The organism is Kitasatospora sp. NPDC018619 (assembly GCF_044391605.1).
Taxonomy (GTDB): Bacteria; Actinomycetota; Actinomycetes; order Streptomycetales; family Streptomycetaceae; genus Kitasatospora.
In genome coordinates this window covers 182,513-237,033 of the sequence record NZ_JBISAI010000009.1, presented here as the reverse complement: position 1 = coordinate 237,033, position 54,521 = coordinate 182,513, and the positions used below count along the sequence as shown (strand labels likewise).

At 75.9% G+C, this 54,521-nt stretch carries 49 protein-coding genes and 1 pseudogene (1 of these 50 cut by a window edge); 21 read left to right on the top strand and 29 right to left on the bottom strand.

Annotated elements, in window-relative coordinates; genetic code table 11:
• A protein-coding gene (locus tag ACH5AR_RS16940) for a hypothetical protein (RefSeq protein WP_396302185.1) crosses the window boundary here: on the top strand, nucleotides 1–939 show its 3' portion. 15 nt of this gene lie to the left of the window's left edge; only the last 939 of its 954 coding nucleotides appear in the window; its start codon lies beyond the left edge, outside the window; the stop codon is at nucleotides 937–939.
• A gap of 49 nt (nucleotides 940–988) precedes the next feature.
• Here the strand turns inward: ACH5AR_RS16940 and ACH5AR_RS16935 are convergent, their stop codons facing one another.
• The 4 genes from ACH5AR_RS16935 to ACH5AR_RS16920 form a co-directional block, all read right to left on the bottom strand.
• Nucleotides 989–1,327 carry a hypothetical protein gene (locus ACH5AR_RS16935; protein WP_396302184.1) on the bottom strand — a complete coding sequence of 113 codons (339 nt, stop codon included), beginning with the start codon at nucleotides 1,325–1,327 and terminating at the stop codon, nucleotides 989–991.
• Between the two features lie 105 nt (nucleotides 1,328–1,432).
• Nucleotides 1,433–1,597 carry a hypothetical protein gene (locus ACH5AR_RS16930; RefSeq protein ID WP_396302183.1) on the bottom strand — a complete coding sequence of 55 codons (165 nt, stop codon included), beginning with the start codon at nucleotides 1,595–1,597 and terminating at the stop codon, nucleotides 1,433–1,435.
• Nucleotides 1,598–1,747: 150 nt separating this feature from the next.
• Complete coding sequence (locus ACH5AR_RS16925) at nucleotides 1,748–2,962, bottom strand: cytochrome P450 (protein WP_396302182.1); 1,215 nt, start codon at nucleotides 2,960–2,962, stop codon at nucleotides 1,748–1,750.
• A gap of 108 nt (nucleotides 2,963–3,070) precedes the next feature.
• Nucleotides 3,071–3,304, bottom strand: a complete 234-nt coding sequence (locus tag ACH5AR_RS16920; RefSeq protein WP_396302181.1) for a ferredoxin — start codon at nucleotides 3,302–3,304, stop codon at nucleotides 3,071–3,073.
• A gap of 345 nt (nucleotides 3,305–3,649) precedes the next feature.
• Here ACH5AR_RS16920 and ACH5AR_RS16915 point away from each other — a divergent pair, with 345 nt between their 5' ends.
• The 3 genes from ACH5AR_RS16915 (at nucleotide 3,650) to ACH5AR_RS16905 (ending at nucleotide 7,024) form a co-directional block, all read left to right on the top strand.
• Nucleotides 3,650–4,129, top strand: coding sequence for a GNAT family N-acetyltransferase (locus tag ACH5AR_RS16915; protein WP_396302180.1), 480 nt, complete (start codon nucleotides 3,650–3,652; stop codon nucleotides 4,127–4,129).
• 115 nt (nucleotides 4,130–4,244) lie between these two features.
• Nucleotides 4,245–5,228, top strand: coding sequence for a CAP domain-containing protein (locus ACH5AR_RS16910; RefSeq protein ID WP_396302179.1), 984 nt, complete (start codon nucleotides 4,245–4,247; stop codon nucleotides 5,226–5,228).
• A 215-nt stretch (nucleotides 5,229–5,443) separates the two neighbouring features.
• Nucleotides 5,444–7,024 carry a sigma-70 family RNA polymerase sigma factor gene (locus ACH5AR_RS16905; protein WP_396302178.1) on the top strand — a complete coding sequence of 527 codons (1,581 nt, stop codon included), beginning with the start codon at nucleotides 5,444–5,446 and terminating at the stop codon, nucleotides 7,022–7,024.
• Nucleotides 7,025–7,047: 23 nt separating this feature from the next.
• On the opposite strand, the gene ACH5AR_RS16900 is transcribed toward ACH5AR_RS16905, so the two are convergent.
• Together ACH5AR_RS16900 and ACH5AR_RS16895 are read right to left on the bottom strand one after the other, a co-directional pair.
• Complete coding sequence (locus ACH5AR_RS16900) at nucleotides 7,048–7,284, bottom strand: hypothetical protein (RefSeq protein ID WP_396302177.1); 237 nt, start codon at nucleotides 7,282–7,284, stop codon at nucleotides 7,048–7,050.
• 262 nt (nucleotides 7,285–7,546) lie between these two features.
• The gene (locus ACH5AR_RS16895; RefSeq protein WP_396302176.1) at nucleotides 7,547–9,067 is read right to left on the bottom strand and encodes a M1 family metallopeptidase; all 1,521 of its coding nucleotides are present in this window, start codon (nucleotides 9,065–9,067) and stop codon (nucleotides 7,547–7,549) included.
• 304 nt (nucleotides 9,068–9,371) lie between these two features.
• Here ACH5AR_RS16895 and ACH5AR_RS16890 point away from each other — a divergent pair, with 304 nt between their 5' ends.
• Nucleotides 9,372–10,283, top strand: coding sequence for a carbohydrate kinase (locus ACH5AR_RS16890; RefSeq protein WP_396302175.1), 912 nt, complete (start codon nucleotides 9,372–9,374; stop codon nucleotides 10,281–10,283).
• Here ACH5AR_RS16890 and ACH5AR_RS16885 read toward each other — a convergent pair.
• Entirely contained in the window at nucleotides 10,280–10,846 is a 567-nt protein-coding gene (locus ACH5AR_RS16885) for a GNAT family N-acetyltransferase (protein ID WP_396302174.1), read from the bottom strand. The two genes, ACH5AR_RS16890 and ACH5AR_RS16885, sit on opposite strands and share 4 nt — an antisense overlap.
• Nucleotides 10,847–11,063: 217 nt before the next feature.
• Between ACH5AR_RS16885 and ACH5AR_RS16880 the strand changes: the two genes are divergently transcribed.
• A complete protein-coding gene (locus ACH5AR_RS16880; RefSeq protein WP_396302173.1) occupies nucleotides 11,064–12,026 on the top strand; it encodes a polysaccharide deacetylase family protein in 963 nt (320 codons plus the stop codon).
• Nucleotides 12,027–12,048: 22 nt separating this feature from the next.
• Here ACH5AR_RS16880 and ACH5AR_RS16875 read toward each other — a convergent pair whose 3' ends face one another.
• On the bottom strand, nucleotides 12,049–12,480 hold the full coding sequence (locus ACH5AR_RS16875) for a YchJ family protein (protein ID WP_396302172.1): 432 nt from the start codon (nucleotides 12,478–12,480) through the stop codon (nucleotides 12,049–12,051).
• A 59-nt stretch (nucleotides 12,481–12,539) separates the two neighbouring features.
• Entirely contained in the window at nucleotides 12,540–13,154 is a 615-nt protein-coding gene (locus tag ACH5AR_RS16870; protein ID WP_396302171.1) for a TetR family transcriptional regulator, read from the bottom strand.
• A 204-nt stretch (nucleotides 13,155–13,358) separates the two neighbouring features.
• On the opposite strand from ACH5AR_RS16870, the gene ACH5AR_RS16865 reads away from it, so the two are divergent.
• Nucleotides 13,359–13,754: a hypothetical protein gene (locus ACH5AR_RS16865; RefSeq protein WP_396302170.1), complete on the top strand. Its 396-nt coding sequence runs from the start codon at nucleotides 13,359–13,361 to the stop codon at nucleotides 13,752–13,754.
• A gap of 111 nt (nucleotides 13,755–13,865) precedes the next feature.
• Here the strand turns inward: ACH5AR_RS16865 and ACH5AR_RS16860 are convergent, their stop codons facing one another.
• Nucleotides 13,866–15,488 (bottom strand): cytochrome bc complex cytochrome b subunit, encoded by a 1,623-nt coding sequence (locus ACH5AR_RS16860; protein ID WP_396302270.1) that lies wholly within the window; start codon nucleotides 15,486–15,488, stop codon nucleotides 13,866–13,868.
• A 408-nt stretch (nucleotides 15,489–15,896) separates the two neighbouring features.
• Here ACH5AR_RS16860 and ACH5AR_RS16855 point away from each other — a divergent pair, with 408 nt between their 5' ends.
• From ACH5AR_RS16855 to efeB, 3 genes are all read left to right on the top strand, one after another.
• Nucleotides 15,897–16,223, top strand: a complete 327-nt coding sequence (locus ACH5AR_RS16855) for a hypothetical protein (protein ID WP_396302169.1) — start codon at nucleotides 15,897–15,899, stop codon at nucleotides 16,221–16,223.
• A gap of 240 nt (nucleotides 16,224–16,463) precedes the next feature.
• On the top strand, nucleotides 16,464–18,557 hold the full coding sequence (gene efeU / locus ACH5AR_RS16850) for an iron uptake transporter permease EfeU (protein WP_396302168.1): 2,094 nt from the start codon (nucleotides 16,464–16,466) through the stop codon (nucleotides 18,555–18,557).
• Nucleotides 18,557–19,879, top strand: a complete 1,323-nt coding sequence (gene efeB / locus ACH5AR_RS16845) for an iron uptake transporter deferrochelatase/peroxidase subunit (protein WP_396302167.1) — start codon at nucleotides 18,557–18,559, stop codon at nucleotides 19,877–19,879. The genes efeU and efeB overlap by 1 nt, the downstream gene beginning before the upstream one ends.
• A gap of 132 nt (nucleotides 19,880–20,011) precedes the next feature.
• Here the strand turns inward: efeB and ACH5AR_RS16840 are convergent, their stop codons facing one another.
• Both ACH5AR_RS16840 and ACH5AR_RS16835 read right to left on the bottom strand, forming a co-directional pair.
• Nucleotides 20,012–21,424, bottom strand: coding sequence for an ATP-binding protein (locus tag ACH5AR_RS16840; protein ID WP_396302166.1), 1,413 nt, complete (start codon nucleotides 21,422–21,424; stop codon nucleotides 20,012–20,014).
• Complete coding sequence (locus ACH5AR_RS16835) at nucleotides 21,421–22,101, bottom strand: response regulator transcription factor (RefSeq protein WP_396302165.1); 681 nt, start codon at nucleotides 22,099–22,101, stop codon at nucleotides 21,421–21,423. The genes ACH5AR_RS16840 and ACH5AR_RS16835 overlap by 4 nt, the downstream gene beginning before the upstream one ends.
• Before the next feature lie 166 nt (nucleotides 22,102–22,267).
• On the opposite strand from ACH5AR_RS16835, the gene ACH5AR_RS16830 reads away from it, so the two are divergent.
• Complete coding sequence (locus ACH5AR_RS16830; RefSeq protein ID WP_396302164.1) at nucleotides 22,268–23,764, top strand: glutamate synthase subunit beta; 1,497 nt, start codon at nucleotides 22,268–22,270, stop codon at nucleotides 23,762–23,764.
• A gap of 463 nt (nucleotides 23,765–24,227) precedes the next feature.
• A complete protein-coding gene (locus ACH5AR_RS16825; protein ID WP_396302163.1) occupies nucleotides 24,228–24,752 on the top strand; it encodes a hypothetical protein in 525 nt (174 codons plus the stop codon).
• Nucleotides 24,753–24,760: 8 nt separating this feature from the next.
• On the opposite strand, the gene ACH5AR_RS16820 is transcribed toward ACH5AR_RS16825, so the two are convergent.
• Complete coding sequence (locus tag ACH5AR_RS16820) at nucleotides 24,761–26,068, bottom strand: MFS transporter (RefSeq protein WP_396302162.1); 1,308 nt, start codon at nucleotides 26,066–26,068, stop codon at nucleotides 24,761–24,763.
• A gap of 123 nt (nucleotides 26,069–26,191) precedes the next feature.
• Here ACH5AR_RS16820 and ACH5AR_RS16815 point away from each other — a divergent pair, with 123 nt between their 5' ends.
• A complete protein-coding gene (locus tag ACH5AR_RS16815) occupies nucleotides 26,192–26,842 on the top strand; it encodes a TetR/AcrR family transcriptional regulator C-terminal domain-containing protein (RefSeq protein ID WP_396302161.1) in 651 nt (216 codons plus the stop codon).
• A gap of 102 nt (nucleotides 26,843–26,944) precedes the next feature.
• On the opposite strand, the gene murQ is transcribed toward ACH5AR_RS16815, so the two are convergent.
• The gene (gene murQ, locus ACH5AR_RS16810) at nucleotides 26,945–27,874 is read right to left on the bottom strand and encodes an N-acetylmuramic acid 6-phosphate etherase (protein WP_396302160.1); all 930 of its coding nucleotides are present in this window, start codon (nucleotides 27,872–27,874) and stop codon (nucleotides 26,945–26,947) included.
• A gap of 61 nt (nucleotides 27,875–27,935) precedes the next feature.
• On the opposite strand from murQ, the gene ACH5AR_RS16805 reads away from it, so the two are divergent.
• Nucleotides 27,936–28,559 carry an endonuclease gene (locus tag ACH5AR_RS16805; protein WP_396302159.1) on the top strand — a complete coding sequence of 208 codons (624 nt, stop codon included), beginning with the start codon at nucleotides 27,936–27,938 and terminating at the stop codon, nucleotides 28,557–28,559.
• Nucleotides 28,560–28,672: 113 nt separating this feature from the next.
• On the opposite strand, the gene ACH5AR_RS16800 is transcribed toward ACH5AR_RS16805, so the two are convergent.
• Both ACH5AR_RS16800 and ACH5AR_RS16795 read right to left on the bottom strand, forming a co-directional pair.
• On the bottom strand, nucleotides 28,673–29,353 hold the full coding sequence (locus ACH5AR_RS16800) for a DUF6445 family protein (RefSeq protein ID WP_396302158.1): 681 nt from the start codon (nucleotides 29,351–29,353) through the stop codon (nucleotides 28,673–28,675).
• 124 nt (nucleotides 29,354–29,477) lie between these two features.
• On the bottom strand, nucleotides 29,478–30,128 hold the full coding sequence (locus ACH5AR_RS16795; protein WP_396302157.1) for a TetR/AcrR family transcriptional regulator: 651 nt from the start codon (nucleotides 30,126–30,128) through the stop codon (nucleotides 29,478–29,480).
• Nucleotides 30,129–30,254: 126 nt separating this feature from the next.
• Here ACH5AR_RS16795 and ACH5AR_RS16790 point away from each other — a divergent pair, with 126 nt between their 5' ends.
• Together ACH5AR_RS16790 and mca are read left to right on the top strand one after the other, a co-directional pair.
• A complete protein-coding gene (locus ACH5AR_RS16790; RefSeq protein WP_396302156.1) occupies nucleotides 30,255–31,700 on the top strand; it encodes an MDR family MFS transporter in 1,446 nt (481 codons plus the stop codon).
• Nucleotides 31,701–31,749: 49 nt separating this feature from the next.
• Nucleotides 31,750–32,667, top strand: a complete 918-nt coding sequence (mca, locus tag ACH5AR_RS16785) for a mycothiol conjugate amidase Mca (RefSeq protein WP_396302155.1) — start codon at nucleotides 31,750–31,752, stop codon at nucleotides 32,665–32,667.
• A 125-nt stretch (nucleotides 32,668–32,792) separates the two neighbouring features.
• Here the strand turns inward: mca and ACH5AR_RS16780 are convergent, their stop codons facing one another.
• Nucleotides 32,793–34,286, bottom strand: coding sequence for a PHB depolymerase family esterase (locus tag ACH5AR_RS16780; RefSeq protein ID WP_396302154.1), 1,494 nt, complete (start codon nucleotides 34,284–34,286; stop codon nucleotides 32,793–32,795).
• 216 nt (nucleotides 34,287–34,502) lie between these two features.
• Here ACH5AR_RS16780 and ACH5AR_RS16775 point away from each other — a divergent pair, with 216 nt between their 5' ends.
• Nucleotides 34,503–35,051, top strand: a complete 549-nt coding sequence (locus ACH5AR_RS16775) for a PaaI family thioesterase (RefSeq protein WP_396302153.1) — start codon at nucleotides 34,503–34,505, stop codon at nucleotides 35,049–35,051.
• Nucleotides 35,052–35,136: 85 nt separating this feature from the next.
• Here ACH5AR_RS16775 and ACH5AR_RS16770 read toward each other — a convergent pair whose 3' ends face one another.
• The 3 genes and pseudogenes from ACH5AR_RS16770 to ACH5AR_RS16760 form a co-directional block, all read right to left on the bottom strand.
• Nucleotides 35,137–36,135 (bottom strand): YdcF family protein, encoded by a 999-nt coding sequence (locus ACH5AR_RS16770; protein WP_396302152.1) that lies wholly within the window; start codon nucleotides 36,133–36,135, stop codon nucleotides 35,137–35,139.
• A gap of 73 nt (nucleotides 36,136–36,208) precedes the next feature.
• Entirely contained in the window at nucleotides 36,209–37,171 is a 963-nt protein-coding gene (pip, locus tag ACH5AR_RS16765; protein WP_396302151.1) for a prolyl aminopeptidase, read from the bottom strand.
• A gap of 105 nt (nucleotides 37,172–37,276) precedes the next feature.
• Nucleotides 37,277–37,707 (bottom strand): annotated as a pseudogene (locus ACH5AR_RS16760) (TetR/AcrR family transcriptional regulator C-terminal domain-containing protein).
• A 103-nt stretch (nucleotides 37,708–37,810) separates the two neighbouring features.
• Here ACH5AR_RS16760 and ACH5AR_RS16755 point away from each other — a divergent pair.
• Nucleotides 37,811–38,662 carry an MFS transporter gene (locus tag ACH5AR_RS16755; RefSeq protein ID WP_396302150.1) on the top strand — a complete coding sequence of 284 codons (852 nt, stop codon included), beginning with the start codon at nucleotides 37,811–37,813 and terminating at the stop codon, nucleotides 38,660–38,662.
• A gap of 121 nt (nucleotides 38,663–38,783) precedes the next feature.
• A complete protein-coding gene (locus ACH5AR_RS16750) occupies nucleotides 38,784–39,176 on the top strand; it encodes a hypothetical protein (RefSeq protein ID WP_396302149.1) in 393 nt (130 codons plus the stop codon).
• Between the two features lie 106 nt (nucleotides 39,177–39,282).
• On the opposite strand, the gene ACH5AR_RS16745 is transcribed toward ACH5AR_RS16750, so the two are convergent.
• The 9 genes from ACH5AR_RS16745 to ACH5AR_RS16705 form a co-directional block, all read right to left on the bottom strand.
• Complete coding sequence (locus ACH5AR_RS16745) at nucleotides 39,283–40,116, bottom strand: lysophospholipid acyltransferase family protein (protein ID WP_396302148.1); 834 nt, start codon at nucleotides 40,114–40,116, stop codon at nucleotides 39,283–39,285.
• On the bottom strand, nucleotides 40,113–40,964 hold the full coding sequence (locus ACH5AR_RS16740; protein ID WP_396302147.1) for a GNAT family N-acetyltransferase: 852 nt from the start codon (nucleotides 40,962–40,964) through the stop codon (nucleotides 40,113–40,115). Before ACH5AR_RS16740 ends, ACH5AR_RS16745 begins: the two co-directional genes overlap by 4 nt.
• 335 nt (nucleotides 40,965–41,299) lie before the next feature.
• Nucleotides 41,300–42,679 carry a serine hydrolase domain-containing protein gene (locus ACH5AR_RS16735; protein WP_396302269.1) on the bottom strand — a complete coding sequence of 460 codons (1,380 nt, stop codon included), beginning with the start codon at nucleotides 42,677–42,679 and terminating at the stop codon, nucleotides 41,300–41,302.
• Between the two features lie 111 nt (nucleotides 42,680–42,790).
• Nucleotides 42,791–44,116, bottom strand: coding sequence for a M1 family metallopeptidase (locus ACH5AR_RS16730; RefSeq protein ID WP_396302146.1), 1,326 nt, complete (start codon nucleotides 44,114–44,116; stop codon nucleotides 42,791–42,793).
• 47 nt (nucleotides 44,117–44,163) lie between these two features.
• Complete coding sequence (locus ACH5AR_RS16725; RefSeq protein WP_396302145.1) at nucleotides 44,164–48,117, bottom strand: Pls/PosA family non-ribosomal peptide synthetase; 3,954 nt, start codon at nucleotides 48,115–48,117, stop codon at nucleotides 44,164–44,166.
• 413 nt (nucleotides 48,118–48,530) lie between these two features.
• Nucleotides 48,531–49,397 (bottom strand): NmrA family NAD(P)-binding protein, encoded by an 867-nt coding sequence (locus ACH5AR_RS16720; RefSeq protein ID WP_396302144.1) that lies wholly within the window; start codon nucleotides 49,395–49,397, stop codon nucleotides 48,531–48,533.
• Nucleotides 49,394–49,882: a hypothetical protein gene (locus ACH5AR_RS16715; protein ID WP_396302143.1), complete on the bottom strand. Its 489-nt coding sequence runs from the start codon at nucleotides 49,880–49,882 to the stop codon at nucleotides 49,394–49,396. Before ACH5AR_RS16715 ends, ACH5AR_RS16720 begins: the two co-directional genes overlap by 4 nt.
• A 113-nt stretch (nucleotides 49,883–49,995) precedes the next feature.
• Nucleotides 49,996–50,520: a MarR family winged helix-turn-helix transcriptional regulator gene (locus ACH5AR_RS16710; protein WP_396302142.1), complete on the bottom strand. Its 525-nt coding sequence runs from the start codon at nucleotides 50,518–50,520 to the stop codon at nucleotides 49,996–49,998.
• Between the two features lie 57 nt (nucleotides 50,521–50,577).
• Nucleotides 50,578–51,783 (bottom strand): FAD-dependent monooxygenase, encoded by a 1,206-nt coding sequence (locus ACH5AR_RS16705; protein WP_396302141.1) that lies wholly within the window; start codon nucleotides 51,781–51,783, stop codon nucleotides 50,578–50,580.
• Between the two features lie 153 nt (nucleotides 51,784–51,936).
• Here ACH5AR_RS16705 and ACH5AR_RS16700 point away from each other — a divergent pair, with 153 nt between their 5' ends.
• Both ACH5AR_RS16700 and ACH5AR_RS16695 read left to right on the top strand, forming a co-directional pair.
• A complete protein-coding gene (locus ACH5AR_RS16700; RefSeq protein ID WP_396302140.1) occupies nucleotides 51,937–52,563 on the top strand; it encodes a TetR/AcrR family transcriptional regulator in 627 nt (208 codons plus the stop codon).
• 179 nt (nucleotides 52,564–52,742) lie between these two features.
• Nucleotides 52,743–54,362 carry an alpha/beta hydrolase gene (locus ACH5AR_RS16695; RefSeq protein ID WP_396302139.1) on the top strand — a complete coding sequence of 540 codons (1,620 nt, stop codon included), beginning with the start codon at nucleotides 52,743–52,745 and terminating at the stop codon, nucleotides 54,360–54,362.
• Nucleotides 54,363–54,521: the final 159 nt, after the last annotated feature.

The window sequence follows — 54,521 nt, the reverse complement described above, 5'->3', positions numbered from 1 at the left end:
AGGCCGGGCCGCTCCCGGCCGCTCCCCGGGCCGGATCGCACCGGCCCCGACCCGACCGGCCCGGCCCGTTCCACGCCGGATCCTCCCGCACCCGACCCCGCGGCACCCGAGCCCTCCGGGGCCGGCCCCGCCGCGCCCGAGCTCGCCGACCGGCTCGCCGAACTGGTCGAGGCCTCCGAGCGCCCCGCCGGCCAGGGCCCGGTCGCCGAGTACGCGGCCAGGCAGCGCGGTCGCGGCAGGGCCGTGGTGACGCACACCGCCCGGCTGCTCGGCCACGGCGGCCGGGCCGTCGCCCGGGGTGCGGCCAAGGGCGCCGCGTACGGCGGCCGGGCGATGACCGACCAGCTGGTGCGGACCGCGCCGCGGATCCCGGTGCGCGACCTCGCCACCCTGCGGGCCCAGCACCCGGAGGCGGCCTTCCCGGAGCAGCTGGCCGACGTGCTGGTCACCGGGGCCGTCCGGGCCTCCGGCGCGCTCGGCGCGGGCGTCGGCGCGGCGGCGATGATGCCGGTGCCTCCCGCGATGCCGGTGGAGATCGCGGCCGAGACGCTCGCGGTGGCGGCCGTGGAGATCAAGCTGATCGCCGAGCTGCACGAGGTCTACGGCATCCCGGCGCGGGGCAGCGCCACCCAGCGGGCCGGCGCCTACCTGGGCGCCTGGGCCAACCGCCGCGGCGTCGACGCGAGCCTGCTGGTGCGGCCGGCCGGCTTCGCCGCGCTGGCGATCGGCTCCGAGGTGCGCCAGCAGGTCCGCCGCCGGCTGACCCGCAGCACGCTGCGCCACCTGCCCGCGTTGACACCGCTGCTGGTCGGCGCCGGCATCGGCGCCACCATGAACCGCCGCGACGCCCGCCGGCTGGCCGACGAGGTGCGGGAGGACCTGCGCGCGCGGCGCCCGGCGGACGGCGCCTACTGGGACGCGGCCGCACCGGGCCGCTGACGGCGCACCGTGGGCCCGGGAGCGGTCCCGGGCCCACGGTCGCGACATCCTAGGGCGCCGGCGGGGCCGGGGCACCCGCGCCCCGGCCGGCCTTGACGCCGTTCACCATCGCCTGGTGGATCGCCCGGGCGGTGGTCTCGTCGGGCGCCGCCACCGGGCTGCCGGCGACGGTGTACCAGTCCAGCGCGCCGGTGTACTGGACGGTCAGCCGCGCCTCGCCGTCCACCCAGGTGGTGTGCACGGTGAGGTCGCCGGAGATCGGGCCGACCTCCGCGGTGGTCACCCCGCCGGGGCCGCTGATGATCGACTGGGTGGTCCAGGTCGCCCACGACGTGCGCGGGTCCGCGGGCGGCCGGGCCTGGCGGTCGCCTCGGTCGTGTTCGGTCATGCGCCTATCCTCCCCCGCTGGTGCCCCGCCGCCGGAGCGGCGGTACCTGCGCGGTCGCGGCGACCGCCCGGTCCCACCGGGCGGTCGAGTCGGTACGGCGGACGGTCAGCCGGGCTGTCCTGGCTCGTCCAGCATGCGGTCCCCCTCCGCCCGGGAGGTGTCCTGCGCGTGCAGGTTCTGCATCGAGGGGATGCCCTCCTCGGGGTCAGCGGCGCGGACGTCCTCCTGCTCCTCGCTGCTCACCGTGGACCGTTGGCTCATGTCGGTCATCGCGGGCTCCGTCTCCTCGGCCGGCGCCGGCGCGCCCCTGTCGTGGGCGCGCCGGGACCAGCGGTGTCACTTCGCCCCTCCAGCCTGCCTCGGCCCCGGCGCGAGGGCCAGCCGGGTGCCCGGATCGCACCCGTCGGCCACGACCGGCGCTCACCAGGTGACGGGCAGTGACCGCATGCCGTAGATGAAGGAGTCGGTGCGGAACGCCAGCTCCTCGCGCGGGACGGCCAGCCGCAGTCCGGGCAGCCGACGGAACAGCGTGGCCAGCGCGATCTGGAGCTCGGCGCGGGCCAGCGGCTGGCCGAGGCACTGGTGCACGCCGAAGCCGAAGGCCAGGTGCCGCCGGGCGTCCCGGTCCACGTCCAGCTCGTCGGGCGGCAGCAGCCCGGGGCCGCCGAACAGCTCCTCGTCCCGGTTCGCGGTGGAGAGCATCGCGATCACGCCCTCCCCGGCCCGGACGGTCACGCCGCCGAGCTCCACGTCCTCCAGCGCCACCCGGGCCACGCCGGTGTGCACGATGGTGAGGTAGCGCAGCAGCTCCTCCACCGCGCCGGGCAGCGCGGCCGGGTCGGCCAGCCTGGCGACCTGCTCCGGCCGGTCCACCAGCAGGGCGGTGGAGAGCGAGATCATGTTCGCGGTCGTCTCGTGCCCGGCGATCAGCAGCAGGAAGCCGGTCCCGGCGACGTCGCGCGGGGTGAGGTCGTCCCGGGCGGCGAGCCGGCTGAGGATGTCGTCCTGCGGCTGCGCCCGCTTGCGGGCGGTCAGCTCCTCCAGGTACGCCAGCATCTCGTCCCGGGCCGCGAGGCGCTGCTCGTTCGTGCTGGTGCTGGTGAGCAGCGTCCGGCTGATCGACTGGAAGAACTCGTGGTCCTCGTACGGGACGCCGAGCATCAGGCAGATCACCAGCGAGGGGACGGGCAGCGCGAAGTCGGCGACCAGGTCGGCCTCGGTGCGGCCCTCGGTCATCGCGTCCAGCGCCTCGTCCACGATCCGCTGGATGTCCGGGCGCATCGCCTGCACCCGCTTGACCAGGAAGTCCCCGGTGACCATGCGGCGCAACCGGGCGTGCTCGGGGTCGTCGCGGTTCAGGAAGCTCGGGTTGTCGGTGAGCTGCTCCCGGTCCCCGGCGACCAGCAGCGGGAAGGTCGGGTGGCGCAGGTCCGCGCTGAACCGGCGGTCGGAGAGGATGGCGCGGACCTCGGCGTAGCCGGTGGCCAGCCAGCAGGACTCCCCGCCGGGCAGCTTGCCGCGGGTCAGGCTCGCGGTGGCGGCGGCCTCGGTGTAGGCGGGCGGCGGGCCGAACGGGCAGCCGGCCGAGTGCGGGGCCGGCAGCGGGGTGGCGGGGGCGGTGGGCGTGGTCGTCAAGGCGGGGTCTCCTTGCGTCGCGATGGTTCTCCGGTGGGGGTGTGGTGGTCGAACATCCGTCGGGGGTGCTCTCGGCCGGGGCGGTCGGCAGTCAGGCCGTCGGCCGGGTCAGCCGTCGGACCGGTCGGCCGCGGCCTCGGCGGGCTCCTCCTCGACCACGGTGATGGCGCCGCCCGGGCAGAGCTGGGCGGCCAGTCTGAGATCGTCGAACTGGTCGGGCCGGAAAACGGTCTGACGCAGCCTCACCAGGCTGTCGTCGTCGTCCTGGTCGAAGACCTCGGGGACGTTCGTGACGCACATCCCGGAGCTGCAGCAGCGGTCCCGGTCGACACTCACCCGCATGGTCGGGCCCCTCTCGCCAGTGCGCCGCCGGCTGCCCGGCGGCCGCCTCCCGTTGTCATCGCCAACCTAACCGCCGCTGTTCCGTCCACGGAGGGTGCGGCGGCGGGATCTCCGAGAATGGCCGATTCGCCTCCTGTCCGGGCGGCCCGGCGGGGCCGGAGGTTTGAACCGGTGCCACCCCCGGCGCCACACCGGCGACGCCCGGCCCCGCCGGGCCGCCCGCGCGGTGCCGCAAGGAGCCGGAGCGGCGCAGTGGGCGGACGCTCCTGGCCGAGGTGGTGATCGGCGGCGGGAGGGCGGTCCGCCATGCTGGGGCCACACCGAACCTCGCGACAGGAGACCGAGATGAGCGACACCCCCGCGACCCACTGGAGCGTCGGCGCGCCCGAGGCCGGCGACTACCCGGCCTGGCGCGAACTCTTCCGCGGGTACTGCGAGTTCTACCGGGTGCCGGTTCCGGAGGAGAAGGCCGCGCTGGTGTGGTCCTGGCTGACGGACCCGGAGCACGAGGTGGCGGGGCTGCTGGTGCGGGACGGGGAGGGCCGGCCGGTCGGCCTCGCGCACTACCGGCCGTTCTCGCGTCCGCTGCACGGGGCCGTCGGGTGCTTCCTGGACGACCTGTTCGTGGCGCCGGAGGCCCGTGGCGGCGGCGCGGTGGACGCGCTGTTGGGCCGGCTGCGGGAAATCGCGGCGGAACGCGGGTGGAACACCGTCCGCTGGATCACCGCCGAGGACAATTACCGGGCCCGCGGCAAGTACGACCAGGTCGCCAACCGGACCGCTTTCCTCACCTACGACATGGCCCCGGAAGCGCCGGTCGGCTGAGCCCGGGGCCGGACCGCCGGACGTCCGTTCGGAATTTCTGTTATCGGCGCCCCGCCGGGAGGTCTCCCCAGTGTCGACACCCGACCAGTCGACCCGGAACAGAAAGCGTGGCCACGTGAACAGCGACGACAGGACGACCATCCTCCCGGCGAGCGGAGGCGGTGACAGCGGGCGTACGGCCGGTGGCCGCTCCGGCGGCCGGGCGGCGCGGCGGGCTGCCGAGCGGCACGGCGGGCGGGGCCGGCGGGCGCGGCGGCGCGGCGTGGTCGTGCCGGTGACGGCCGTCGTCGCCGTGGCCGGCACCGGGCTGTTCGCCGCGCTGGCCGGCGCGGGCTACGCGGCGTACGGCGGCAAGCAGACCGACCGGGACATCGCGGGCCAGGCGCTGGCCGCCGACACACTGATCTCCGCGGAGCTGGGCACCCGTGAGGGCATCCAGGTGCCCGGCGCCGGGGGCACGAACCCGGACGTCCCCCCGGCGGCGGCCCCCGCCACCGCCGACCCGACGGCCGCCCCGAGCGCCCCGGCCGCGCCGAGCGCGAGCCCGACCGCCGCCGCCTCCCCGACGGCCGCGGCCGCCGCCACCCCGACCGCCGCATCCGCGCCCACCGCCACCGCGGCCAAGGCGGCGCCGAGCGCGACGGGCACCGCCACCCCCGTCCGGACCGCTGCCAAGCGGGCCGCCGCAGGGCCGCCGGCCGGCGGCGGCGCGTCCCCGTCGTACGCCCAGCAGGTCGTCGACCTGGTCAACGTCGAGCGCTCCAAGGCCGGCTGCGGGCCGGTCAGCGCCGAGCCCCGGCTGGCGAGCGCGGCCCAGTCGCACAGCGACGACATGGCGAACCGCAACTACTTCGACCACGCCAGCCCCGAGGGCGAGCACGCCGACCACCGGATCGAGGCGGCCGGCTACAGCTGGAGCACCTGGGGCGAGAACATCGCCCGCGGCCAGAAGGACCCGGCCGCCGTGATGGAGTCCTGGATGAACAGCCCCGGGCACCGGGCCAACATCCTGAACTGCTCGTTCAAGCAGCTCGGCGTGGGTGTGCGGACGGGTGCCAACGGCCCGTGGTGGACCCAGGTGTTCGCCGCCCCGGCGTGAACCGGCGCGAGCGCGCCCCCCATCCGGCCACCCGCCCCGACCCGGCTCCGGCCTTCGACCCCGACACCCGTCCCGGCCCGGTCTGACGTCCAGACCGGGCCCCTCGGCGCGGGCCGATTTTCCGATTCCATGCACATTGTTGTTATCTGATCACTTCCCACGGGTCTCCGAGGAGGCAGCGGCGGACGGAAACACGGCAAGACGGAGTGCGGACCATGAACGCTGAGGTGCAGAACGGGACCGGGACCACCCTGGTGCTCGCGGCGCAGGCAGGTGACCGGCAGGCCCGGGAGGCGCTGGTCGCCGCCTGGCTGCCGCTCGTCTACAACGTGGCCGGCCGCGCCCTCGGCGGCCACGCCGACGTGGACGACGTCGCCCAGGAGACCATGATCCGGGCCCTGGACGGCCTGGACGGGCTCCGCGACCCGGGGTCCTTCCGGTCCTGGCTGGTCGCCATCACCATGAACCAGGTGCGCCGACGGCACGCCGCCGGCCGGCAGCAGCCCACCGTCGGCGGCCTGGACGAGGCCTGGGAGGTCGCCGACCCGCGGGCCGACTTCACCGACCTCACCATCCTGCGCCTCGGCCTGTCCGGCCAGCGCCGCGAGGTGGCCGAGGCCACCCGCTGGCTGGACCCGGACGACCGCGAGCTGCTCGCCCTCTGGTGGCTGGAGGCCGCCGGTGAGCTCACCCGGGCCGAGCTCGCCGAGGCCCTCGACCTGAGCCCGCAGCACACCGCCGTACGGGTGCAGCGGATGAAGAAGCAGCTCGAAGCGGGCCGCGTCGTGGTCCGTGCGCTCGGCGCCTACCCGCGCTGCCCCGGCCTGACCGAGCTGACCGCCGCCTTCGACGGCACCCCGAACTCGGTCTGGCGCAAGCGCATCGCCCGTCACATCCGCGACTGCGCCGGCTGCGGCGGGCTCGGCCGGGACCTGTTCCCCGCCGAGGGGCTGCTGGCCGGCCTCGCGCTGGTGCCGGTCCCGCTCGACGCACCCGTGCTGCTGCACTTCCAGCACACCGCCGCCACCGTCGCCGCCGCCCCGGCGGCCGCCACCGGAGCCGGCTCCGGGACGGGCGCAGGAGCGGGTACCGGCGGCGGTGTCCACGCCGGTGCGGGCGGGCACGGGGGCTGGGCCGGCGCCGCGGCCCGCAAGGCCGTCCTGGTGAGCGGCGCGGCCGCGGCCGTCGCCGTGACCACCCTCGCCCTGGTCTGGCCGCATGCCGAGGAGCCCGCGCGGACGACGCCGGAGCCCACCACCCCGGCCGCCGCCCAGGACACCCCGACGGCCGCCGCCGCACCGGTCGCCGTCCCGACGCCGGTGCCGACCACCCCGGCCGCGCAGACCCCGACGCCGCCCCCCGCACCCACCGCGACCGCCACCCGCACGGCCACCGCGACGCCCCAGCCCAACCCGGAGCGCCAGCTGGTGGACCTGGTCAACGCCGAACGGGCGAGGGCCGGTTGCGCCCCGCTGCGGATCGACCCCCGGCTGCACGGCTCGGCCCAGAAGCACGCGGAGTCGATGGCCGCCCGCGGCTTCTTCGACCACGTCAACCCGGAGGGCGTCCGCGCCGAGGACCGGATCACCGCCGCCGGCTACCGCTGGTCCCAGTGGGGCGAGAACCTCGACCGGGGCCCGACCACCCCGGCCGCCGTCCTCGCCCGCTGGATGGACGGCGGGATCCACCAGTCCAACCTGCTCGACTGCGGCTTCAAGGACGTCGGCGTCGGCTTCGCCACCGGCCCCGCCGGCGCCCCCTACTGGACCCAGGACCTCGGAGCCCCGCTGCCCTGAGCCGGCCCGCCGGCCCGCCGGGGCTACGCGGACGGGTGCGCGACCAGGCCGGCCGCGGGGCCGGTCACATGGCCCGTGGCGTCCCCGAGGACGCCGCCCGCGTCCCCGACCTGCCCGGGCAGCGCGGCCTGGGCACCGGCCAGCGGTGCGGGCAGGCCCTCCTGCCCTCCCACGGCACTGGCGTGGGCGCTCGGCGCGGTGAGGGAGGCCACGACCCCGACGGCGAGCGAGGCAACGGCGAGCATGCTGCGCTTCTTCATGGCCGGTCCAACGACGCTGCGCCGGAAGGGTCACGGGCCGCCGCGTGCTGCCACCGAGCACCGGGCGCGCGCCGGGACCCGCGCGCCGGTGGCGGTGCGCGGACGTTGGACGGCCCGCGAACCGACCGGGACTCTGCCGGGCGGCGGGCGGGCCGTGGGAACCACCATGGCCCCACCCGCCCCTGCCGGTCAGGGGCGTACGTGGCGCGACCGGACGCACGGCGGCGCGCCGGGCGTGCACCCGCCGTCCCCGGCCGCGCCGTCAGAGCGTTCCGGACCCCCGCGCCACCGTCGGCCCGCCCGCCCCGGCGGCCCCGCCGCCCGGCGCCCCTGCCTGGCCCACCGGGCCCACCACCCAGTCCGGGTGCCCCGGCATCGGCGGCGTCCGGGTGCCGTACAGCCAGTCGTGCAGGAAGCCCCGCAGGTCCTGCCCGGAGACGGCCGAGGCCGTCCGCACGTAGTCCTCGGTGCTCGCGCTCCCGCCCCGGTGGGTGTCCAGGAAGACGCGCTCGATCCGGTCGAAGACCGCCGTCCCGACCTTCTCCCGGAGCGCGAACAGCACCAGGGCGCCGCCGGTGTACCGCTGGCTGTCGAAGAGGTCGGCGGCGTTCGGGGAGGCGACCGGCCCGGAGTCGTGCCGCCACTGGTCGCCCAGCCCGTAGAGCAGGCGCATCCGGTCGGTCAGCGTGGTGTACCCCCAGGCGTCCGGCCAGCCGCGCTCGTAGCGGTACGTGAGCCCGTAGAAGTCGGCGTGGCCCTCGTTGAGCCAGAGGTCGGACCACCGGGCGGGGGAGACGCTGTCGCCGAACCAGGAGTGGACCAGCTCGTGCATCATGTGCGAGCCGATCGCCGGCTCGGCCTGGCGCAGGAAGTTCGGCTTGTAGAGGGTGAGCGTCTGGGTCTCCAGGCCGGTGAAGGCGAACGCGGCCGGATCGTCCGTGTCGGCCGGCAGGATCCCGTACGTCTCGAACGGGAAGGGCCCCAGGCGCGCCTCGGCCCAGGCGAGTTGGCCCGGGGTGAGGGCGAGTGCGGGCTCCAGCTCGGCGGCGCGCGCCCTGGGCACGACGTCGCGCAGCGGCAGGCCGTGCGGGCCGGTGCGCTCGCGCACGGTGTAGTCGCCGACCGAGACCTGCACCAGCTCGGTGGCCATCGGCTCGCGGGACACGTACCGGCGGGTGGTACGGCCGTCGGCGTGCCGCTCGGTGGCCGTCAACTCCCCGCTGGCGACGCCGAGGAGGGCGTCCGGGGCCGTCACCGCGATGGTGAACCGGGCCTTGTCGCCCGGGTGGTCGTTGCACGGGAAGACGGTGTGCGCGCTGTTCGGCTGCCCGGCCACCGCGAAGCCGTCCCGGGTGGGCACCCAGCCGGTGTGCGGCAGCCGGGCCCGCGGGTCGGCGCCGTACTCGACCGCCACCCGGGTGACGGCGCCGGGGCGGAGCGGCCGGTCCGGAGTGACCGTCAGCTTCTCGTCGTGGCCGGCGAAACCCGCCGGCCGCCCGTCGACCCGGACGGCGCGCACGTCCAGCCCGAGTGCGTCCAGCTCCAGCCGGGCCAGCGTGCGGTCGGGCCGGACGGTCACCACGGCGGTGCCGTCCACCGTCCCGGCCCCGGCCCGGTAGTCGAAGGCCAGGTCGTACGCGAGCGCCTGGTACCCGGTGTTGCCGAGCGAGGGGAAGACCGGGTCGCCCAGCCCGTCGGCGGCCGCGGCCGGCGGCGCGCTCGCGGACAGCAGCACCGCGCTGAGCGCGAGCGGCAGGAGGGGACCGGTTCGGGGCCTGGGCAAGGGTGATCACCGCACTTCCACGAGTGGGCGGGGGCGCCTGGCCACGGATGCTAGTCGACTGCCCGGGCGGAAGGGCGGGATCCGGCGACACAGCGTGGTCCCCCGGACGGCTCACGGTGATGGCGGCGCCCGCGGGCACGGTCTAACGTCGGGAGTGCTTCGTCCCCTGACGGACGAGCCACGGCCGTCGGAGCACCTGGCCAGGTCCGGCGGCCGTACTTCGCTGCCCGGGCACCGTGCGCCCGACGCACCCCGTAGGCTGGCGGTCGAGCCGACGCCCGCGTACCGGATGCCAGGAGCCGCCGTGACCAGCCCAGCCTCACCCGTCCTGGTGATCGGCGAGTGCGTCGCCGACATAGTCCGATCAGGTGGGGCCGCGGACCGGGTTCACCCCGGCGGCAGCCCCGCGAACGTCGCCTACGGCCTCGCCCGCCTGGGGCGGCCGACGACGCTGCTCACCGAGCTGGGGCCGGACGCCAACGGCCGGCTGATCCGGCGGCACCTGGAGTCCGCCGGGGTGCGGGTGCGGGCCGCCGAGGCCGCCCGGACGCCCTCGGCGGTGGTGGAACTGGACGGGCAGGGCCGGCCCCGCTACACCTTCGACATCCGCTGGACGCTGCCGCCCACCGAGCTCGCCGAGGCCCCCGCGGCGATCCACCTCGGCTCGATCGCCGCGGTCACCGAGCCCGGCGCGGCGTCGGTGCGGGCGCTGGTGGAGGCCTGGCGCGGGCGGGCGCGGATCAGCTACGACCCGAACGTGCGCCCGGCGCTGATGGGGGACCGCGCCGAGGCCGTCCGCCGGGTCGAGCGCTGGGTGGCGCTGAGCGACCTGGTCAAGGTCAGCGACGAGGACCTGGCCTGGCTCCACCCGGGCGAGCCGCCGGAGGCCGTCGCCGAGCGCTGGCTGGCCCTCGGCCCGGCGGCGGTCGCGGTCACCCTCGGCGCCGGGGGCGCGGTCGCCCGCACCGCCGGGGGCGGGCGCGTCGAGGTGGCGGCGCTCCCGGTGCCGGTGGCGGACACGGTCGGCGCCGGGGACTCCTTCATGGCCGCCCTCCTGGACGCCCGGGCCCGCGGCGCCGACCTCGCGACCTGCCTCACCCGCGCGGTGACGGCGGCCGCCCTGACCGTCGGCCGGCCGGGTGCCGCCCTGCCCTCCGCGGCCGAGCTCGCGGCCGCCCTGGGAGCCGGGCCGGGGCGTACCGGCCCGGGTTCCTAGCGCCCGACCGGGGACGAGGCGGCGGACGGGACCGGTGACGCGGCCGGGCCGAGCTCCTTGCCGTACCAGACCTGGGCGTACGGCCCGTGGCTGTAGGCGGGGATCTCGCGGTAGCCGTGCCGGGTGTAGAGCGCGCGGGCCTCGACCAGGTCGAGGCGGGTGTCCAGGACGATCCGCCGGGCGCCCAGGGAGCGGGCGGCGTCCTCGACGGCGGCCAGCAGCACGGTGCCGCCGCCGGTGCCGCGCAGGCCGGGGCGGACGAAGACCCGGGTGAGCTCGGCGGTGCCGGCGTCGAGGCGCCGCAGGCCGGCGCAGGAGTGGGCGGCGCCGTCGTGGCGGCCGATCAGGAAGGCGCCGTCCGGGGCGGCGAGGTGGTCGCTGGGCGAGCCGGCCAGGCCGGACTCCAGCTCCTCGGGGGTGCCCTCCCGGCCGAGGTGCAGCCGGTAGTAGCGGTTGGCCACGTCGTAGTAGTACGCGCGCAGCAGTTCCAGGGCCTCGGGGGCGGTCACGTCCGCCGGGGCGACGGTCCAGGGGCCGGAGCGGCGGGGCGCGGTGTTCGTCATGCGCGGATGATCCGTGGCTCGGCCCGGCCGCCGCAACCGCTTTTCCGCCGGGCCGGCCGCGCGGCCGGCCCGCGCCGGGGCACCCGACCGGGCCAAGGAGGGGCGGGCCCCGGGTGCGTCGTTGCCCCGCGCGGGTGACGTGGGGGTTGGCGGTGGTGCACGGCTGGGGAGCAGTGCAGCCATGAACAGACCATCAGATCGTCGTATTAGTGGGGGTATGAGGGGGAGTCAGTACCGTCGGAGCGGTGCACGGGCCGGCCTGCCGGCCGCCGTCTGCCTCGCCGCGGTCCTCGCCGGCTGCGCCGGGCCCGCCGGGCCGAAGGCCCCTTTGGCCGCGGACGCCAACGCCGCGGCGGCCGACGCCGCCGGCCGCGCGGGCGCTCCGCCGGCGGCCCAGCCCCGGCTGCCCGGGCTGGCCCGCGCGGAGGAGGGCAACAGCAGCGAGGCCATGGCCCGTCAGGAGGCGGCCGCCCGGGCAGCGCTGGAGACCGCCCGGCGCTGGGGCCTGGAGCGCCCGCCGCTGAAGGCGCCGCCCCGCCCGGCGACCAGGGTCGCGCTCACCCCGGTGAAGGGCGTCAAGCTCGCCGACGGCCGCCCGCCCGTCGTCTACGGTGTGCCGACCGACGACAAGGTGGTCTTCCTGACCGTCGACGACGGCGCCGAGAAGGACCCGGAGTTCTCCCGGATGGCCGAGGAGCTGGGCATCCCGCTCAGCACCTACGTCTCCGACTACCTCGCCCGCGAGAACTACGGCTACTTCCGCGACCTGCACGCCCAGGGCGTGGAGATCAACAACCACACGATCAACCACCGCAACCTGAAGGTGCTGGACTACGAGACCCAGCGCCAGGAGATCTGCACCCAGCAGGACCGGCTGGAGCAGGAGATCGGCGTCCGCCCCCGGCTGTTCCGGCCGCCGTACGGCGAGTACAACGACGACACCCTGCGGGCGGCGGCCTCGTGCGGGGTGGAGGCGGTGCCGCTGTGGAACGAGGAGGCCTTCCCGGACCACATGGAGTGGCGCTACGACGACCGGAAGCTGCACCCGGGCGACATCATCCTGACCCACTTCCGGGGCACCGACATCTGGAAGGCCTCCATGCCGGACCTGTTGCGCAAGGTCGTCAACGACGTCACCGCGCAGGGCTTCGCGCTGGCCCGGCTGGACGACTACCTGTAGCGGCCGCGGCGGGCCCGGCGGCTCAGCCGAGCGAGAGGGCGTCGAGGTACACCCAGGCGCCCTCGTGCCGCACGAAGCGGCTGTTCTCGGTGAGCACGCCCTCCTCGCCGCCCTCGGCCCAGTGCGCCCGGAAGGCGACGCTGCCCTGGGCGTGGAAGGCGCCGCCCTCGGTGGTGGCGACCACCTCCAGGGCCGTCCAGCGCAGCCCCGGGTCGAAGTCGACCTCGGCCGGCCGGGTGTCCGGGTGCCAGGTGCGCAGCAGGTACGCCTCGTCCTGCGCGGCGAAGGCGCTGAACCGCGAGCGCATCAGGGACTCGGCGGTGGTGGCCGCCGCCTGGCCCCGGTGCAGCCGGCCGCAGCAGTCGCCGTAGGCGGCGGGCAGGCCGCACGGGCAGGGGGAGGAGGGCAGCAGCCGGGGCGCGGCGGCGCGGGGCGCGGAACGACGTCGGGACATGCCGCCCATTGTCCCCCACCCCTGCGGCGGCTCCCCGACGGCCCCGCGGGCGGCTGCGCTCACCGGCGCGCGGGATCGGGCAGCCCGGCGGCCAGCTGCCGCAGCGCCTCGGCCAGCAGCGGCGGGAACGGCACCGGCGGGTCGGCGGCCAGGTGCTGGTCGGCGGCGGCCCTGACCGCGGCGAGCGCGGCCCCGGCGACCAGCTTCGGGTAGAGGTCCCGCTCCGGGTCGGTGCCAGTCCGGGCGGCGACTGCGGCCGCGAGCCCGGCCGCCGCGTCGACCCCGTCGCGCAGCAGTTCGGCCTGGAGCGCCGGTTCGTGCAGCACCCGTCGGTCGGCGGGGGTCCAGCGCGGGGCCGGCTGCCCGCCCGCGTCCTCGTACGGTGCGAGCAGGGCCCGGGTGAGCGCCTCCCAGAGCGGCTCCCCGGCGGGCCGCCCGCGCAGTGCCTCGGCGGCCTCCCCGAGGCGGGCGCGGTGCCGGTACACGATCGCCTCGGCCTTGCTGGAGAAGTAGTTGTTGAACGTGCGCGGGGAGACCCCGGCCTCGGCCGCGATGTCCCGCACCCGGACGTTCTCCGCTCCCCGCTCCGCCGCCAGCCGCAGCGCGGCCCGGCCGAGGGCCTCCCGCGTCGCGGCCTTCCTCCGTTCCCGCTGACCGGGCCGGCCGTTCGTCATGGGCCCCACTGTCCGGTACGGGGTGCGTGGTGCGCAACCGTGCGCGGCGCGCAAGTTCGCCCGGGCCGGACCGGCTGTGGCGAGCCGCCCGCCACCTGCGGTTTGTCGCTGGTAGTAGTTGCCTGGTCGCGGAGCGATCCCCGCCGGGAGTCCGACCCCGCGCGCTCTCCGGCGGACCGGCTCGACAGGACTGGAGGAGCGGTCATGGGTGGCAGACAGCGTCCGCCGAGGGCGCGGACCCCTCGGCAGGGCAGGCCGGCCGGCGCCAGGGTGGACACCCGGGCGGAGTTCGCCCGCATCGAGGGGTTCCTGGCCTGGGAGGCGGAGGTCGCGGCGGCCGAGCGGGACGCCCGTGCGTTCGCCGCGCAGTTCCCGTGGCTGCCGGTGGCGGAGCGGGAGGGCCTCGAACAGGCCTACACCGCCGACCGGCTGCGCTACGCCGAGGAGGTCGTGGACCGCGCGGTCGAGCGCTGCCGCCGGCTGGCCGCCCGGTACCGCGTCGAGTGTCGCCGGATCTGCGCCCGCTGGGCGGCGCTCTGCCTGTCCGTCACCGTGGCGGCGGCACTGTTCGCGGTGGTCCCGGCCGTCCTGCGCGGCTGACCGGACCGGCTCGGGCCCGCCGGCGCCGGGAGCGGTGCGGCGGGCCCGGGCACGACGAGGGCCCGCCGTACCGTTCCCGGTGCGGCGGGCCCTCGGTGGCGTCGGGCGGGGTCAGTGGTGGCCGTGGCCGCTGGTGATCTCCTCGTGCTCCTCGACGGTCGGCTTGGCGATCTGGCTGTACTCGCCGTAGAAGCCGCGGGAGAGCTTGACCCGTGCGCGGGTCCACAGCCCGGCCTTGCGGGCCACCCCGTTCTCGTCCACCTCGGGCGGCAGTTCGGAGGGCTGCGGCTGGTCGTGCGCGGTGAGGGTGTAGAGCCGGCCCTGCGGCAGCGGGGCGTGCACCTCGACGTACTCCCCGTGCTGGTGCCGGTTGATGACGCCGGTCTCCCGGCCGTGCAGGACCTTCTCCCTGTCCCGCCGCTGGAGGCCCAGGCACCACCGCTTGGTGATGACGAACACGACCACCGGCACGGTGAAGAAGCCGATCCGCACCGCGTAGGTGATCGCGTTGATCGAGAGGTGGAAGTGGGTGGCCAGCAGGTCGTTGCCGCCGCCGGCCAGCAGGATCAGGTAGAGGCTCATCCAGGCCGCGCCGAAGGCGGTGCGGACCGGGGCGTTGCGCGGCCGGTCCGCGATGTGGTGCTCGCCCCGGTCCCCGGTGATCCAGGCCTCCAGGAACGGGTAGCACCAGATGATCAGCAGGACGGTCGGGAACACCATCAGCGGGACGAACACCCCGAGGTTGAGGGTGTGCCCGCCCCAGACGCTGATCTCCCAGCCGGGCATTACGCGGATCAGGCCCTCGGAGAAGCCCATGTACCAGTCCGGCTGGGCGTTGGTGGTCACCTGGTCCGGCCGGTACGGGCCGTACATCCAGATCGGGTTGACGGTGGCGATCGCCGCCATCGCCGAGACCACGCCGAAGACCAGGAAGAAGAACCCGCCCGCCTTGGCCGTGTAGACCGGCAGCAGCGGCATGCCGACCACGTTGGAGTTGGTCCGGCCGGGCCCGGCGAACTGGGTGTGCTTGTGGTAGAAGACCAGGATCAGGTGCGCCGCGAGCAGGCCCACCATGATCCCGGGGATCAGCAGGACGTGGACGGTGAACAGCCGGGGGATGATGTCGTGCCCCGGGAACTCGCCGCCGTAGAGGAAGAACTGCAGGTACGTCCCGACGATCGGGACGGCGAGCACCGCGCCCTCCATGAAGCGGATGCCGGTGCCGGAGAGCAGGTCGTCGGGCAGCGAGTAGCCCATGAAGCCGTCGAACATGCCGAGGATCAGCAGCAGGGCCCCGAAGACCCAGTTGATCTCGCGCGGCTTGCGGAACGCGCCGGTGAAGAAGACGCGCATCATGTGGGTCAGCATCGCGGCGACGAACACGATCGCGGACCAGTGGTGGATCTGGCGCATCAGCAGGCCGCCGCGCACGTCGAAGCTGATCCTGACGGTCGAGGAGAAGGCCTCGGACATCGGGATGCCCTTGAGCGGGACGTACGACCCGTCGTAGACGACCTCGCCCATGCTCGGCACGAAGAACAGGGTGAGCCAGACGCCGGTGAGGATGATGATGACGAAGGTGTAGAGCGCGATCTCGCCCAGCATGAAGGACCAGTGGTCGGGAAAGATCTTGCGCAGGTTGGCCTTGGCCAGGGAGTAGATGCCGAGCCGTCCGTCGGTCCAGTCGGCCAGCGCCTCCGCCTTGTTGGCCGGCTCGGCGCGCGTGGTGGTCACCGGTCCCGGCTGCGACTGCTGGTCGGTTCTCACGACGGGCTCCCCGGCGTCCTCGGCGTGCCGTGCTGGAGGCCCGCCGGTGGGAACGCCGGCCGGCGAAGTGTTGTGATCATGGGACCTCTCGATACGGGCCCGCCGGCGGGACCGGCGCGCGGACCAGGTGTTCCGCTGGGACCGTTGCTCAGGGTGATGGAGCGCTTACTCTGTCATGCTGTCGGCAGGGGGCCGACTGTGCACGTCCATCGGCCCGTCCGGCCGTGCGTGTCGGGCCGGACGGGCGTTCCTGACGCCCGATCGGCTGGCCCCCGCTCGGCCCAACGGGTGTCGATGCTGCGCTCGGGTGCCGCGGAAGCATTTCGGCGCGCGCCGCGGCCGGGGGTCGCGCGGTCCGGGGCCTACGCTGCGCCAATGGTGGATCAGCGTGAACTCTTCGAGGACGTCACCGAGGCCCTGGCCCGCGCCGGGTTCGACACCGGGCCGGGCTCCTCACCGCTGTGGATCGACCGTCACCCCGAGGGCGTGGTGGTCGGCTGGACGCCGGGCGCGGAGCCGGGCGGCCCGCCCTCCCGGGAGGCGGTCGCGGCGCTGAGCGGCGCGGCCGCGGTCGTGCTCCGCGAGTGCGGCTACCTCGTCGCCGGGACGCAGGAGGGGGACCTGCTGGTGCGCTGCGCCGAACCGGTGACGGTCCCGGACCCGTCCGACCCGGAGCCGGTGCCGGAGCAGTGGTGGGGGTGACCAGGGGCCCCTGACCCCCCGCCAGGGCCCGCGGACGTGGTCGACCCCTGGGGGAGCCCATACCGAATCCTTACCCGGAGCGGGGGTGCGGTTGACCTTGCCGGCTCTAAGGTTTGCCTAAGCTAAGCCCTCGCCCCGGACCCGGTGTCCGGGGCGTTCGGCTGCGCCGCTGCGCCGCCACCGCGGCGGGGCAGAGGACAGGTGAACGGCCCGGGCCCGCCCGGGGGAGGAGCCCGCCGCATGTGGGATGAGGCGTTTCCCAGCTTCCTGATCGGTCTGCGCGAGGGGCTGGAAGCCGGACTGATCGTGTCGATCCTGGTCGCCACGCTGGTCCGGGGGGACCAGAAGGGCCGGCTGCCCCAGGTGTGGACGGGCGTCGCGGCGGCCGTCGCGCTCAGCTTGAGCTTCGGCGCGGTGCTCACCTTCACCGCCGCCAACCTCTCCGGCCACGCCCAGGAGGCCTTCGGCGGGGTGCTCAGCCTGGTCGCGGTCGGCTTCGTCACCGCGATGGTGTTCTGGATGCGGCGCTCGGCGCGCACCCTCTCCGCCGAGATCAGGGAGAAGGTCCGGGCCTCACTGGCGATGGGCGCCGGCGCGCTGGTGCTCACCAGCTTCCTCGCGGTCGCCCGCGAGGGCCTGGAGACCTCGCTCTTCCTGTGGACGAACGTACGCACCGCCGGGGAGTCCACCGGGCCGCTGCTCGGCGCGGCCGTCGGCCTGGTGCTCTCGGCCGGGCTCTGCTGGGGCCTGTACCGGCGGGCCCTGCGGATGAACCTCACCCGGTTCTTCACCGTCACCGGCGCCGGGCTGATCGTCGTCGCCGCGGGCGTGCTCGGCTACGGCCTGCGGGACCTCCAGGAGTCCGGCCTGGTCGGCGGCGGCAGCTCGTACGCCTTCGACCTGAGCGGGCACCTGGACGCCTCCTCCTGGTACGCGACGCTGGTGCAGGGCACCCTCAACCTGACCGTCACCATGACGGTGCTCCAGGTCGTCGGGTACGTCGCGTACCTGGGCGTCGTGATGACGCTGTTCGTCGAGGGGGTCCGCGGGGGCGGTCCGGCCGCCCGGTCCGCCGCTCCCGCTTCCGGTCCTGCTCCCGCTCCTGCTGCCTCCGTTTCCGCTGCCGCGCCGAAGTCCGCCGGGGCCGGGGGCGCCTTTGCCGGACCGGCGCGGGCCGGGCGGCCGCGCTGGGTGCTCCCGACCGCGGCGATCGCCGTCCCGGTGGCGGTGGCCGGCGTCGTCGTCGCGGTCAGCGACGGCAAGCAGGGCGGCTCCGCCACCGTCGCCGTCTCCGAGCAGGAGTGCGGCAAGGGCTTCGCGGTACCGCGGCCCGGTCGGCAGGTCTTCCGGATGCACAACACCGGGGACAAGGTCGCCGAGGTCTACCTGGTCGACCCGGGCAGCGGCGCCGTCTACGGGGAGATCGAGGGTCTGGCCCCCGGCACCACCCGCGCCCTGACCGCCACCGTCGGCTCCGGCGACTACGCCTGGCGCTGCGTGCCCACCGGCGGCAGGGCCGTCACCTCGGCGACCGTGCACGTCAGCGGCGGTGCCGAGGCCAAGGCCGTCAAGCCGGTCGCCGAGGACGACCTCAAGGCCCCGCTCGACAGCTACCGGCAGTACGTCGAGCAGGGCCTCGCGGAACTGGTGGCGCAGACCCGCACGCTCCAGGCCGACGTGCGCTCAGGGAATCTCGCCGCGGCGAAGGCCGACTGGCTCCCCGCCCACCTGCGGTACGCGTCGCTCGGCGCCGCCTACGGCACCTTCGCCGACCTCGACGGCAAGATCGACGGCCGTCCGGACGGGCTCGCCGAGAAGGAGCGGGACCCGGGATTCACCGGCTTCCTGCGGCTCGAGTACGGCCTGTGGCACGGCCAGTCCGCCGCCGAGCTGACGCCCGTCGCCGACGCGCTGGCCCGGAACGTCGAGCAGCTCGCGCACGACTTCCCCGGGCAGGAGTTCGCCCCCGGCGACCTGCCGCTGCGCGCCCACGAGATCCTGGAGAACACCCTCCAGTTCGAGCTGACCGGCGACACCGACATGGGCAGCGGCACCAACCTGGCCACCGCCCAGGCCAACCTGGCCGGCACCCAGGAGCTGCTGACCCTGCTGCGGCCGCTGCTCGACGAGCGGGACCCGCAGGTGCTCGTCCGGGCGGACGCCGGGATGAAGCGGGTCGGCGACCTGCTCGCCGCCGCCCACCGGCCCGAGGGCTGGACCCCGCTGGCCGAGCTGCCCGCCGACGCCCGCCGACAGCTCGACGGTGCCACCGGCGAACTGCTCGAAGACCTCGCTCCCGTCCCCGCCCTGCTCGAGATCCGGAAGGCCGCCTGATGACCGACCACACCGCAGCCACCGGGTCCTGCCCGTTCCCGCACGCCGCCGCCGAGCCGGCCGCCCCGGACGGCTGTCCGGCCGGCCCGGCCCGGCGCAGCTTCGTCCGGGCCGCGCTCGGTGCGGGAGCCGGAGCCGCCGTGCTGGCCGGCGGCGGCCTCGCCCTCGGCGCCGGCCCGGCCTCCGCCGGGGACGGCCGGCAGGACCGCGGCGGGGCGGTGCCGTTCCACGGAGCCCACCAGGCCGGCGTCACCACCCCGGCCCCCGGCTTCGCGGCCTTCGTCTCCTGCCAGGTCATCGCCCAGGACCGCGCGGCGCTCGAACGGCTCTTCCGGACCCTGACCGAGCGGATCCGCTTCCTCACCGCCGGCGGCACCCCGCCGGACCTCGGCGTCGGCGCGCCGCCCTCGGACAGCGGCATCCTCGGCCCGACCGTGCCGGCCGACCACCTCACCGTCACCGTCGGCGTCGGCGCCTCGCTCTTCGACGACCGCTACGGCCTGGCCAGGGCCAAGCCCGCCCGGCTGGCGCCGATGCGGACCTTCCCCGACGACAACCTCCAGGCCGCCGAACTGCACGGCGACCTCTCGCTGCAGATCTGCGCCGACCGCCAGGACACCGTGCTGCACGCGCTGCGCGACCTCACCCGGCACACCCGGGGCGGGCTGCAGATCCTCTGGCGGATCGACGGCTTCCAGAACCAGGCCCGCCCGGACGGCGCCCAGCGCAACCTGCTCGGCTTCAAGGACGGCATCGTCAACCCGGACACCGGCTCCGCGCGCGAGATGGACCGGCTGGTCTGGGTCGTCGACGGGGCGGGCGAGCCCGCCTGGGCGACCGGCGGCAGCTACCAGGTGATCCGGATCATCCGGATGCTGACCGAGTTCTGGGACCGGGTGACCCTCACCGAGCAGGAGAAGATGTTCGGCCGCCGCCGCGACACCGGCGCGCCGCTGGACGGCACCCGGGAGACCGACGTGCCCGACTACGCCAAGGACCCGGACGGCAAGGCGATCCCGCTCGACGCCCACATCCGGCTGGCCAACCCGCGCACCGCCGCCACCGACGACTCGCGCATCCTGCGCCGGGGCTTCAACTACGACCGGGGCGTCGACCGGGCCGGGAACCTGGACATGGGCCTGGTGTTCTGCTGCTACCAGCAGGACGTGGTGCGGCAGTTCGAGGCCACCCAGACCCGGCTGATCGGCGAGCCGCTGGTGGACTACATCTCGCCGACCGGCGGCGGGTACTTCTTCGTCCTGCCGGGCGTGCGGGACGAGGCCGACTGGCTCGGGCGGGGGCTGCTGGCCGCTGTCGGCTGACGGGGCGTGCGTGGTGGGCGGGCCGGCGTACAGGCGAGCGGGCCGGCGTGCAGGCGGGCGGGCGGGCGTGCAGGCGGGCGGGCGGGCCGGCGTGCGGGCGGGCGGGCGTGCAGGCGGGCGTGCGCGCGGGCCTCAGGAGCCGAGGGTGAAGCCGATCACCGCTCCGCCGCCCTCCCGGTTGGTGGCGAAGGCCGTCCCGCCGTGCGAGCGGGCCACCTCGTGCACGATGGCCAGGCCCAGCCCGGAGCCGGGCAGGCCGCGCGCGGCGGTGGCCCGGTAGAAGCGGTCGAAGACCCGGTCGAGGTCGGCCGGGTCGATGCCCGGGCCCCGGTCGCGCACCTCCACCCGGGGGCCGCGCACCACCACCTCGATCGGCTCCGTGCCGGCCGGGTCGAACTTGGCGGCGTTGTCCAGCAGGTTGCCCACCGCGCGGGCCAGCGCGTCCGGCCGGGCGGTGACCACGGTCGCGTCGGCGTCCACCACCACCTCCCGGTCGCTGCGCCGCCGGGCCTGGGCGGCGGCCTGTCGGGCCACCTCGGCGAGCACCACCTCGGTCGGCTGCTCGTCCGCCCTGCGGTCCGCCGCGAGCGCCACCAGCTCCTCCACCAGGTGGGTCAACTCCCGGGCCTCCTCCGTCAGATCGGCCATCACCGCGGCGCGTTCGGAGGGCGGCAGCCGGTCCAGGCTGGGCAGCACCGAGAGGTTGGTGCGCAGGCTGGTCAGCGGGGTGCGCAGCTCGTGCCCGGCGTCCTGGACCAGTCGGCGCTGGTTCTCCTTGGCGGTGGCGAGCCGGACCAGCATCCGGTCGAAGGCCCGCCCGAGCCGGCCCACCTCGTCCGTTCCGGCGGCGGGCACCGGCACGTCCAACCGCCCGCTCGCGGCGACCAGTTCGGCTGCGGTGGTGAGCCGGACCAGGCGTCGGGCGATCCGTCCGGCGAGCAGTCGGCCGGCCCCGCCGGCGAGCACCGCGACCACCGCGACCAGGACCTCCGTACGGGTCCGCAGGGTGCTCAGCAGTTCCTCCGTCGGCCCGACCTGCTGGATGATCTGGACGGCGCCGCGCTCGCCGCCGAGCGAGACCACACCGACCCGGTAGCCCTCGCCCTGCCGGTGGCGCAGCCCGATCGCGACGCGGCCCGGCTGGGCGGCGTGGGCGAGCCGCTGGTCGACCGGGCTCGGCGGCAGGTCGAGCCGGGCGGTGCCGGGCAGCGTCGCGCCGGCCGGGTCGAGCGCCTGCGTGGTGACCCGGATCGGGCGGACCAGGTCGGCGCTCAGGCCGCTCGGGCCGGCGAAGTCGCCCGGGAAGAGGACCTCGCGCTGCACCTGCCGGCCGACGGAGTCGACGGCGGCGCCGAAGTCGGCGGTCTCGTCGTCCCGGATCAGCCGTGCGGCGGCCTGGTAGCCGAGCGCGCCGATCACCACCGCGACCAGCGCGGCGATCGCGGCGAAGGCCAGGGCGAGGGTGGTGCGCAGACCGGGGCGCGGCCACCGGGGGAGGCGGCGGGGCGGGCGCGCCCTGCGGGGGCGGCGGGCCGGGCCGGTCACGGCTCGCGCAGCGTGTAGCCGACGCCGCGCACGGTGTGGATCAGCGGGGGCAGGCCGGGGCGGTCGAGCTTGCGGCGCAGGTAGCCGATGAACACCGCGAGGTTCTTCGAGCCGGGGCCGAAGTCGTAGCCCCAGATCCGCTCGTACAGGGTGGCCTGGTCGAGGACGGAGCCGGCGTGCCGGGCGAGGAGTTCCAGCAGGTCGAACTCGGTGCGGGACAGTTCGAGCTCCTGGCCGGCGCGCCAGGCCCGCCGGGCCGGCGGCTCGATCCGCAGGTCGGCGACGGTCAGCACCTCGGAGCCGGGCTCGGGCGGGGTGCGGCGCAGCAGGGCGCGCAGGCGGGCGAACAGCTCCTCCACGTCGAAGGGCTTGACCAGGTAGTCGTCCGCGCCGGCGTCGAGGCCGGCGACCCGGTCCGGCACCTCGACCCGGGCGGTGAGCATGAGCACCGGGGTGCGGTCGCCGGCCGCGCGTAGCCGGCGGCAGACCTCCAGACCGTCCGGCGCGGGCATCATCACGTCCAGCACCAGGACGTCCGGGCGCTGCTCCGCGAGGACGGCGAGGGTCTGGGTGCCGTCGGCGGCGACCCGTACCCGGTAGTCCTGCAGCATCAGGGCGCGGGCGAGCGAGTCTCGGATGGCCCGGTCGTCCTCGGCGATCAGCACGGTGGGGGTCATGGCGGAGATTCTCCCCGGCGTGCTCACGGCGGGGCCGGGCGGGGCCGGGATGCCCGGGCCCGTCACGGCTTTTGCGGGGTGCTTCGCGGGCGTACGGTGGCGGTACGGTGGCGCACCGCCGGGTGGGCCGCCTGGCTCGGTTCGGCACGCCCCGCCGGAGGCCGCGATGGCAGACCGGATGGCTCCTTTCACCACCCCGCGCGCGGAGCGGGCGCGGCGTGACGCGCAGGAGCGGCTGGGGGACTGGCGGGAGGTGTACCGCCCGGGCGCGCCGTTGCCGCTGGTCGGCCGGCAGGCCGGGCGGTGCATGGACTGCGGGCTGCCGTTCTGCCACAGCGCCTGCCCGCTGGGGAACCTGGTGCCGGAGTGGAACCGCCTGGTGGCGGAGTCGGGCACGGAGCGGGGAGCCGACTGGGAGGCGGCCGCGGCGCGGCTGCTGGCGACCGACAACTTCCCCGAGTTCACCGGGCGGCTCTGCCCGGCGCCCTGCGAGAGCGCCTGCGTGCTGGCGATCGACGGCGCGGCGGTGGCGATCAGGAACGTGGAGCTGGCGATCGCCGACCGGGCCTGGGAGGAGGGCTGGGACGGGCCCCGGCCGGCCGGGCGCTCGGCACGGGACGGCGGGCGGCGGGTCGCCGTGGTCGGCTCGGGCCCGGCCGGGCTGGCCGCCGCCCAGCAGCTGACCCGGGCCGGGCACGCCGTCACGGTGTACGAGCGGGCCGACCGGGCGGGCGGGCTGCTGCGCTACGGCATCCCGCCGTTCCGGCTGGAGAAGCGGCGGTTGGAACGACGGCTGGGCCAACTGCGCTCCGAGGGAGCGGAGTTCCGGACGGGGGTGTGGGTCGGCCGGGATGTGCCGGGTGAGGAGCTGCGGGCCGGGTACGACGCGGTGGTGGTCGCGGTGGGCGCGACCGCCTGCCGGGAGCTGCCGGTGCCGGGGCGGGAGCTGCCCGGCGTGCACCAGGCGATCGACTACCTGACCTGGGCGAACCGGGTGGACGAGGGCGACTGCCCCGCCCCGCCGGTGTCCGCCGAGGGGCGGCACGTGGTGATCGTGGGCGGCGGCGACACGGCGGCGGACTGCCTGGGGACGGCGCTGCGCCAGCGCGCCGCCTCGGTCACCCAGCTGGACATCAACCCGCGCCCGCCGCAGGGCCGGGCCGCCGGGCAGCCCTGGCCGGTGCACCCCAAGGTGTACCGGGAGACCACCTCGCACGAGGAGTCCGGCGCGGCGCGGGCCGGCCCCCCGGTGTTCGCGGCGACCACCGTCGGCTTCGAGCCCGGCCCGGACGGGCGGCTGGCCGCCGTGCGCTGCGCCGAGGCCGAGCCCGCCGACCGCAGGCCGTTGGCGGGCACCGAGCGCAGCCTGCCGGCGCAACTGGTGCTGCTCGCGCTGGGCTTCACCGGGCCGGAGCCGGACGGCGGGCTGTTCGCCCAACTCGGCGTGGCCGCCGGGCCCGAGGGCACCCTGGCCAGGGACGACGGCTTCGCCACCGCGACGCCGGGTGTGTTCGTCGCGGGGGACGCCGGGCGCGGGCAGTCGCTCATCGTGTGGGCGATCGCCGAGGGGCGGGCGGTGGCGGCGGCGGTGGACCGGTACCTGCGGGGGCGGACGGAGCTGCCCGTGCCGATCCTGGCGTCGGCGCGGGCGCTCACGGCCTGAACCGCGGGGGTGTGGTGGACGGGTGACGGTGTCGGGGCGGGGCTGGGCGGGGTTGGACGCGGCTGGACGGGTCTGGGCGGGGCGGTGCCGGAGCCCTCGGGGGCGGTGCCGGACGCGCCCGGGTGCGGAGGGAGCGCCCGGTCGGAGCGGCCCTTGGCTGGGCGTCCGGCTCCGGGGACAGCCCGTCGGCCCGGCAGACCTGGTCGGTGCGGGGGCCGCCCGGGCCGGGAACGCGACGGCGGCGGCCGGCGTGGCGGTCGCGAGGATTCCCCGGCCGGGCGGCGGATTCGGGTCATCAGGTGCCCTTCCTGGGGCCGGCCGTGCCGCGTCGGCGGTGGACGCCGGGCGGCGCAGGGCCGCCCAAAGCGTGCGGAGGCGAGCGGATCGGGTACGGACGGCCTTTGCTACGATCCGGCGACGAGGGCGTCGGCGGATGCGGGTACGGAGAGCGGAGGGTGCGGCCATGGGCTCGGGTGGGCGGATGGTGGAGTCGGTCGAGGTCCGCTACACGCCGACGGCCGCCGACTTCCGGGAGGCCTTCGCGGCACGGGCCCGGCACACGGTGGCCGGCCGCCGGGCGCGCCGCGCCGGGTTCACGCTGGGCGCCGTGGCACTGGCGGGTGCGGGGCTGCTGGCCCTCGTCGGCGGGGTGGCGCTGCTGCCGGCCGTGGTGCTGGTGCTGGGTGCGCTGGCGGTGGCGTCGCAGCCCTGGCGGTTGGTGCGGCGGGTGGTGCGGCTGGCCGCGGACAAGGGCGAGTTCCGGATCCTGCTGGACGAGTACGGGGTGGCCGTCGGCACCGCCGAAGCGGTCACCGAGCTGAGCTGGCCGGAGCAGCGCTACCACCTGGAGACGCCCCGGATGTTCCTGCTGCTGGGCGGGGACGAGGAGACGGGGGTGCTGACCATGCTGCCCAAGCGCGGGGTCGAGGACGTCCGGGCGCTGCGTGAGCTGGTCGAGCGGTACTCGGTGGCGCTCGTCCCGGCCTGAGCGGCGCCTCACGGGGTGGGCTCCGCCGGGGCCGCCCCGCCCCGGTGCGCCCGCTGGTCGTAGCGCCAGAGCGCCGGGATCGCGGCGGCCAGCGCGGCCGAGCTGCCGAGGCAGAGCAGCCCGCCGGTGCGCAGCGCCGCCCGGACACCCTGCCGGGCGGCGAGCCCGCCGGCCCGCAGGTCTCCCAGGGCCGGCCCGGCGGAGCCGGTCAGCATCTCCAATCCGGCCGCGCGGCCCCGGAGTTCGTCCGGGATGGACTGGTTCCAGATGGCGCTGCGGAAGGTGTCGCCGATCCAGTGGGCGCCGCCCGCGACGGTCAGGCAGAGCAGGACGGCCCACAGGCCGGGGGCCAACGCGGCCGCGGCCGTGGCCGTACCGACCAGAGCGGCGGAGAGCAGGACCAGCCGGCCGTGGTGGTGCACGCGTTCCGCCCATCCGCCGGTCGCCGCGGCGAGCAGGCTGCCGGCCGCGCCGGCCGAGTAGAGCAGGCCGAGCGCCCAGGTGGCGTCCAGGTCGGCGGCCAGGAACGGGAAGAGCGCGGTGGGCAGGGCGAAGACGGTGGCCGCGAGGTCGGCCAGGTAGGTGCCGACCAGGTCCGGTCGGCGGGCCGCGTACCGGGCGCCGTCGAGGAACTCGGTGAGCTGCGGCGCCTCGGCGTCCCGTGCGGAGGGGACCGGCCGGACCCGGGCGAGCAGCGCGATCGAGAGCAGGAAGGTGCCCAGGTCGACGAGGTAGGCGGCCGGGACGCCGGCGGACGCGATCAGCAGGCCGGCCGCCGCGGGGGCGGCCACGCCGCCGACGCTCCAGCGCAGTGAGAGCAGGGCGCCCGCCGCCACCAGCTGGTCCCGGGGCACCAGCCGGGGGACCATCGCCTCGACCGAGGGCTGCTGGATGCCCTGGAGCGCCGCCGCGATCCCGGCGGCGACGTAGAGCGGCCAGACGGCGGGTGCGCCGAGCAGCGCGTTGGCCAGCAGCAGGGCACTGAGTGCGGCGAGCGCGACCTCGGTGGCCAGGGCGACGGTGCGGCGGTCGGCGCGGTCGGCGAGGACGCCGCCGTAGAGGCCGAACAGGACGGCGGGCGCGAGCTCGACCGCGCCGACGGCGCCCACGGCCAGGGGCGAGCCGGTGAGGTCGGCGATCTGGAGCGGGACCGCGGTCATGGTGAAGATCGAGCCGAGCAGGGTGACCGTGCCGGAGGTCCAGGTCAGCCGGAAGTCCCGGGAGGACCGCCAGGGGGCGGTGTTCGGGAGCAGCTGGGACCAGCGGCGGCCCGGGCGGTCGGGTCCGGGGGTGGCGTTCGGTCCGGAGGAGGGCATGGGGCGGATCCCTTCGCGGTCGTCGGCCTCGCGACGACCTTCCTTATCGCTGATAAATTCCAGCTCGGGAACTTATCGGCGATAAGGTGGTGTCGGCAAGCGGATAACCCAGGAGGGGGTCGGATGGCGCTGCGACGTGAGGACGTGGTGCGCACGGCGCTGCGCCTGCTCGACGAGGAGGGCATCGACGGGCTGACCACCCGCCGGCTCGCCCGCGAACTCGGCGTCCAGTCACCGGCGTTGTACTGGCACTTCAAGAGCAAGCGGGAACTGCTCGACCTGATGGCCGAGGCGATGCTCGCCGAGGCCCTCCCGCCCGACCGCGAGCCGGATCCGGAGCACTGGCCCGAGTGGATCGCCGCCGACGCCCGCGCCAAGCGCAACGCCCTGCTCGCCTACCGCGACGGTGCCCGGGTGCATGCGGGCACTCTGCCCACCGAGGACGAACTCCCGGCTGTCGAGGCCCAGTTGAGCGCCCTGTGCGGGGCCGGTCTGCGCCCCCGCACGGCGCTGCGGCTGCTGCTGACCGTCGACCGGTACATCATGGGCTGGGTCACCGAGGAGCAGGCCTGGCGGCAGGACGCCGCCGGGCGCGACCGGCCGCTGTTCCCGGACGAGGCGCTGAGCGGACTGCCGCTGCTGCGGGAGGCGGCCGACGTGCTGCGGATGACCGACCACGACGCCGACTTCGAGTACGGGCTGCGGGTGCTGGTGGAGGGGTTCCGGGCGGAGATCGCGCGGGAGTCGGGGCAGGGGGGCGCGGCCGGCGGGTGAGGCCGGTGGGTGTGGCCGGTGGAACCGCGGGCCGAGGGCGCGCCCGGGGCGTGCCCGCCGGCCGGTGCGCGTGTGCCTTGGGCGTGCCCGCCGGCCGGTGCGCTACGGCCGGGCGAGCCGGAGCGCCTCGCGCAGCCGACCGCCCGAGGCTGCGAGCAGGCGGGCGGCGGTGGGGGCGTCCACGTCCGCGAGCAGGGACAGCACCGCGTCCTTCGCCCGCCCCTGGCTCGCGGTCAGGGCCCGGTCGACCGCCGCCGCGTCGGCGCCGGTCGCCTCGGCGACGATCCGCCGGGCGCGGTCGCGCAGCTTGTCGTTGGTGGCGCGGAGGTCGACCATCAGGTTCCCGTACGTCCGGCCGAGTCGGACCATCACGGCCGTGGACAGCAGGTTGAGCACCAGCTTCTGCGCCGTGCCCGCCTTGAGCCGGGTCGATCCGGCCAGCACCTCGGGGCCGACCTCCACCTCGATGCCCAGCTCGGCCGCGGCCGCGAGCGCCGAGCCCCGGTTGCACGCCAGCCCGACCGTCAGCGCCCCGGCGGCCCGCGCGGCGAGGACGGCGGCCAGCGGGTAGGGCGTCCGGCCGGAGGCGGAGACACCGACCAGGGTGTCGGCGCCGGTGAGGGCGAGCGCGGCCACGTCGGCCTCGGCGAGGTCGGTGCGGTCCTCGGCGCCCTCGGCGGCCGCCGTGACGGCCGCGGGCCCGCCCGCGATCAGGCCGACCACCCGTGCCGGATCGGTGCCGAAGGTCGGCGGGCACTCGACGGCGTCCAGTACGCCGAGCCGCCCGGCCGTCCCGGCACCGGCGTAGACCAGGCGGCCGCCGTGCGCCATCCGGTCGGCCACCGCGTCGACCACGGCGGCGATCCGCTCCAGCTGCCCGGCGACGGCGGTCGGCACCGTGCGGTCCTCGGCGTTCATCAGGCGCAGCAGCTCGACGGTGGGCAGTTGGTCGATCGCGGCCCAGTCGGGGCGGACGGTCTCGGTCGTGGGGACGGCGCCGCGGCCTGCGCCCGCCTCGCTTCGCTCGCTCATGGGGCGAGCCTCCCCGGGTGCGGGGCGCCCGAATCCGGGCAAGCGTGGGGTGAGGGAGGTGATGGCCGTGACACTGACGGTTGCCGAACTGTTGGACCGCTTCGGCCGTACCTACGCGGAGGAGGCCGGGATCACGCTGCGGGACAAGCCCTCGCCGCTCTACCGACTGCTCGTGCTGACCGTGCTGTGCTCGGTGCGGATCAGCGCCGACACCGCCACGGCGGCGGCCCGGGAGCTGTCGGCGGCCGGGCTGCGGACGCCGCGGGCGATGGCCGACGCCCGGCGCGGGACGCTCATCGCGGCCCTGGGCCGGGCCCACTACGTGCGCTACGACGAGAGCACCGCCACCGCGCTCGGTGAGGGCGCCACGCTGCTGCTCGACCGCTGGCACGGTGACCTGCGGCGGCTGCGGGAGGAGGCCGGAGGCGAGTCGGAGCGGATCGGCGAGCTGCTCCGGGAGTTCCCGCGGATCGGGCCGGTCGGCGCCGGGATCTTCCGGCGCGAGGCCCAGGAGGTCTGGCCCTCGCTGCGGCCGTACTTCGACGAGCGGGTGCTGGCGGAGGCCCGGGCGCTCGGGCTGCCGGGCGAACCGGACGACCTGGCGGCGCTGGTCGCCCCGGGGCACCTGGCCCGGTTGGCCGCGGCGCTGACCAGGGCGAGCCTGGCGCACGTGCCGGCCGGGTGAGGAGGCGGCCGGTCCGGGGCGGGGCCGGTCCGGGTGGGGCCGGTCCGGGTGGGGCGGGCCGGGCATCTGGGCCGTCCGGGGTGCGGGCGGCCCCGGCGCGGGGCGTCCTGGCGTCAGGCCATCCAGAAGAAGACCGCCGTCATCCGCCGCTCGGCCAGGTCGGTGCCGTAGTAGCCGGTGGCGCTGTGGATCAGGTTGGCGTGGTACAGGAGCAGCTGGTTGTAGCGGTTGGGGACGCGGACGTCCTCGGTGAGGTGGTCGGCGGGGACGCGGCGGGTGCCGAGGGCCTCGACCAGGTTGGTGTGCGGGGCGTCCACCACGTTGCCGCCGAGGCGGCCGCCGGGGAACTGCTGGCGGTAGAAGCTGGTGCCGGCGTCCTTGGGGGCGCCGGGGCTGAGGTAGAGGACGGCGGCGTAGCGGCAGAGCGCACGGGAGTCGGTGTGGGGCCGGGACTCCGACTCCCCGGCGCCGACGACCTGGACGCAGTTGTGGTTGAGCGTGCCGCCGCCCGGGGTGTTCTGCACCCAGAGCCGGGAGGCGCCGGTGGCCTTGCGGACCAGCGACTCGACCCTGGCCAGCTCTGCGGGCTCCAGGCCCGGCATGGTGCGCAGCCCGGGCCACGTCTCGGGGCGGTACGGATAGCCCTCGGTCCACTCCCCGCGGGCCAGGCAGCGTTCCCGGACGGCGTCCGGGTCGGGCAGCACGTCGTTCAGGACCCAGTAGTCCCGGCCGCGGGTCGGCTTGCGGTAGGGCAGGACCGGCAGGGCGGTGGGCCTGATGGGCTGTGAGGGCATGGGCCGACGATAGAGGCGGTGATCGCCAACCTTCTGCCGTGAGCAGGTCAACCTTTCGTCAAGGTGGTTCGGGCGGACGGGCGCGGGCGGTCGGGCGCGGGCGCGGCGGGAATGGACCGGGCCCCTAGCCCGGGCGCACGGCGAAGGCTCCCAGGGCACCCTCCAGTCGGTCGTAGGCCCGGACCGCCGAGGGGCGGACCGCGGCGGCGATCGCGGCGTGCTCCTCGCCCGCCAGGGTGCGGCGGAACACCTCGGCGAACACCGCCCGGTCGACGGCGGCGAGCAGCGCGGCGGCGACCCGGCACTCGAAGCCGACGGGGCTCTCCCGGACCGCCTCGGCCAGGGCCTCGGCGAGGGCCGTCTCGCCCTGCTCGTGCAGCTCGCGCAGCCGGGCGGCCAGCGCGGGGCTGTCGGCGACGGCGCGGGCGAAGGCCGGGCCGGAGAAGCCGAGCCGGGCGTCGTGCCGGTCGAGCCCGGCCAGGCAGTCGCGGCGCAGCGCGGCGAGCGCGGACTCGCCCGGCGCGCGACCGGCGACCGTGCCGGCCAGCCGGCCGACGAGCTCCTCGTGCAGGTCGAAGAAGAGGTCCTCCTTGCGCGGGAAGTGGTTGGTGACGGTCATCTTGGCGACGCCCGCGGCGGCCGCGACCTCGGCGATGGTCGTGCGGTCGAAGCCCTGCTCGATGAAGAGCCTCGTCGCCGCGTGCGAGATCGCCTCGCGGGTGCGGCGCTTGTTGAGCTCGCGCAGGCTCGGGGTGGTCGTCCCGGTGTCGGTCATGGCAGGAGCGTAGCGCAGTTCGGTGGGTCGGTCACAGTAAATAGATTTGACCCAGTGAATGGGTCCGTCCTAAGTTCTTCCCGGGTGGCCGGAGCGGCCGCCGCAACGGTGACCAGGGGAGGGCGCATGGTGGCATCCGTCACGGCGAAGGACAGCGCGGGCGAGCTGCGGGAGGGGCGGCCGGAGCCGATTCCGCCGGGCCTGTGGAAGATGGGCGCGGTGCTCGCGTTAGGCCCGGTGCTCGCGCTGCTGGACAGCACGATCGTCAACGTCGGGATCGACGCCGTCGGTCGAGACCTGCACGGCTCGATCGCCTCGGTGCAGTGGGTGGCCACGGGGTATCTGCTGGCGATCTCGCTGACCATGCCGCTCTCGGGTTGGGCCGCCGGCCGCTTCGGCGGGCGTCGGGCGTGGCTCGCCTCGGTCGTCCTGTTCGTCCTCGGATCGGCGCTGTGCGGCCTGGCCTGGTCGACGGGCAGTCTGATCGCCTTCCGGGTGCTGCAGGGGATCGGCGGCGGGATGATTCAACCGCTCGGCCAGGCCATCATCATACAAGCGGCCGGGCCGTCCAGGGTCGGGCGGGTGATGGGCACGCTGATGCTCCCGATCAGCCTGGCCCCGGTCCTGGGGCCGATCCTCGGCGGGCTGGTGCTGGAGCACGCCGACTGGCGTTGGATGTTCCTGCTGAACGTGCCGGTCGGGCTGGTGGTCCTGCTGCTCGCCGCCCGCTGGCTCCCGGCTGACGACGCGTCGGACGCGCCGAAGCCCCGGCTGGACGTCACCGGTCTGGTGCTGCTCTCGCCCGGTCTGACCGGCCTGGTCTACGGGCTGGCGACGGTCGGTGACGGCGCGACGGCCGGCTGGGCCGCGCTGGCGGGGGGCACGGTGCTGGTGGCGCTCTACGGCCGGCACGCGCTGCGGCCGGGGCGCGGGGCCGAGCGAGCGCCGCTGATCGACCTGCGGCTGTTCGCCCGGCGCGGCTTCGCCGTGGCGACGGCGAACAGCTTCCTCCAGGGCGCCGCGCTCTACAGCTCGATGTTCCTGGTGCCGCTCTACTACCAGCAGGTCGAGCACGCCGGCGCGGTGGAGGCCGGGCTGCTGCTGGCCCCGCAGGCCCTCGGCACGGCGGTCACCGCCGTGCTCGCGGCCAGGATCACCGACCGGTTCGCCCCGCGCCCGCTGATCCTGACCGGCATCGCCTGCTCGCTGGTCGGCACGGTCGCCTTCACCCGGCTGGGCAGCGGCTCCGAACCGGCCGCCTGGCTGATCGCCGGCTCCCTGGCACTGCGCGGCGCGGGTATGGGGATCATCGCGATACCCGGCCTGGCAGCGGTGTACGGGAGCGTCGAGAAGGCCCAGGTGCCCGCGGCGGCAGGTGCCGTCAACGTGCTGAACCGCGTGGGCGGCGCGCTCGGAACGGCGGTGCTGACGCTGGTCCTCCAGCAGGCACAGGGTACGCACCCGGACCACCCCGGCGCGGCCTTCGGCCAGACCTTCTGGTGGGCCCTGGGCCTGTCCGCGCTCGCCATCGCCCCGGCCCTGCTCTACCCGAACACCCGCAGGCCGGGCTGACCGCCGACGGCTTCCCGACCACCCGACCACCCGAGCAACGGAGGTACCCGTGTCCGACCGTCACCCCGGCGCCCTGCGCCTGCTCAGTGTGCACGCGCACCCCGACGACGAGTCCAGCAAGGGAGCGGCCACCCTCGCCCGGTACGCCGCCGAGGGCGTCGACGTCCTGGTCGCCACCTGCACCGGCGGCGAGCGCGGCTCGGTGCTCAACCCGGCCATGGACCGGCCCGAGGTCCGGGCCGACCTCGCCCGGATCCGGCGGGCGGAGATGGCGGCCGCCCGGGAGATCCTCGGGGTGCGCCAGCGGTTCCTCGGCTTCGTCGACTCGGGGATGCCCGGGCCGGGCGAACCCCTGCCGGACGGCTGCTTCGCGGCCCTGCCGGTGGGGCTCGCGGCGGCGCCGCTGGTCGCGCTGATCCGCGAGTTCCGCCCCCAGGTGGTGGTCACCTACGACGAGACGGGCGGTTACCCCCACCCGGACCACGTGATGACGCACCGGGTCACGGTGGCGGCCGTCGAGGCCGCCGCCGCCCCGGAGCGCCACCCCGGGACGGGCGACCCCTGGCAGGTGTCCAAGCTCTACTACCACCTGGCCTTGTCCCGGGCGTGGTTCCGGGCCCTGCACACGGCCATGACGGAACGGGGCGTCCCCTCGGAAATGGGGGAGCTCCTCGCCGACTGGCCCGACGGCCCGCCCGCCCTGGCCACCACCACCCGGATCGCGTGTTCCGAGTGGTTCGCCGTGCGGGACGCGGCGCTGCTGGCGCACGCCACCCAGGTCCGGCCCGGTACGGCCTTCATGGCCCACCCGCGCGACATCGAGCGCGAGGTCTGGCCGACCGAGGACTACCACCTGGCCCGGAGCCTGGTGCCGGGCGGCGGGGCGGGCCGCGCGGCGGGCGGGTACGAGACCGATCTGTTCGCCGGGCTCCGGGCGGGGGCGGAAGGGCAGGTGGGGGAGGGGTGAGCCGCACGACCGTCGTCCGGGCCGCCCTGGGGGCCGTCCCGAGAAGGGTCCTGACCGTACTGACAGCCGCTCGGGCGGCTGCTGCGAGGTCCGTTTCCCCGGTCAGCGGCCGGGCCGGGCCCCGCTCAGCACTGGCCGTCGGCGAGCACGAAGTAGCCCGGGCCGGTCTGCTTCAGGGTGTGGGTGACGAAGGTGTTCCAGAGCCCCATCGCCTGGCCCGAGCCCAGTGCGGAGGTGAGGCCGCCGCTCTGGGTGGCCCGGCCGGCCAGGACGTGGTCGTAGTTGCTGGCGGTGAAGCAGATGGGCGTGCCCCCGCCCGGAGTGGTGGCCGTCACCGTCGCCGAGCGGGGCCCGACCGTACCCGCCCCGTCCACCGCCGCCACGCTGTAGCCGTACGTGGTGCCGGCCGTGAGACCGGTGTCGGTGAAGGCCGTCCCGGTCGCGCTGCCGACCTGGGCCCCGTCGCGGAAGACCAGGTACGAGGCCGCGCCGTTGACGGCCTGCCAGCCGAGGGCGACCGAACCGGCGCCCGCGGTCGCGGTCAGCCCGGTCGGGGCCGGCAACCCGGGGTCGGCGGGGCCGGAGCCGCCGTCCAGCCCCCAGAACTGCGCGGTGTAGTAGCCGGAGCAGACGGTGTCGAGGAAGTACGCGCCGGTCGCTCCGCACTGGTCGGCCCCGGAGCCCGGGTGGACGGCCAGGCCGTGGCCCATCCCGCTGACCGCGAACAGGGCCACCGCGGGCCTCCCGCTCGCGTCGGCGTAGAGCTCCTGGGTGGTGCCCCCGGGGAGGCTCCGGGTGCTGGTCGGCTGCCGCCCGATGCCCTGGACGTTCGTCCACTGGTCCCGCAGCTCGGTCGCGTTCACCGGTCTGACGACGGTGTCGGCGCTGCCCTGCCAGATCGCCACCCTGGGCCACGGCCCGGTGTAGCCCGGGTACGCGGCCCGGGCCCGGTCGCCCCACTGCGCCGGGGTCAGGCCCTGGTCGGCGTTCTGACAGCCCGAGGCGGCGGCCTGGGTGGCAGCGCAGTGCGCGGGCAGTCCGGAGTCGATCGCCCCGCCGGCGAACACGTCGGGGTAGTCGGCCAGCAGGTCGGCGGCCATGCCGCCGCCGGCCGAGAGCCCGGTGACGAACACCCGGCCGACGTCCGAGCCGTACAGCGACTCGGCCTTGGCGACCATCTCGACCACCGACCTGGCTTCGCCGACGCCGCGGGCGGCCTTGCTCGCGTCGAACCAACTGAAGCAGGAGAGGCTGTTGTTGGCGCTGCTCGTCTGCGGGAACACCACCGCGAAGCCGTACTGGTCGGCGAACTTGGTCCAGCCGGAGTTGCGGTAGTAGTCGCCGGCGCTCTGCAGGCAGCCGTGCAGGGCGACCACCAGGGGAGCGCCGCTGGGCAGCCCCGCGGGGGCGTAGGTGTACATCGCGAGGTTGCCCGGGTTGGTGCCGAACCCGGTGACCTGCTGGAACCCGCCACCCGCCGTCATGGCCGCGACGGTCGGGGGAGCGGGAGCGGGGGCAGGGGCGGCCGCGGCCGGGGAGGCGACGGCCGCGCCGGGCGTGGTGGCTCCGAGCGCGAGGGCGGCGGTGAGCAGTGCCGCGGCGGTGGGGCGCAGGGGCATGGGGGCTCCTGGGTGGGGAGGAGTGGGGGCGGTCCCGTGCAGAGTGGCGCGCCCCGGGCCCCGGTGCCATGTGGCGGTCATCCGGGTTCCGCCGCCCGGCAGTGGCGCGGGCCGCCATGGTCCGGTGCCCTGGGCCGGCGCCCGGTTGCCGGAGCCGTACCCGCCGGGGCCCGTACGGCCCTTGAGCCGGAGAGCCGGAGCAGGCAGGTTGATCCCATGACCACCGACGAGATCACCGCAGCGGGCCCGGGGCCCACGAGCGGTCCGCAGCCGCGCACCCGGACCCACACTTGGACGCCCGGCCCGCCGATCACCGAGTTGGCCCACCTGACCGGAGAGGAGATCCTGCTGGAATGGCTCGCCGGGCGGATCCCGGAGCCCTCGATCTGCAGCACCATGGGCTTCCACCTGACCGAGGCGAAGCCGGGAACGGCGGTGTTCCGGAGCGATCCCGGCGACCACCTCTACAACCCGATGAACACCGTGCACGGCGGCTACCTCGCCACCCTGCTCGACTCGGCACTCGGCTGCGCCGTGCTGAGCAGGCTGCCGGCCGGGGTGGGCTACACCACCACCCAGCTCAACGTCCACATGGTGCGCCCGGTGTTCGCCGACTCGGGCACCCTGCGCTGCGAGGGCGTGGTGCTGCACCTGGGCCGGACGATGGCGACGGCCGAGGCCAGGGTGGTGGGCGTGGAGAACGGCAAGCTCTACGCGCACGCCACCACCACCTGCGCGGTCCTGTCGCCCCGCCCGGCCCCCTGACGGCTTGCCCCGGCCCCTGACGGCGGAGGCCCCGGTCGCCACGTGGCGACCGGGGCCCGGGCCCCGGGTCGAGTCCCGTGCTGGTTCAGAGCGCCGCGAGCACTCCGCAGAGCGCGATGAAGCCGCAGATCCCGAAGTTGACCAGCTTGTGCGAGAGGAAGATCGCGGCGAACTCGCGGATGGTCGCGCTCGGCCAGTAGTAGCGGGCGGTGGGCGAGCCGAAGACGTGCCCGTTGACGCCGGTCTCGCGGGCGAGCAGGGCCGCCCGGAAGGCGTGGAAGTTGTTGGTGACCACGACGCACCGGTAGTCGGGCTTGGCCTCCGCCATGATGGCCTTGCTGAACAGCAGGTTCTCCTCGGTGGTGCGGGAGCGGTCCTCCCGCTCGATGTGCTCCTCGGGGAAGCCGCGTTCGACCAGGTAGGCGGCCATCGCGTGGGACTCCGGCAGCTTCTCGTCCGGCCCCTGGCCGCCCGAGGTGATGAGCACCGGCGGGTTGCCGCGGGCAGCCTGCTGCTCGTACACCTCGCGGCCCCGGTTCAGCCGGCTGGCCAGCAGCGGCGGGACGCGCTCGCCGCCGATCAGCCCGGAGCCGAGCACGACCACGAAGTCCACGTCCTGGCGCGGCCGGTGGCGGCCGTACAGGAAGGCGTAGCCGACGAAGCAGCTGAACAGGAAGGAGATGTAGCCGACCACCAGGACGGCGGTGCCGGCGAGCGCGGCCAGCTGCCGGGAGTGGACGACGAGGGCCGCGATCAGCAGCCCGATGACGCCGAGGATGCCCAGCCCGGCGATCAGCGACAGCAGGTTGGCCGGCCGCCTGCCTTCCTTGCGGACCATGGTCAGGCCGTTGGCGAGCAGGAACCAGACCAGAGCCGCCGTGCCCAGCGCCGGGAGGAGGACGATGACCGCCGCCACGAGCGAGACCACCAGGTCGGGCGCCTTGCGGAGCTCGGCGAGCAGCGCGAGGAAGAGCAGGGAGACGGCGATGCCGAGCAGGACGGCGTTGCTGAACTGGCGGCGGTCGCGAACTACCCCGATCCCGAACAACAGGAAGAACAGGGCGGCTGGGGCATAGGCGATCATGCGTCGTATGGTAGGCCTTCCGCGGGCCGGGCCACATGCCCCGGCGGCCCGGCCGCCCCGCGGTCGGCCCCGCTCAGGCGAAGCGCCCGATCGCGGCCAGGACGGCGTCCCGCATCCGGGGGCTGCCGGTGTGCCCGGCTTCGTCGACGACCGTCAGCCGGGCGTCCGGCCAGGCCTTGGCCAACTGCCAGGCGGTGTCGACCGGTCCGCCGAGGTCCAGCCGGCCGTGGATCAGCTCGCCCGGGATGCCGGCCAGCCGTCCGGCGTCGCGCAGCAGCACGCCGTCGGCCAGGAAGGCCTGGTGCGAGAAGTAGTGCGCGGTGATCCGGGTGAAGGCCATCAGGGCGTCGGAGGGGCGGTCGGTGTACGCGTTCGGCTTGCCCAGGGTCTCGTGCGAGATGACCGCGTCCTCCCAGGTGGCCCAGGCGTTGGCGGCGGCCCGTCGGACGGAATCGTCCGAGCTGTTGAGCAACCGGCTGTAGGCGGCGAGCAGTTCGGCGGTGTCCCCGTGCCGGTCGGCGGGCGGCAGGAAGTCCCGGAACTCCTCCCAGGGGCCGGGCAGGAAGCGGCGCACGCCGCCGTAGAGCCAGTCGGTCTCCGCGGGGCGGGTCATGGTGACGCCGCAGATCACGATCTCGGAGACCCGTTCGGGGTGGGCCTGCGCGTACGCGAGGATGAGCGTGGAGCCCCAGGAACCCCCGTACAGCAGCCACCGGTCGATGCCGAGGTGCTCGCGCAGCCGCTCCATGTCGGCGACCAGGTGCGCGGTGGTGTTGTGCTCCAGGCTGGTCGAAGGGTCGGCGGCGTGCGGGCGGCTGAGGCCGCAGCCGCGCTGGTCGAACTGGACGACGTGGTAGCGCGCCGGGTCGAAGTACCGCCGCGAGCCCGGGTTGTGGCCGGAGCCGGGCCCGCCGTGCACCACCACGGCCGGCTTGCCCGCCGGGTCGCCGGAGGCGTTCCAGTGGATCAGCTGCCCGTCGCCGACGTCCAACAGGCCCTGCGCGTACGGTTCGTAGCGGGGGTAGGGCTCGGGCATCGGAGACTCCTGCGTGGTCGTACGGGCGGGCCGGGCGCGCCGGGAGAGCCTACCCCGGTACCGGAACCGGGGCCGGGTGTCCGGCCCGCCGCGGGGCGGGCCGGCTCAGCGCCGCTCCGGCGGCAGCAGGGCGGCGAGGCCGTCGAGGATCCGCTGGAGGCCGAGCTCGAAGCGGGCGTCCATGTCCGGCCGGGTGAGGTCGTCGGCCGGGTCCGCCAGGTTGGGGTGCCGGTCGGTGGGCAGCCTGCGGAAGAGGTCCCCGGCCGCGTCGGCGATCTCCCGGCGGCTGGTCCCGAGCACCTCGGCGGCGGAGATCGGCGACTGCTCCTGGAGCACGAAGCCCTGGACGAAGGCGCCCACCAGGTAGCCGGCCACCGCCGCGTCGGCGTCGGGGAAGCCGGCGGAGCGGAGCCGGTCGAGCTGCTCCTCCATCAGGTCGACCAGCAGCGGGCCCGGGGCGGGCGGCCGGCGAGGACCTTGGCGGCGTCGCGGTTGTCGAGCAGCAGCCGGCGGTAGCGGGAGCAGTACTCGTGCAGGTCCGCGCGCCAGTCCTGCTGGCGCGGCGGGGGTACGGCCGAGGCGCGGATCAGCGGCCTCCAGCGGGTCGCCGAGCGCTACCGCCTGGTCTACGCGGCCCTCGTGCTGACCGGCGGCGCACTGGGCGACCGCCACGGCCGCACCAGGACGTTCGTGCTGGGCCTGGCCCTGTTCACGGCCGGCTCCGCGGTGGCCGGGCTCGCCCGGACGATCGGCGTGCCGGTCGCGGGCTGGATGGTCCAGGGGGTCGGGGCCGCGCGGCTCACCCCCGGCAGCCTGGCCCTGCTGGGCCACGTGTTCCCCGACGAGCGCGAGCGCGCCAAGGCCGTCGGCGTGTGGTCCGGGGTGTCCGCGGTCGGCCTCTCGATCGGCCCGGTGATCGGCGGTCCGATGGTCGAGCACCTCGGCTGGGCCGGCGTGTTCCGGATCAACGTGCCGATCGGCGTGGCCGGAGTGCTGCTCGCCGCCCGGGCCCTCCCGGAGATCCCGCCGCGCGCCCGGCGGATCGACCTCGGTGGGTTCGTGCTCTCGGCCGCGGGCCTCGGCCTGCTGGTCCACGCCCTGGTCGAGGGCCCCTCCCGGGGCTGGACCGACCCCCGGGTGACGGTCTGCGACGCGCTCGCCGCCTTCCTGCTGCTCGAACTGCGCCCGGCCGAGTCGATGCTGGAGCTGCCGCTGTTCCGGGACGGCGCGCTGAGCGGTGCGATGCTCAGCGGCTTCATGGTGGGCTTCGGGATGTTCGGGGCCCTGTTCTTCCTGCCGTTGATGACGCAGGGCGTGCTCGGCTGGTCCCCCCTCCGGCGCGGGGTACGGCGGGCTGCCGATGACCGCGATGCCGGTGGCCGCGGGCCCGCTGTCCGGCCTGCTCGCGGCCCGGTACGGCCCCCGGCCGCCGATGGTGCTGGGCTCGGCGCTGTGCGCGCTCGAGCTGGGCGGGCTGTCGCCGTACGGTGAGCACGCCCGCTACCCGGAGTACCTGTGGACGCTGTTCACGACGGGCTTCGGCATGGGGGGCTGACCTCCACCCCGGTCTCGGTCGCGGTGCTCCAGCGGGGTCGCCCCGGCGCGGACCGGGATGGCCTCGGCGACCGTCAACACCCTGCGGGAACTCGGCGGTGTGCTCCGGATCGCGGTGCTCGGCGCCGTCCTGACCGACCGGATGACCGACGGGCTGACCTCGGCGCTGCACCGGCTCGGTGTCCCACCGGAGGCCGTCGGGCCGGTCGCGGCGGCGCCCACCGGCGCGGTCCACGGGGGCGGTGCGGCCGGAGCGCTGCCCGAGCCGGTGCGGCAGGCGGTGGACGGCACCTTCGTGGACGGCATCCACCTCGCGCTGCGCTGCGGCTCGGTGGCACTCGCCGTCACCGCCGTCCTGGTCGCCGTCCTGGTCGGCCGGGCCCGCCCGCTCGTCCCGGCGGCCCCCGGCGGGCCGCGGCCGGAGGAACGGGCCGGGGCGGGCGTGGCCTGAGCCGCGAGGACTGAGTCGGCGGGGGCGGAGTCGGCGCGGGCAGAGGCGGCGGGGACCGAGCCGGCCGGGACAGCGCCGACGGGACGGGTGGCGTGACGTCAGGAGCTCAGCGGATCCCCTCCACCGCCGCCTGGGCCGCGAGAGCCAGCTCGCGCCGGGCCCCCGCCCGGGCGGGCCGCGGGCCGGGCTGCGGCCCAGGCGGCGGTATCGGCGGCAGGAAGGTCACGTCGGCCACCAGCCCGCGGGCCGCGACCACCCGGGCCAGCGAGGTGAGCAGCCCGTCGTCCCCGATGAAGGCGGGCGCACTGGTCGGCCGTCCGTCCGCCAGCCGGTAGCGGATCGTCACCGGCTGGACGTCGGCCCCGGCGTCCACCGCCGCCTGGAACAGGGCGGGCCGGAACCGGCCGCTCTCCCGCCCGCACCAGGTCGAGCCCTCCGGGAAGACGATCACAGGGTGCCCGGAGCGCAGCACCGCGGCCACCGCCGCGACGGTGTCCGGGAGCGTCCGCAGCCGGTCGCGGTCCAGGAAGACGGTGCCGCCCCAGGCGACCAGCGGCCCGAGCACCGGCCACTTCCGGACCTCCGTCTTGGCCAGCGACCGGCCCGGCCGTCCGGCGGCGAGCAGCGGTATGTCCAGCCAGGACACGTGGTTGGCCACGACCAGCACCCCGCCGCCCGCGCCGGGCACCCAGCCCCGGGGCCCGGCGAGGTGGAACGTCACCCCGAGGGAGCGCAGCACGGCCCGCGCCCAGAGCCGGATCAGCCGGTTGCGCGCGCGGTACGGAAGCAGCCGGACCGGCAGGACGAGCACGACCCCGGTCAGCACCGCCGCCAGACAGGCCGTCAGCCGCAGCACCCGCCGGGGGCGGGAGACCTCCGGCGGGACGTCGGCCAGGCAGGTCTCGGGGCGGCAGGTCGCGGTGGGCAGCCAGACGCTCACGACGAGGCGCCCGAGGCGGGTACGCCGGACAGGAAGTGCCGCAGGTAGCGCGGGTCGGTGCGCTCCAGCGACAGCAGCACGTACAGGTCGGCGCAGTCGAAGTCCGGGTCGTACGCGGGCTCGCCGCAGACCCAGGCGCCCAGCCGCAGGTAGCCGCGGAGCAGCGCCGGCAGCGGCCCCCGCTCGGCGCGTGCCACCCCGGTGGGGTCCCAGCGGCGGTGCGGGGTGACCCGGTACTCCTCGGGCGCCAGGTGCTTGGCGCTGACGGCGTCCCAGACCCGGGCCGCGGTGGCGCCGCCGTCGGACAGCTCGATCGAGCAGCAGCCGCCGACCCAGGTGTTGCCGGTGTCGGCCAGGTAGCGTGCGATGCCGCCCCACATCAGGTTGATGACCGCGCCGTTGCCCCGGTGGTCCGGGTGGATGCAGGAGCGCCCGAGCTCGACCAGGCCGGGGCGGACCGGCGCGAGCGCGGCGAGGTCGAACTCGCCGTCGGAGTACAGCCGGCCGGCCCGGCGGGCGGCCTCGGGGCGCAGCAGCCGGTAGGTGCCCACGACGTCGCCCCGCTCGCCCTCGCGGACCAGCAGGTGGTCGCAGTAGTCGTCGAACGGGTCGACGTCCAGGCCCGTGACGGGGCTGTGCAGCACCGCGCCCAGTTCGGCGCCGAAGACCTGGTGGCGCAGCCGCTGGGCGGCGCGCACGTCGTCCTCGTCGCGGGCGAGCGACACGGTGTAGGCGGTGGTCGCGGCGGGAGCGGTCGGCGCGGCGGGCCGGAGGCGGGGCGCGGGGACGGCCGGGGCGTCGTGGGCGGGGGCGACTGCGGACGGAGCGTACGTGGGGACGGTGGTCATGGCGGACCCTCCTGGGCAGCACGATCGGCGGCGCCGTGGATCACCAGGGCACCGTCCCGGTTCGCAGACGGTCGGGCATGGACGCGAACCGGTCCCCGTGTTTCTCTCCGAGCCGGTTGGCATTTATGTTGCGGCCCGGGGGAGCGCAGATGTGCACCTGTTGAATGGGACCACCCGTGGCCCGGCGGTCACCTGACCGGCACCGGGCGCTCGTCCGCCGGAGGTGGACAACACGCGCCACGGGGGCGTACGGCAGCACCGCACGCCCCCGTCGCGCGGCGCCGCGGCTCCGGTCGCCGGGCCGCGGCGCCGCCATGACGCCCCCGGCGCACGGCTCAGAACGTGCGCCAGCCCTCCGGGTCGACCCCGCCCGGAACGGCTCCGGCCGGGCCGTACGGCTCGCGGGTGTAGACGAAGGAGCCGATGTCGAGGTGGCTGACCGTCCCGTCGGGGTGGCGGACCACCCGCAGGGTCTCGCCCGCGTAGTAGTTCTCCGTGCCGGTCCAGGTGCCGTCCGGCTCGGGCCGGAAGCGCGAGCCCCGGCCGCCGCCGGTGAGCGGCGCGAGCTCCAGCACCCGCCCGGGCAGCAGCCGCAGGCCGGCCGGTGCGGCGCCCCAGTACCAGGAGCCGGTGAGCTCCAGCAGCTCGGCGTCCACCTCGGCGAGCGGGCGCCAGGGCTCGGGCAGCCGGGGTTCGAGCTCGGCCGTCAGCGCGATCAGCTGGGCGGCCAGCGCCGCGGCGCTGGCGCCGCTGGTGGCGTTGGACAGGGCGTAGGCGGCCAGGCCGTCGGCCTCGCTGATCCACAGGCCCGCCGTGAAGCCCGGCATCGAGCCGGTGTGCCCGTACAGCAGCCGGCCCTCGTGGCGGCGCAGTTGCAGGCCGAGGCCGTAGCCGCTGGTCCATGCGGCGTCGTCCGGGGCGACGGCCGGGCGGCGCATCTCGGCGACGGTGTCGGCGGACAGCACCTTGTCGTCACCGGCCGTCAGGAAGGCCGCCCAGCGGGCGAGGTCGGCGATGGTGGACCAGAGCTGGCCGGCCGGGGCCATCAGGCCGGTGTCGGTGAGCGGCTCGGGCAGCATGACGTCGGCCCAGGGGTGGACGGCGAAGCCCCCGGCGTGCGGGTGCTCGGGCAGCAGCGTGGTGCGGTGCATGCCGAGCGGGGCCAGCACCTCCCGGCGCAGCACGTCGCCCCAGGGCTCGCCGCGCAGCTTCGCGACCAGGGCGCCGAGCAGCGCGTACCCGGGGTTGGAGTAGTGGTGCACCCGGCCGGCCGGGTGCTTCAGCGGCCGCTCGGCCTCCAGGAGGTCGTCGAGGCCGGGCCGCAGCGCGCCGTCGGTCCGCTCCCACCAGGGGCCGGGGGTCTCGGCGGTCAGGCCGGAGGAGTGGGCGAGCAGTTGGGCGACGGTCGCGCCGTCGGCGGGGGTGCCGGGCAGGTGGCGGGAGAGCGGGTCGGCGAGGTCGAGCAGGCCCTCGTCGCGCAGCCGCAGCACCAGCACCGCGACGAAGGTCTTGGTCAGCGAGCCGATCCGGTACTGGACGTCCGGGTCCGGCGCGTGCCCGTCGACCATGCTGCGGGCGCCGCTCCACACCGGCCGCCCGTCGCGCAGCACCCCGGCGACCATCGAGGGCGTGCGGCCCTCGGCCTGGGCGACGGCGAGCCGGTGCAGCAGGGCGCGGCGGGTGGCGGGCAGCAGCTCGTGGGGCGGCTCGGTCATGTGGGTGTCCGGACTCATCGTCATGGGTACGGACAGTAGTCCAGCCCCGCGCCGCGGCCGACCGAATAGACCCGGTCGAACCGGACGGCCCGGGCCCGGGCCGGGGAGCGCTCAGTGCGGCAGCGGCGGCAGCTCCGGCTGCTCCAGCCAGGCCTCGAAGAGCGGCCCGAGCGGGGCGGCGGTGTACCGGGCGGCGTGCGCGCGCAGGTCGGCGGTGGTGACCACGCCGTGCCGGTGGGCGGCCGTCCAGTCCCGCAGCATCGCGAAGAACGCGTCCTCGCCGAGCGTCCGGCGCAGCGCGTGCACCACCAGCCCGCCGCGCTGGTACAGCCGGTCGTCGAACATCAGCCTGCGGCCCGGGTCGCCGAGCCGCAGGTCCTGCGGCAGCCCGGCCAGCAGCCGGTGCGCGGCGGCGGCGTGCACGGCCGCGCCGGGGCCGCCGGCGTGCTCGGACCAGAGCCACTCCGCGTACTTGGCGAAGCCCTCGTTGAGCCAGATGTGCCGCCAGTCGGCGACGGTGACGCTGTTGCCGAACCACTGGTGGGCCAGCTCGTGGGCGATCAGCCGCTCCCGCTCCCAGCCCCCGCCGAGGTGGTTGGTGCCGAAGGTGGCGACGCCCTGCGCCTCCACCGGGACGTCCAGCTCCTCGTCCGCGACGACCACCGCGTACTCGCCGAACGGGTACGGGCCGAAGACCTCGCCGAAGTACGCGGCCATCTCCGGCTGCCGGGCGAAGTCCCGGGCGAACGCCGCGGCGAGCCGCTCCGGCACGTAGCCGGTCTGCGGCACCGCCGGGCGCACGGCCAGCGGCACCGGCCGGTAGTGCCCGACCGACACCGTCACCAGGTACGTCGGGGTCGGCGCGCTCTGCTCGTACACCCAGGTGGTGCTGGACGCCCGGGTGGTGCGGGTCAGCAGCCGCCCGCCGGCCACCACCGTGAACGGGGACGCCGTGGTGACCGCGATCTGGTACGTCGCCTTGTCGGCGGGCCGGTCGTTGCACGGGAACCAGGACGGCGCGCCGACCGGCTGGCTCGCCACCAGCGCCCCCTCGGTCAGCTCCTCCCAGCCCAGGCCGCCCCACGGGCTGCGCACCGGGCGCGGGTTGCCGCTGTAGTGCACCTCGACGGTGAACGCCGCGCCCGGAGCGAGCGCCCGGGCCGGGCGGATCCGCAGCTTGCCGGCGCGGTGGGTGTAGCGGGCGGCCCGGCCGTCGACCAGCACCCGGCCGATCCGGAACTCGGCCAGGTCGAGCGCGAACTCCGCCAGTGCCGCGTCCGCCACCGCGCTCAGCCGGGCCGAGCCGGCCAGCCGGTTGGGCCCGGGCCGGTAGTCCAGCGCCAGCTCGTAGCGGTGCACCCGGTAGCGGTGGTCGCCGTTGTTCGGGAAGTACGGGTCCGGGGCACCGGCGGCCGCGGTGAGGTGCTTGGGCTTCACGGGGACGTGCGCTTCCTGCGGGCCGGGACGGGGGGACGGGGAGGTGGTCACGACGTGGTCTGCCACGCCTCGATCGGGTTGCCCAGCCACCGCGTGTCGGCGGGGACGGACTCGGCGCGCATCACCAGCGAGGCCGGGCCCAGCGTGCTGCGCGCGCCCACCGTGCTGCCGGGCAGCACGATGCCGCCCGGGCCCAGGGTGGCGCCCTCGCGGAGGACCACAGTATCCATCCGCATGATCCGGTCGTGGAAGAGGTGGGTCTGCACCACGCAGCCCCGGTTGACGGTGACGCCGTCGCCGAGGGTGACCAGGTCCGCCTCCGGCAGCCAGTAGCTCTCGCACCACACCCCGTGCCCGACGTGCGCGCCGAGCGAGCGCAGCCACAGGTTCAGCACCGGCGTCCCCGGCACCGCGCCGACCAGCCACGGCACCGCCAGCATCTCCACGAAGGTGTCCGCCAGCTCGTTGCGCCACACGAAGCCGCTCCACAGCGGGTGCTCCACCGCCCGGAACCGCCCGACCAGCAGCCACTTGGCCGCCACCGCGACCACGCAGGCCAGCGCCCCGGCCGCCAGCAGCACCGGGCCGGACAACAGCGCGGCGGTCAGCGGCGAGCCGGCCGCCAGCCGGCACAGCGCCGCCACGGTCAGCAGGCCCAGCGCCGCCGAGGCGAGCACCGGCACCAGGCGGCCCACCTCGACCAGCCCGCGCGCCCACAGCAGCCGGGCCGGCGGCTCGTAGGTCAGGCTCTGGTCGGCCCGGTCCGCCGAGCGCGGCAGCCGCATCGGCGGCATGCCCAGGTAGGAGCCGCCCTTCTTCGCCTTCGCCGGGGTCGCCGACAGCACCCCGACCAGGCCGCGCTTGGGCACCGAACGGCCCGGCGCGGTCATCCCCGAGTTCCCGAGGAACGCCCGCTCGCCGACCTTCGCCTCGCCCAGCCGCACCCAGCCGCCGCCCAGCTCGTACGGGGCGATCAGGGTGTCGTCGGCCAGGAAGGCGCCGTCGCCGACCGTCGTCAGGCTGGGCAGTGCCAGCACAGTGGACACCTCCGCGCCGCGGCCGACCCGCATCCCGAGGGTGCGCAGCCACAGCGGCGTGACCAGCCCGGCGTAGAGCGGGAACAGCACCTCGCGGGCGCGGTCCATCAGCTGGGTGACGGTCCATGCCTGCCAGCCCACCCGGCCGTGCAGCGGGTGCGTCCCGGGGGCCAGGCCGACGCTCAGCAGCCGGACCAGCGCCACCAGCTGCGCCGCGTACACCGCGCCGAACGCCAGGGTGGCGGGCACCAGCCCGAGCAGCGCGCCGCCGAGCGCCGGGCCCAGGGCCGCGCCCTGGCCGACGAACCGGGACAGCACGGCCAGCGCGGCGAGTGCGGGCAGCACCGGGAGCAGGCCGAGCACGGCACCGCTGGCGCCGTACAGCGCGGCCCAGCGGGCCCGGCGGACCGGCCGGTCCTTGGGCCAGGCGCGCTCGGCCCGGCCCAGCTTGACGGCGGGCGCACCGCCCCAGCGCTGGCCGGTCGGCACCTGGCCGGTGACGCTGGAGCCGGCCGCCACCTGGGCGCGCTTGCCGACCCGGGCGCCGGGCAGCAGCGTCGAGCGGGTGCCGACCACGGCACCGGAGCCGATCTTGACCTGGCCGATCAGCAGCCGGTCGCCGTCCAGCCAGTAGCCGCACAGGTCCACCTCGGCCTCGACCGCGCAGCCGCGGCCCAGCTTCAGCATCCCGGTGACCGGCGGTAGCGAGTGCAGGTCCACCTCGGGCGCGACCTTGGCGCCCAGCGCCCGGGCGTAGCGCGTCAGCCAGGCCCCGGACAGCGAGTCCGCGCCGCTCAGCTCGGCGAGCCGCTCCGCGGTCCACAGCCGCAGGTGCACGGAGCCGCCGCGCGGGTGACTGCCCGGGCGCACGCCGCGCAGCAGCAGCCGGGCGCCGCCCGCCGCGACGGCCAGCCGGCCCGGCGGGGTGTACAGCGCGAGTGCGCCCGCGCCGACCCACCACCAGGAGGCGCTCGGCGCCCACGGGTAGTCGCCGAGGTGGCCGAGCAGGTTCCCGGCGGCCAGCACGGCGACCGTCCAACGCAGGCCGACGACGGTGAACAGCGGGAGGAGCAGGAGCAGCTGGAGCAGCTTGGCCCTGGTCGGGACGAGGGCGACGGTCCTCGCCTCGGCGCTCTCGCCGGCGGTGCGCTCCAGGTGCCGGGCGAGCTTGCGCAGCGTCGGGTGCTGGTAGATGTCCAGCACGGCCGCGCTCGGGTAGCGGGTGCGCAGCAGGGTGGTCAGCCGGGCGGCGGCCAGGCTGCCGCCGCCGATCGCGAAGAAGTCGTCGCGCGGGCCGCCGACCCGGACGCCGAGGATCTCCGCCCACTGCTCGGCCAGCCAGGCCTCGGTGCCGTACAGCTGCTCGGCGGGGCCGGCGGCCTCCAGCTCGGGCAGCGGCCACGGCAGGGCGTTGCGGTCGACCTTGCCGGAGGTCCGGGTGGGCAGGGACTCGACGGTCGCCAGCAGCGGCACGAGGGCGGCGGGCAGCTCGGCGCGCAGCCGCTCCACGGCCTGCTCCCGGTCGAAGCCGTCCTGGACCACCAGGTAGCCGACCAGCAGCTGGTTGCCGCCGCGGGCGGTGCGGACGGCGGCCGCCGCGCCCGCCACGCCGGGCAGGGCCTGGAGGGCCGCGTCGACCTCGCCGAGCTCGATCCGGCGGCCGCCCAGCTTGATCTGCTCGTCGGTGCGGCCGAGGAACAGCAGGCCGGCCGGGTCCGCCTGGACGAGGTCGCCGCTGCGGTAGGCGCGCTCCCAGCCCAGCGAGGGCAGCGGCGCGTACTTCTCGGCGTCCTTCTCCGGGTCGAGGTAGCGGGCCAGGCCCACCCCGCCGATCACCAGCTGCCCGGTGCCGCCGGCGGTGACCGGCAGGCCCGCCTCGTCCACCACGGCGAGGTCCCAGCCGTCCAGCGGCAGGCCGATCCGCACCGGGCCCTCGCCGGTCAGCAGGGCGGCGCAGGCGACCACGGTGGCCTCGGTGGGGCCGTAGGTGTTCCACACCTCGCGGCCCTCGGTGACCAGGCGCTGCACCAGCTCGGGCGGGCACGCCTCGCCGCCGAAGATCAGCAGCCGCACCTCGTTGAGGGCCTCGGCCGGCCACAGCGCGGCCAGCGTCGGCACGGTGGAGACCACGGTGATCTCCTGCTCGGCCAGCCAGGGGCCGAGGTCGGCGCCGCTGCGCACCTGGGAGCGGGGCACCGGCACCAGGCAGGCGCCGTGCCGCCAGGCCAGCCACATCTCCTCGCAGGAGGCGTCGAAGGCCACCGAGAGCCCGGCCATCACGCGGTCGCCGGGGCCGATCGGCTCCTCCCGGAGGAAGAGCGCGGCCTCGGCGTCCACGAAGGCGGCGGCGTTGCGGTGGGTGACGGCCACGCCCTTGGGCTTGCCGGTCGAGCCGGAGGTGAAGATGATCCAGGCATCGTCGGCGGGGGTGGGGCGGCGCTCCAGCGCGGGTGCGCGCTCGGTGCCGGTGACCGCCAGGGAGCGGCCGGCGCCCAGCACGGCGGCGACGCCGGCCTCGCCGAAGACCAGCTCGGCGCGCTCGTCCGGGTCCTCGGCGTCCACCGGGACGTAGGCGGCGCCGGCGGCGAGCACCGCGAGGATCGCGACGTACAGGTCGTTGGTGCCGGAGGGCACGCGCACGCCGACCCGGTCGCCCGGGCCGATCCCGGCGGCGGCCAGCCGACGGCGCAACTGCTCGACCTCGGCGGCCAGCGCGCGGTAGCTGAGCACGGTGCGCCCGTCGTCCAGGGCGGACTCGTCGGGGTGGGCCTGCACGGTGGCGTCCAGCACGTCGACCAGGGTGCGCGGGGCGGGGGCCGGGCGTCCGGGGAACAGGGCGCGGGCCGGTGCCGTGGGGGCGGGGCCGGGCGGGACGGGACCGGTGGCCTCGACGGGCCCGGCCTGCGGTGCCGGGGCCTGCGGCGGCGTCGGGTCCTGCCCCGGGTGGCTCGGTTCAGCTGTCATGGCAGCCGTGCGCTCCTCGTCCTCGCCCCGTTCCGACCGATGCCCGGCCCCCGGGGCGGTGGGAGCACCGCCTGACCGGGTGACCCCACTCCGGGGCCGGAGCGGACAACCCGACCGATGGTAGCCCCGGTGCGGCGGCCCGGCAGGAGCTGCGACTCGGCCCAACTGGCGCCGGAACGGCGCGAACTGATGCATCGTCAGTCGACAACTGGCTTGTTCCGTCATGGATGTGACGGAGTATCAATCGAATTGACGGCTCGTCAGCTCGAATCCCGGACCGTGACCCATGCCACAGTGGATGCTGCTCCCTCCGGGTGTCCGGGGCGGCGGGCGCGGGTGTCCGGGCCGGTCGTGCCGGTCGGGCTCCGGCCCGCCGCGGGTTCCGCCGGGCGCGCCGGTGCGGCGCCCGGCGGTCAGCGGAACCGGTGCAGGTTCCCGCCGAGGAAGTCCTCCAGGGTGCGCGGTGTGCGTCCGGCGAGGCGCTGGAAGGTGTCGTCCGGGGTCTCCTTGCGGACCCCCGCGAGCTGCTGGATCTCCACCACGTGGCTGGCCAGCCAGTGCGGCATCCCGGCCCGGTCGACCAGGTGGGCGTGCAGCTCGGACGGGCTCAGGTCGAGGTAGCGGACCGGCCGGCCGAGCAGCTCGCCCAGCAGCGCGGTGAGCTCCGGGTGGCTGTAGGCCCGCCCCCCGGTGAGCGGATAGGTGCCGCCGGCCAGCTCGGGGCGGGTGAGCACCGCGGCCGCCGCGTCCCCGATGTCCCGGACGTCCACGTAGTTGCGGCGCGCCTGCCCGAGTGCACCGTGCACCACCCCGGCGGCGGCGATGCCGGGCGCCAGGAGCAGCAGCTTCTGCATGAACGCGTACGGGCGCAGCACGGTGGTGGTGACACCCGAGGAGCGCAGCCGTTCCTCGACCAGGTGGTGGCCGCGGGAGACGGCGACGGGGGAGTCCGGCTCGGCGGCCGGCGCGGAGACCTTGACGATGTGCTCCACGCCGCAGTCGAGTGCCGCTTCGATCGCGTTCAGCTCGTTCCGGACCTGCTGCGGGCCGTTGGCCATGGTGAGGAAGAGCTGGTGGGCGCCGTGGAAGGCCGCGCGCAGGGAGGCCGGGGCGGCGGCGTCCGCCGGCAGGGGGGTGGTCCGGGCGAGAGTGCGCTCGTCGAGGGTGGCGGCCAGACCGGCGGGGTCGCGGCTGAGGGCGCGGCTCGGTGCGCCGAGGGTGGCGAGGCTGCGCAGGGTGGCGCCGCCGGTGGCGCCGGTGGCGCCCATGATGACGATCATGACGTCTGCCTTTCGCGGTGGGACGCGGTGGGAAGTCGGTGCTGTGCGACGCGGGCCGGGCGGCTGCCGCGCCAGTGCCAGGTGGTGACGGCGGCGGCGATCGCCGCGGAGAGCGGGAGGTCGATCGGCAGCCGGTGCGGCCAGGGGCTGTCGGCGAACGCCGGGGCCAGCGGCAGCCAGCGGGCGGCGGCCAGGCCGACACCGAGGCCGAGTGCGGCGGCGAGCAGTCCGAGGGTCGCGGCCGCGAGGGCGCGCGGTGTCCGGGCCGGCCGGAGGCGGACGGGGCGGCGGCGCAGCACGGCGCCGAGTGCGGCGGCGACCAGGGCTGAGCTGCCGCCGATGGTGGTGAGTGCAGCGGCCACCAGCTGGGGTTGGCCGCTGACGGCTCCGCCGGCCCCGGCCATCGCGGCCGGCATCGCGTAGGCGAGCAGGACCTCGCGCCACAGCACGAAGGGCGGGGGAGCCCCGGGGGCTTTCCTGCTCACGGGGGCAGTTCTCCCTTCCATATTGTTAGGTACCTAAGTATTTGTATTTAGGGGCCTAACTATTGGGGCTGGGGAAGGGCGGGCCGCCGTCCGGCGGCCCGCCTCGGGGCGGGTCAGTCCTCGGTGAGTGCGCTCATGCCGGCGACCACTCGGGCCAGCAGGTCGAGGAAGGTGCTCCGTTCCTCGACGGAGAGCCCCCCGACCAGCGCCTGCATCCGCGCGTAGTGCTCGGGGGCCAGCTCCCGCAGTCGGTCGGCGCCCCGTGCGGTGAGGATCACCACGTTGCCGCGGCCGTCCTCGGTCGACGGTCGGCGGGCCACCAGGCCCTCCCGCTCCAGGCCGTCGACCAGGCCGGTCACGGTCGCCCGGGAGACGCCGAGGCTCGCCGCGAGCTGGGAGGGCGACTTCTCGCCGCCGTGGTCCTCCAGGTCCGCCAGCAGCCGGTAGCGGCCGGTGGAGAGCCCGAAGCGACCGAAGTGCACCTCGCCGGCCTGGGTGATCCGGGCGCCCGCCGCCATCAGCCGGGCTGCCACCAGCACCGCCTGCGGATCGGCGGAGAGGCCGTAGCGGGCGATCTGGCGGCGTGCCTGGTCGAGGCTGGGGGCGGCCGGACCGCCCGCGGAGGAGTGCTGGGTCACGAAAACCAATATGGTGCCTAACCTGATTGCCGGTCAAGCCGGGGTGCCGGACTGTTCCTAGGCGGCACGAGGGGCGATCCGGGGCGGCGTCCAGTCGGCGTGCCGCAGAGCGCCGCGGACCATCGCGCCGGGCGGGGCGAGCCGGATCGCGGCGTTGCGCAGGCCGATCGCCAGCGGATTGGCGAGCTGCTGGCCCATCCGGCCGGCCCGGCGGGCGTCCCGGGCGACGGTCTGGCTGCGCGGACGGCGGGCCGCGTCGTACCGGGCGAGCCCGCCCTCGACCGTCCTGGCCCCGGCGAGCGCCGCGGCCAGGGTCACCGCGTCCTCCAGGGCCTGGCAGGCGCCCTGGCCGAGGAAGGGCGTCATGGCGTGCGCCGCGTCGCCGAGCAGGGCGATCCGCCCCGCGACGTAGGAGGGCAGCGGTGTGGCCAGCTCGTGGACGTCGTGGTGCAGCACCGCCTCGGGGCGGGTCGCGGCCAGGAGTGCGGGGATCGGCTCGTGCCAGCGCGCGAAGCGGCGGCGGACCTCGGCCAGCGGGTCCCGGTAGCGGACCCCGGGCGGGGCGTTCAGGACCGCGTGCCACTCGGCGGTGCCGTCCGGGAAGGCGATGTGGCCGAACTCGGCGCCGGGGCCCCAGGTCAGCTCGAAGTCGGCCTCCAGGCCGTCGACCGGGCGCTCGGTGATCGCCCGCAGCACCGTCGAGCCGCTGTAGGCGGGCCCGGGGTGGCCGGGGAACAGTCGGCGCCGGAGCCGGCTGTTGACGCCGTCGGCCGCCACCAGGAGGTCGGCCTCCAGGTGGTCTGCCTCCAGGGCGTCTGCCTTCCGGGCGGCGCCGCGGAACCCGGCCCGCACCCGGAACGGCCGGGTGGTGTCCACCTCCGTCACCTCGGCGCCGACGAGGAGGGACTCGGCGGGCAGCGCCTCGCGCAGGATGCGGTGCAGGGCCGCGCGGGGGATCCCGACGATCGGGGCGCCCAGCTCGCGCTCCAGCGCCGCGCCGTCCATCGCGGCGAGCCGGCGTCCGTCCGGGGTCCGGGTGCCGCCGGTGTACTGGCGGCGGGCGGCCGCCTCGACCGCCTCGCCGACCCCGAGGGCGGCGAGCGCGCGCATCCCGTTGGCGGCCAGCGAGATGCCGGCGCCCGCGTCGTCCAGGACGGCCGACCGTTCGACCACGGTCACCTCCCACCCTGCCAGCCGGAGCCCGATCGCGGCCGCCAGTCCGCCGATCCCGCCCCCGACCACCACCGCGCTGCTGCTGCTCATGCCCGGTCCTTCCCGTGTCGCCGCACTGTTTTCTACAGCTGTAGAAGGAGCGTACTACGGGGCTGACGGCAGGTGGACGGGGGTGGGGCGGTGCGGGTCGTTGCGGGGCGGGGGTGGTGCGGGCCGGGCGCCGGGGCCCGGTAGAAAGGGGGGATGCGGCGACACGAGGACCAGGGGCAGGGCGATGCGGGGCGGTCGGACCGGCGGACGGTGCTGGCGGACGCCGCGATCGGGGTGCTGGCGGACCTCGGCGTGCGCGGACTGACCCACCGGGCCGTCGACGCGGCGGCCGGGCTGCCGGTCGGAACCACCTCGGCCTACCTGCGGACCAGGCAGGCGCTGCTCACCGCGCTGGTGCGGCGGCTGGTGGAGCTGGACCAGGGCGAGCTGCACACCCTGGGTGAGCTGGTACCGGTCCGTACGGAGGAGGAACTGGCCGACGGGATCGCGGAGTTGATGCGGCGGCGACTGTCCGGCGAGGGGCGCCGGCGCTCGCTGGCCCGGTACGCCTGCGCGGTGGAGAGCGTCCGGGACCCCGAGCTGCGCGAGATCCTCGTCCCCCGGGAGAACGCCGGGCGCGCCGCCGTCCGGGCCTTCCTCGCCGACCGGGGCGTGGCCGATCCCGACGGGCGGACCACCACGCTGCTGGCCTGTGTCGACGGGCTGGTCTTCGAGCACCTGGTGGGCGGTGGCGAACCCGTGCCCGACGCGATCCGGGGGCTGGTCGCGGCAGCCCTGCGGGACGCGCCGCCTCGGGCCGAGGAGCGACGCCCGGGGTGACGCGGCCTCAGGCCCGTCAGGGAACGCCGATGGTCAATCAACCGTCAAGTTGGTTCATTCACAGAATATTTCACGGCGCGTCGTCCGTCGAGCGGATTATTTACGCCGCTCTCAGGTCTTCCCACGGAGATCGCCGGCTGACAGGCTGGGGCCGCCCTTTTCAGTTCGGAGGAGGTTCCTTGTCCCGCATATCCACGCTGGCCGGAGCGGTCACCTGCGCTCTCGCACTTGTCACCGGTACCGCCGTCGCCGCGTCGGCGGCGCCCGTCGACCAGGCCCCGGGCCTGGCCGAGGCGAAGGTCGCCCCGGTTGCCTGGACGCCGTGCAACCCCGACCCGAGCAAGCCGGACCCCGGCATCTACGACTGCGCCGTCTACCCCGTGCCGCTGGACTACGACAACCCGTCGGGCGAGAAGATCGGCATCGCCATGATGCGGCGGCGGGCGAGTGACCCGTCGAAGCGGATCGGCTCGCTGTTCCTCAACCCCGGCGGCCCGGGCGGCAGCGGCTACCTGTGGGCGACGACCACCCGCTTCGGCGCCGAGGTGCAGTCCAAGTTCGACCTGGTCGGCTTCGACCCGCGCGGCGTGGCGCGGAGCAACCCGCTCAAGTGCTTCAAGACCCAGGAGGAGGCCGACGCCGTCACCAACCGCATGGTCGGCGTGCCGGTCACCAAGGCCGAGATCGACGAGACGCTGGACGCGGACCAGGACTACACCGACGCGTGCAGCAAGAACGCCGGCCCGCTGATCGAGCACATGTCGACCATCAACGTGGTGCGCGACCTCGACCGGATGCGCCGCGCGGTGGGCGACGCCCAGCTCACCTTCGCCGGGTTCTCCTACGGCACCCTGATCGGTTCGACGTACGCCAACATGTACCCGAACAAGGTCCGGGCGATCATCGTCGACGGCAACGTCGACCCCAACCTGCGCCTGCACAACGGCCTGGAGTACGACCGCCAGCGGGCGAACGGCTTCGAGCTGGCCCTGGACGAGTTCCTCAAGCGCTGCCAGGCCGCCGGCGCCCCGCGCTGCGCCTTCGGCGAGGGCGACACCCGCGCCAAGTTCGACCAGCTCCGCGACCACCTGCGGACCAGCCCGGTCACGCTGCCGGACGGCTCCAAGGTGACGCTGTCCAGCTTCACCGGCGAGGTGGCCAGCGCCCTCTACTCGCAGGCCAAGCTGGCCCCGCTGGCCAAGTCCCTCCAGGCGACCTACCAGGCGTTCCGGAAGCCGGCCGCGACCGCCCTGCTCGCCCCGCAGGCCGAGGCCGTGGACGAGGACGCCAAGCTGCTCTCGGTGGAGGTGCCCCGCACCGCGCTGCGCGAGGCCCCGGTCGACTCCGAGTACACCGCGGACGACTCCTACCTGGCCGTCAACTGCCAGGACAAGCCGTACCCGTCCAACGACCGGGTGTTCGCCAGCGCGGCCAAGGCCTGGGAGAAGGAGATGCCGACCTTCGGCCGCTACCAGGCCTTCGACGCGCCCGCGTGCGCGAGCTGGCCGGCCCCGGCCCGGGACGCCGAGCGCTTCTCCGGCCCGTGGAACAAGAAGACCTCCAACACCGTGATGGTGATCGGCAACCTCTACGACCCGGCCACCCAGTACAAGTTCGCCCAGCGGATGCAGCAGGAGCTGGGCAACGCGGTGCTGGTCAGCGTGGACTCGATCGAGCACTGCGCGGTGGGCCGCAGCAAGGCGCTGAACCAGCTGGTCACCCGCTACCTGGTGGACGGCACCGCGCCGGCGCCCGGCCAGCTGCTGAAGCCGGACGCGGAGATCTTCCCGGCGGTCTGACGGAACGGCCCCCGGTGGCCCGGGGGAGGAGTTGACGGGGGGGGGGGGGGGGGGGGGGGGCCGCCCCCCCCCCCCCGGGGTTACGGCGACGCCCCCCAGGGCCCCGGCCGACCGGGGAATTGCTCGGGATATAGTGGGGGAAACCCCCGGGCAATGCTA

Excerpts from the sequence above, each read along its gene's own strand:
- efeU (WP_396302168.1), top strand. The coding sequence starts at position 16,464 with ATGTGGGATGAGGCGTTTCCCAGCTTCCTGATCGGTCTGCGCGAGGGG.
- ACH5AR_RS16770 (WP_396302152.1), bottom strand. The coding sequence starts at position 36,135 with ATGATCGCCTATGCCCCAGCCGCCCTGTTCTTCCTGTTGTTCGGGATC.
- murQ (WP_396302160.1), bottom strand. The coding sequence starts at position 27,874 with ATGAGCGAGCGAAGCGAGGCGGGCGCAGGCCGCGGCGCCGTCCCCACG.
- ACH5AR_RS16805 (WP_396302159.1), top strand. The coding sequence starts at position 27,936 with ATGGCCGTGACACTGACGGTTGCCGAACTGTTGGACCGCTTCGGCCGT.
- ACH5AR_RS16905 (WP_396302178.1), top strand. The coding sequence starts at position 5,444 with ATGAACGCTGAGGTGCAGAACGGGACCGGGACCACCCTGGTGCTCGCG.
- ACH5AR_RS16900 (WP_396302177.1), bottom strand. The coding sequence starts at position 7,284 with ATGAAGAAGCGCAGCATGCTCGCCGTTGCCTCGCTCGCCGTCGGGGTC.
- ACH5AR_RS16865 (WP_396302170.1), top strand. The coding sequence starts at position 13,359 with ATGGGTGGCAGACAGCGTCCGCCGAGGGCGCGGACCCCTCGGCAGGGC.
- ACH5AR_RS16930 (WP_396302183.1), bottom strand. The coding sequence starts at position 1,597 with ATGACCGACATGAGCCAACGGTCCACGGTGAGCAGCGAGGAGCAGGAG.
- ACH5AR_RS16885 (WP_396302174.1), bottom strand. The coding sequence starts at position 10,846 with ATGACGAACACCGCGCCCCGCCGCTCCGGCCCCTGGACCGTCGCCCCG.
- ACH5AR_RS16825 (WP_396302163.1), top strand. The coding sequence starts at position 24,228 with ATGGGCTCGGGTGGGCGGATGGTGGAGTCGGTCGAGGTCCGCTACACG.
- ACH5AR_RS16735 (WP_396302269.1), bottom strand. The coding sequence starts at position 42,679 with ATGACCGAGCCGCCCCACGAGCTGCTGCCCGCCACCCGCCGCGCCCTG.
- ACH5AR_RS16740 (WP_396302147.1), bottom strand. The coding sequence starts at position 40,964 with ATGACCACCGTCCCCACGTACGCTCCGTCCGCAGTCGCCCCCGCCCAC.
- efeB (WP_396302167.1), top strand. The coding sequence starts at position 18,557 with ATGACCGACCACACCGCAGCCACCGGGTCCTGCCCGTTCCCGCACGCC.
- ACH5AR_RS16790 (WP_396302156.1), top strand. The coding sequence starts at position 30,255 with ATGGTGGCATCCGTCACGGCGAAGGACAGCGCGGGCGAGCTGCGGGAG.
- ACH5AR_RS16720 (WP_396302144.1), bottom strand. The coding sequence starts at position 49,397 with ATGATCGTCATCATGGGCGCCACCGGCGCCACCGGCGGCGCCACCCTG.
- ACH5AR_RS16875 (WP_396302172.1), bottom strand. The coding sequence starts at position 12,480 with ATGTCCCGACGTCGTTCCGCGCCCCGCGCCGCCGCGCCCCGGCTGCTG.
- ACH5AR_RS16750 (WP_396302149.1), top strand. The coding sequence starts at position 38,784 with ATGGCCTCGGCGACCGTCAACACCCTGCGGGAACTCGGCGGTGTGCTC.
- ACH5AR_RS16815 (WP_396302161.1), top strand. The coding sequence starts at position 26,192 with ATGGCGCTGCGACGTGAGGACGTGGTGCGCACGGCGCTGCGCCTGCTC.
- pip (WP_396302151.1), bottom strand. The coding sequence starts at position 37,171 with ATGCCCGAGCCCTACCCCCGCTACGAACCGTACGCGCAGGGCCTGTTG.
- ACH5AR_RS16780 (WP_396302154.1), bottom strand. The coding sequence starts at position 34,286 with ATGCCCCTGCGCCCCACCGCCGCGGCACTGCTCACCGCCGCCCTCGCG.
- ACH5AR_RS16935 (WP_396302184.1), bottom strand. The coding sequence starts at position 1,327 with ATGACCGAACACGACCGAGGCGACCGCCAGGCCCGGCCGCCCGCGGAC.
- ACH5AR_RS16775 (WP_396302153.1), top strand. The coding sequence starts at position 34,503 with ATGACCACCGACGAGATCACCGCAGCGGGCCCGGGGCCCACGAGCGGT.
- ACH5AR_RS16705 (WP_396302141.1), bottom strand. The coding sequence starts at position 51,783 with ATGAGCAGCAGCAGCGCGGTGGTGGTCGGGGGCGGGATCGGCGGACTG.
- ACH5AR_RS16855 (WP_396302169.1), top strand. The coding sequence starts at position 15,897 with ATGGTGGATCAGCGTGAACTCTTCGAGGACGTCACCGAGGCCCTGGCC.
- ACH5AR_RS16700 (WP_396302140.1), top strand. The coding sequence starts at position 51,937 with ATGCGGCGACACGAGGACCAGGGGCAGGGCGATGCGGGGCGGTCGGAC.
- ACH5AR_RS16800 (WP_396302158.1), bottom strand. The coding sequence starts at position 29,353 with ATGCCCTCACAGCCCATCAGGCCCACCGCCCTGCCGGTCCTGCCCTAC.
- ACH5AR_RS16725 (WP_396302145.1), bottom strand. The coding sequence starts at position 48,117 with ATGACAGCTGAACCGAGCCACCCGGGGCAGGACCCGACGCCGCCGCAG.
- ACH5AR_RS16870 (WP_396302171.1), bottom strand. The coding sequence starts at position 13,154 with ATGACGAACGGCCGGCCCGGTCAGCGGGAACGGAGGAAGGCCGCGACG.
- ACH5AR_RS16835 (WP_396302165.1), bottom strand. The coding sequence starts at position 22,101 with ATGACCCCCACCGTGCTGATCGCCGAGGACGACCGGGCCATCCGAGAC.
- ACH5AR_RS16915 (WP_396302180.1), top strand. The coding sequence starts at position 3,650 with ATGAGCGACACCCCCGCGACCCACTGGAGCGTCGGCGCGCCCGAGGCC.
- ACH5AR_RS16880 (WP_396302173.1), top strand. The coding sequence starts at position 11,064 with ATGAGGGGGAGTCAGTACCGTCGGAGCGGTGCACGGGCCGGCCTGCCG.
- ACH5AR_RS16795 (WP_396302157.1), bottom strand. The coding sequence starts at position 30,128 with ATGACCGACACCGGGACGACCACCCCGAGCCTGCGCGAGCTCAACAAG.
- ACH5AR_RS16820 (WP_396302162.1), bottom strand. The coding sequence starts at position 26,068 with ATGCCCTCCTCCGGACCGAACGCCACCCCCGGACCCGACCGCCCGGGC.
- ACH5AR_RS16920 (WP_396302181.1), bottom strand. The coding sequence starts at position 3,304 with ATGCGGGTGAGTGTCGACCGGGACCGCTGCTGCAGCTCCGGGATGTGC.
- ACH5AR_RS16830 (WP_396302164.1), top strand. The coding sequence starts at position 22,268 with ATGGCAGACCGGATGGCTCCTTTCACCACCCCGCGCGCGGAGCGGGCG.